Raw genomic sequence first — 55349 nt, 5'->3', positions numbered from 1 at the left:
GATCAGCGAAATGATGCCCAGCACGTTGGGAGTGGTGAGAGGCAGGCCGTGCTCCCGGTCGAAGATAGCCCGCAGGGTGTAAAGGGGACTGGTACCGATATCGCCATAGACGATGCCGACGGCAGCCAGCGTCAGCGCGGCGACGCTGCTTTTCTTGTTTTCAGAACTCAAGATTGCACCATTGGTGAGTGTTGGTGCGGCGCACCATAAAATATCGACAAGATAATTGCAAGAAGATTTCGTATCGCATCATACACTTCCGCAAAACAGGCCCGCGCCAGCGCGGATATTGCGTTAGGGGGATAATGCCAGCTCTGCAATCCGCCTCCTCCCTCTCATGCGTTCCGGTATCGTTTCCGCCGCCCTGGCCTTCCTTTGCTGGGGCCTGTTCCCTATTTATTTCCACGCCATCGGCGAGGTGCCGCCGATGCAGATCCTGGCGCACCGGGTGCTGTGGTCACTGGCTTTCCTCCTGATCGTGCTGGCGCTGCGGCGCCAATGGAAGTGGCTCGCCATCGTGCGCCAGCCGCGCGTGTTCTGGAGCTTCGCTGCCTCGGCCTTTTTGCTGTCTGCCAACTGGCTGGTGTATATCTGGGCAGTGAAGAACGGCCACGTCATCGAAGCCAGCCTCGGTTATTTCATCAACCCGCTGGTCAACATTACGCTAGGTTTCCTGCTGCTGAAAGAGCGCATGCGCCCGGCGCAGTGGGCGGCAATCGCCCTGGCCGCGCTGGGCGTGTGCTGGCTCACCTGGCAGTCGGGCACGGTGCCCTGGATTGCGCTGTTCCTGGCGGCCTCGTTCGGCGGCTATGGCCTGCTGCGCAAGACTGCGGCGCTGGGCGCGCTCGAAGGCCTGTCCTTCGAGACCATGGTGCTGTTCCCCTTTGCCGCCGGCTATATCGCCTGGCTGACGATGAACGGCGCGAATGCCTTCGTGAATGCGCCGCTTGATACCACCCGCCTGTTGCTGGTCGCGGCCGGCCCGATCACGGCGATCCCGCTGCTGCTGTTCGCCAGCGGCGCGCGCAAGATCCCGCTGTCGATCCTGGGCCTGCTGCAATACCTGTCTCCGACCATCCAGTTCGTGCTCGGCGTGTGGCTGTTCCACGAAGCCTTCAGCAGCGACCGGCTGGTGGGATTCGTCATGATCTGGGCTGCGCTGGCCCTGTATGCGGGCGAAGGCCTGCTGCGCAGCCGCTCGGCAAAGAAAGAATCGGTCGAAACCTGACACCCTGCCCCGGCCCGGGATTTTTCGGCGCGGCTCCTTGCGCGCGCCAAGAAATCCTGTGTCGGGCGCGGGTTCTGTCGTATCCTGTGCACCTTAAACAACACCAGAGCAAAGCATGGCCAATTACGTCTATACCATGAACCGCGTGGGCAAAATCGTCCCGCCAAAACGTCAAATCCTGAAAGACATTTCACTGTCCTTCTTCCCGGGCGCCAAGATCGGCGTGCTGGGCCTGAACGGCTCGGGCAAGTCGACCCTGCTGAAGATCATGGCCGGCATCGACACCGACATCCAGGGCGAAGCACGCCCGATGCCGGGCCTGAACATCGGCTACCTGCCGCAGGAACCGCAGCTCGATCCGGAAAAAACCGTGCGCCAGGAAGTCGAATCGGGCCTCGGCGAAGCCTTCGAAGCGCAGGCCAAGCTGGAAGCCGTGTACGCCGCCTATGCCGAGGAAGACGCCGACTTCGACGCCCTCGCCAAGGAGCAGGAGCGCCTGGAATCGATCATCTCCGCAGCCGATGGCGGCAACCTGAACCTGCAAATGGAAATGGCCGCCGACGCGCTGCGCCTGCCGCCGTGGGACGCGAAGATCGGCGTGCTGTCGGGTGGCGAGAAGCGCCGCGTGGCGCTGTGCAAGCTGCTGCTGAGCAAGCCGGACATGCTGCTGCTGGACGAGCCGACCAACCACCTGGACGCCGAGTCGGTCGAGTGGCTGGAGCAATTCCTGCTGCGCTTCCCGGGCACCGTGGTCGGCATCACCCACGATCGCTACTTCCTCGACAATGCCGCCGAATGGATCCTGGAACTGGACCGCGGTTCGGGCATTCCATGGAAGGGCAATTACTCTTCCTGGCTGGACCAGAAGCAGGCTCGCCTGAAGCAGGAAGAATCGACCGAATCGGCACGCCAGAAGGCGCTGAAGACCGAACTTGAATGGTCGCGCCAGAACCCGAAGGCGCGCCAGGCCAAGTCGAAAGCCCGTCTGGCCCGCTTCAACGAACTGAGCGAATTCGAATACCAGAAGCGCAACGAGACCCAGGAGATCTTCATCCCCGTGGCCGAGCGCCTGGGCAATGAAGTCATCGAGTTCAAGAACGTCTCGAAAGCCTTTGGCGACCGCCTGCTGATCGACAACCTGTCGTTCACCGTGCCGCCCGGCGCGATCGTCGGCATCATCGGCCCGAACGGGGCTGGTAAGTCGACCCTGTTCAAGATGATCTCAGGCAAGGAGCAGCCGGACAGCGGAGAAGTCGCCATCGGCAAGACCGCCAGGATCTCGCTGGTCGACCAGCACCGCGACGAGCTGGCCAATAACAAAACCGTATTCGAGGACGTCACCGGCGGCGCCGACATGCTCAGCGTCGGCCGCTTCGAGATGCCGTCGCGCGCCTACCTGGGCCGTTTCAACTTCAAGGGCTCGGACCAGCAGAAGGTCGTCGGCAATTTGTCGGGTGGCGAACGCGGCCGCCTGCACCTGGCCAAGACCCTGCTGCAAGGCGGCAACGTCCTGCTGCTGGATGAACCGTCGAACGACCTGGACGTGGAAACCCTGCGCGCGCTGGAAGACGCCTTGCTCGAGTTCGCCGGCAGCGTGATGGTCATTTCCCACGATCGCTGGTTCCTGGACCGTATCGCGACCCACATCCTGGCCTTCGAAGGCAATTCGCAGGTCACCTTCTTCGACGGTAACTACCAGGAATACGAAGCCGACAAGAAGAAGCGACTGGGTGAAGAAGGCGCCAAGCCGAAGCGGATCCGCTACAAGCCGTTGACGACCTAAGTTGTTGTTCTTTAAATAAAAAGCCCGTTGTATGGGGCTTGTGAACGCCCGGCAACGCCGGGCGTTTGCTTTCCGGAATCGGAACGCGGTTCGTCCAAAGTCGTGTGTACTATCCTCGTTGTTGAGGCCATGTAGCGGCCTCGGATGCTGGTGGCTGCTGAGCAGCGCCGGTTGACGGAGCTCATGACTGATTACCGCGACAACCGCGTCCCGGGCGGGACCTTCTTTTTCACGGTGCGCTTGCTTCAACGCGGAAGCACACTGCTGACAGACCATATCTCCGCCTTCGGCGAAGCCATGCGCCTGGCGCGCGTGCGCAAGCCCTTCCACGTTGATGCCTGGGTGGTCTTGCCCGACCATGCCCATGCGATCTGGACCCTGCCTCCGGGCGACCACGACTGTTCAAGCCGCTGGCGCGCCGTCAAGATCGCGTTTTCCAAGGCGCTGCGCAAGTCCGCGGTGCCCGGCGCCGACGACGGCAGCATCTGGGAACGCCATTACCAGCACTACCGTGTCGGCGACGACGACGAATACGCGGCGCTGGTCGACCTGACCCACACCGATCCGGTCAAGCACGGCCATTGCAGCCACCCCGCGGACTGGCCCTGGTCATCGCTGCACCGCTTCGTCACCGCCGGCTATGCGATGCCGGTGCCGGACATGGTGATTCCGCCCTGGGTGCACCGGCCGCAGCCGCAGGGGTTTGCGCGGCTGTGATTGTGTCATTTTGAATAGCCACGAAATCGTAGGGTGGGCAGGTCCCCTGCCCGCGCGTTCAAATCACCTGTGCTCTGCACCGACTATTGCATTCACGTTGGCGCGTTCGAAACCCCGTTTTTGTGGTGACGGGAAAAATATTTCGACTACGCCAATGCTGGTTGAACGCGCGGACGTTCGTAACTCAGGCCATTGGCCTGAGTTACCCCGCCCACCCTACGAACACCGGAACTTCAAAAACAAAAAGGACCCCGCAGGGTCCTTTTTGCCATCACGAATCCAGCTTAGAAGCTGTACTTCGCGCCGATGGTGAAGACGTCGGCCTTGGCGCCGAAATCCTTGCTCTTGCCGTAGCGTTCATACTCGGCGATCAGCGCCACGTTCTGGTTCAGGTTGTACTGCGCGCCGAGCGCACCGTAGGCTTCGGTCTTGCTGTGGTCGCGGTTCTGCGAGGAGTTGATGGCTACCAGCTCGCTCTTGTTGCGTGCCGCACCCAGCTTGCCGTACACCGAGAACTGCTCGTTCACCGGCATGGTTGCCTTGGCGGCCAGGTAGATCGACTCGCCCTTGGTCTCACCGCGCTGGTTCACGCCATTGGCGGTGTAGTTGACGCCCGATTTGCGGAAGTCGGTATAGCCGGCTTCGACGCCCCAGGTCTGGTTGAACTCGTAGCCGCCGAACAGCTTGCCGGAAGCCTTGTAGCCGTCGGTATCGACATTCGACGCACCGGAAATGCGGTAGTCGTGATCAGCGCTGGCCACGCCGACGCCGACATAGGCACGGGGAGCGGTTTGCTGGGCTTGGGCAGCCGACATGGCGGCAACAGAGGCGATCAGTGCAACGATAAGCTTTTTCATGCGCAATCCTTTTCTCGACTGGTTCGCGATTCCGAATGAATCGCGATGTGGTCAAGATAGCACCGGCACTTGATTTTTAAAGCCCCAAAACCCGTAAGAACTGTAAGAAAATGTAAGTTACTGACTCAAGAGTTAGGTATTTTCCAGATAGATACTGAAAATAGCGTGATGTTTACTCGATGTTACGAAAAGTTAGGTTAACCCGCGCACCGACTGGCCTAGCCGTTTTGTTGATCCCGTGCATCCAGTTGGCTTGCATCGCCCCGCCCATGAACAGCAGGCTGCCATCCGTCAGCGGCAGTTTCAGGGTCTCTTTCGTCGCCTTGTGACGCAGGCTAAACGTCCGGGTGGCGCCAAAACTGACCGAGGCAATTGCGGGCGCCGGGCCCAGTTCGGGCTCGTCGTCGCTATGCATGCCCATACTGTCGCGTCCATCCCGGTAATAGTTCAGCAAGACACTGTTATAAGGACGGCCCGTGGCGTTTTCCGCTGCAAGGCGAATCGTGTCGAGCAGCGGCGTGAACGGCAGCGGTGCCAGGCTCAGCCCGGAATAACGGTAGGCCTTGTCGCCATGCCAGGCGCTCAGGCGCGGTTGCAGGTGGCGCTTGCCGTACACGACGACAGTTTCTTCGCGCCAGGCCGTCTCCGCAATCAGGCGGGCCAGCACCACCTCGTTCGGCCAGGGCAAGGGCAATTGCGCGAGCCAGCCCAGTTCGCCATCGCGGAGCGGGATCGGCGTCAGGGCTGTGTCTGGGGCAAATAAATCCATTGTGCAGTCTCGTGGCCAGGATGTTGGCTTCCGGTCACCGCGGCATTTTCTCATGGAAGGCGACCCACCTCGACGGCAAGCCGATGGCACTCAGGGGACTGGGGCCCTTGTGGGCAGTCTACGACGCGGACCGCGTGCCGGAGATGGCGGCGCGGCCGGTCAATGAACGCTTCGGCGCCTGCCCTTGGGCGCTGTACCACATCGAGGTACAGGCCTAAAGCAGTGGAAAGCCCGGACAAACGGGCCGGGCTGGGAAATCAGGCGTAGGCTTCGGCCAGGCTCATCACGCGTGGGGTCACGGTGACGCCGACATTGCCGAACAGTGCTTCGATGGCAGCCAGGTTGGCCGCGCACTCGTCGGCTTTCCAGCCATTGAACAGGTCAGTGCCGTCCTTCTGGAAGTGCAGGTCCAGCACTTTGCCCTTGTCCTTGTGAACATAGCTCTGCTGGTGGGTATTTTTGAAGCCAAGTTCGGCCAGGCCAGTCAGCACGGTCTGCGGCGGATTCGCCGGATCGGTCGCCAGGAAGACGCCAAAGGTCTTGCCTGGCGGCTTGGCGGCCACGTCGACTTCATAGATGCCCGGTGCCTTGGTGACGCTGGTGCTCTTCAGGAACAGCATGTTTTTTCCTTCTCCTGTTGCCGCGCGCTGCGGCGCGAGCATGGGTTCGCAGGCGTGGCGGGCGGATCGGTTGTGTACAACGTCCTAGCTTATTGCCACGCGGGAACTTTGTCGATCACTCTCTGTACTTTTTTCGCTTTAACGCAGCAATAGACCCCAAACAGTGCCGCCAATTAACAACGCACAGGCCAGCATGCCGGTAATGAAGCCTGTTTCGCGCTGCGCCGGGTCGCGGTAATAGCCGAGCGCATACCCGATGCGTCCGAGGCACCAGAGCAGGCCGCCCGCGGCCGCCCACAGGTCGCCTAGGTAGAAAGCGCACATCCACAGCGGCACCAGCAGCAGGGGCAATTGTTCGAGCGTGTTGGCCTGCACCCGCTGGCAACGCTGGAACTCCAGCGGGCCGTCCATCGAGGGCGCCGGGATGTCGTGCCGAATGCGGGCGCGGCCGGCGTTTACGCCGGTCCAGAAATAGACGCCGAGTGCGGCCAGCGTGGCCCAGGCGGTGAAGAACATGGGGGAACTCCTGTGGAAAATCTGTGGAAAAGGCCTGTACAAGCCATGTAAAAGCCCCGTAAAAGGCGTGGAAAAGACATGGGAAAAGCTGTGGAAAAGCTGCTCACTTGAGGCTCACCCGCCGCGTTTTCTCCGCGCCAGGTCTGCCGTCGGTGCCAACAACGCCTCATACAATCGGCCAGTGGCCTCGTCCCAATGGCTGACCGCCTCCTGCTGGCGGGCGACGGTGGCCAGGTCGCCGCGCGCCACCGGGCCGCTGAGCGCAGCCTCGGGACCGATGCGGAACACGTTGGCGACGGTTTCCAGCGCCAGTGGCCGCGCCAGCTCGCGGGCGACCGCTTCCGGCACCCCCGCAGCCTGGTAAGCGCGCAGGGCGGCGTCGAGCACCGTCACCAGGTAATTCGACGCAAACACAGCCGCCGCGTGATACACGGTTTTCGCAGCCGGATCGATGTGCACCAGCCGCGCGCCGATCGCTTCGAACGCCGGTTCCAGCAGCGCCAGCGCCGCGGCATCGCCTTCGATGCCGCAGAAGGTGCCGGCAAAAGCCGCCGCCACTGCATCCGGATCGGCGAAACTGCGCACCGGATGCACGCTGGCGGCCAGCGCGCCGGCATCACTTGCGGCCTGCAGTTCGCCCGAGGCTTTGGCGCCGCTGCAGTGGAACACGACGGCGCCCGCCAGCGGCTGCGCTGCGGCCAGGGCCGCGCAGCTCGGGGCGATCGCGTCGTCGCCGACCGCCAGCATCCATACCTGGGCCGGGCGCATCGCCGCGACCTCGCTGCACGCCCGCCCGGCGCCGATGAAGGCCACCGCCTCCCGCGCGCTGCCGGCAGAGCGGGTCAGGACGTCCTGCACGGTGAATGCGCCGCTCGCGGCGAACAGGCGGCCCAGCACGCGGCCGACGTGGCCGGCGCCGACCAGGTTCAGCGTGGGCGCCACGTCAGAAGCTGGAGCCGGGCAGCTGCAGGAAGGCCAGTTCTTCCGGGTTGGAAGCGCGGCCCAGGATGAGATTCCGGTGCGGGAAGCGGCCGAAGCGGGCGATCACGCCGCGGTGGCGCAGCGCGTAGTCGAGTACCTCGATGAAGCCTTCGTTCTGTTGCGACAGTTCGGTGAGCAGGCTGACCGACTGCTCCTGCATGCGCGCGTCCTCGGCATGCTCGAAAGGCAGGTAGGCGAACATCCGCTCGACTGGCGACAGGGTCTTGTCGGCGCCAGAGTCGACCAGCTGGCGCGCGGCCGCGAGGGCCAGGCTGTCGCCGCCGAACGATTCCGGCTTGCCCCGGTAGGCATTGCGGGTGAACTGGTCGAGCACCAAGATGCGCGCGAACGTGCCGCGCGGTCCCAGTTCGTCCCATTCGCGCAGCCCGCCCGCAACCGCCTGGTTGATCACCACGCCGAAGCGCTCGCGCAACGCGGCGTCGAATGCCTCGTCCTTGCGGAACCATTCGGCGCGCTGCTTGCCATGTCCTTCGCTGCCTTCAGGCAGGAACCAAAAATCGAGAACGTCTTGTGCTTGCATGGTGAAACCCTGTGTCCTGGATGTGTAGTTTTACTTATTTTAATTGCGTGCGTGCGACAGCTGGAAGGCTTCCAGGCCCTCGAACGCTGCGAGCTGGTCGGCCAGCTCGGACAGCGGCGCGCCGCTCTTGCGCGACAGCGCCAGCGCCACGAAGCGCCATTCCTGGCGTCCCTTCTCGCTGCTGATCGTCAGCGAACTGCCGGCGATCTCGTAGCCGCGTTCGAGGGCGGCCTTGCGCAATACGTCTTCGCGCGGCATTACGTGCGGCTTGAAGCGCATGCGCACCGCCACCGCGTGGCGCGCCGGCAGCAGGGTTTCCAGGCGGTTCAGGTAGATCATGATCATGGCCGAGAAGAAGGCCAGGCCCATCGCCGCCAGGTAAAAGCCGACGCCGACCAGGATGCCGATCGCCGACGAGGCCCAGATCGAGGCGGCGGTGGTCAGGCCGCTGATGTTGAAGCCTTCGCGCATGATGACGCCCGCGCCAAGGAAGCCGATGCCGGTCACGATGCCCTGGATGATGCGGGTCGGGTCGACTGGCGCCAGCAGGCCCGCATGGCCGCCGCCGTACCAGAAGTCCGGGTAGCCGGCGAGGATGGTCAGCGCAGCGGACGCCATGCACACCAGGCCGTAGGTGCGCATGCCGGCCGCGCGGCCATGGTAGGCGCGCTCGTAGCCGACCAGCAGGCCAAGCGCCAGCGCGCCGGCCAGGTGCAGCAGGATCAGCCCGTTGGTGTAGAGCTCGGGCGCCGACCAATAGGTGGCCAGCAGGTCAGGACGCTGCATGCTGGTTAATCGCTTTCACTGTGAATCAGGCTTCTTGCGCACCAGCTGCTTTTCGAATTTCTCGTCATTCTTGCTGATGCGGCGGACTTCCTGCGGGCCGAGGCCATTGACGAAGGCGACGAAATCGTCCAGCTCGAGCGGGGCATTCAATGCCGGCGCGCCGGGCGCCTCGGACAAGAAGAACATTCCGTCGGCGGTGCGCGCCATCGAGTAGCTGGTGTTGCCGGTGCGGCGCTTGAGGCGGTCGACGGCCGCACTGGCGCGGGTGGAGCGGGCGCTGGCCACTAGAATACCTCCGTGCGCAGCAGCAGCCAGTCGCGCGCAGCGCCGCTCACATGCCGTTCGAGGCGGGCACGCACGGTGGCGTGGTAGGCGTTGAGCCAGGCGATTTCGTCGTCGCGCAGGAGCGCGCGCTCGATCGGGCGGGTGTCGATCGGGCACAGGGTCAGGGTCTCGAAGGCCAGGTAGTCGCCGAACTCGGTGGTCTCCGCCAGCGTGTTGAACACCAGGTTCTCGATGCGGATGCCCCAGCGTCCAGGGCGGTAGATGCCCGGTTCGATCGAGGTGATCATGCCCGGCTCCATCGCGGTATGCGGGTCCGGCGGCACGGCGGGTGAAATCGTCTGCGGGCCTTCGTGCACGTTCAGGAAATAGCCGACCCCATGGCCGGTGCCGTGGCCGTAGTCGATGCCGGCGGCCCAGATCGGGGCGCGCGCGATCGCATCGAGCAGCGGGGCGCGGGTGCCGCGCGGGAAGCGCGTGGCGGACAGGTTGATCAGGCCCTTGAGCACCAGGGTGTAGTCGCGCTTTTGCGCATCCGATGGCGAGCCGACCGGGATCACGCGCGTGATGTCGGTGGTGCCGCCCAGGTACTGGCCGCCCGAGTCGACCAGCAGCAGTCCGTCGCCCTCGATGACGGCGCAGGTGTCGATGGCCGCGCGGTAGTGCATGATCGCGCCGTTGGCATTGAAGCCGGCGATGGTCGAGAAGCTCGGACTGACGAAATTCGGGCGGCGCGCACGCGCAGCCGTGATGTGGGTATCGATCGCCACCTCGTCGATCGGCGCACGTCCTGAATCCGCCAGCTGCGGCTCGAGCCAGGAGAAGAATTCGCACAGCGCCGCGCCATCCTGCTCCATCGCGGCGCGCACGTTGACGGCTTCAGCTTCCTGCTTGCGCGACTTGGCGAAGGTGGTCGGGTTGATCGCTTCGACCACGTTCACGCCTTGCGCCACTGCGGCGCGCATGCCGGCGGTGACGCGGCGCGGGTCGAGCAGCAGCGTGGCGCCATCCGGCAACGCAGACAGGGCGGCGACGGCATTCGCATACGGCGCCAGGTGCACGCCATCGGCTTCGAGGCGCGCACGCACATCCTGCGGCACCTTGTTCTCGCCGACGAACAGGGTCGCGTCCGCGCGGCCAACCAGGGCGTGGGCCAGGAACACCGGGTTGAAGCTGACGTCGGCCCCGCGCAGGTTGAACAAATACGCGATGTCGTCGAGCGTGGAGATGAAGTGGAAACCGGCGCCGAGGTGCTCCATCGCGGCGCGGGTAGCTGCCAGCTTGTCGGCGCGGCTGGTGGTCGCATACGGCGACAGGTGTTCGAATACGGCGTCGGTCGGCAGCGCCGGGCGGTCAGGCCACACTTCGTCGAGCAGGTCGACGTCGGTACGCAGCTTGATGCCGCGCGCTTTCAACGCGTCGCCGAGCAGGCGGGCGCTGGCCAGTCCCAGCACGCGCGCGTCGACCGCCACGGTCTGGCCGGGCGCCAGGTTGGCCGCCAGCCAGTCGACGTGCATCTGGCTCGCCGCGCCGGGGATCTTCATCAGTGCGATCTCGCTGCCGGCCAGTTCAGTCTCGGCCTGGGTCCAGTAGCGGCCATCGGTCCAGACGCCGGCAAAACCGGCGGTGGCGATGAAGGTGCCGACCGAGCCGGTGAAACCGGAGATCCATTCGCGCCCTTTCCAGTGGCCGGGCAGGTATTCCGACAGGTGCGGGTCGCTCGAGGGCAGGACATAGGCGTCGATGCCGGCGCGCGCCATGGCGCCACGCAGCTGGACCAGGCGATTACTTCGGTCACGCTCGAATTCGGGGGTCGACATAGCTCGGGATTCGTTGTTTTCCAAGCCACGTATGATACGCCCCAATGCGGCGACGTGGCGCATCGCATTATTGCGCTATGGCATCAATCGACTTGTGAGGCGATACAATACGTGTAAGGACAACCAACTATCCCGGCGCCATGCACGCCGGGCACAGGAGAGAGAGACATGGATTTCGACGCCGCCAAGGCCTTGTGCCGCGGCTTCCCCGGCTGCACCGAGGACACCAAATGGGACCACGACACGGTCTTTTCGGTCGGTAGCAAGATGTTCGCCGTGACCAACAAGGATGGGCCCTCGACCGGCTTCAGCCTGAAGGCGGACGATGAACGCTTCCTCGAGCTGACCGACCGTCCCGGCATCATCCCCGCACCCTACCTGGCGCGCGCCAAATGGGTATTCGTCACGCCCGAAGCCCAGCTCGGCGATGCGGAATTCGCCGACCTGCTGCGCCGCTCCTACGAGCTGGTCTTCGCCAAGCTCACCCGCAAGCTGCAGCGCGAAATTACCGGTGGCTGATTTGCTGGCGGCTGATTCCAACAGGAACGCGGCCACGCCCCTGGATAGCGCATAATCCGCCTGACTCTTTAGACATGAACAATCGAACGACCATGCAAGATTTCCATCATGACCGCGCCCGCGCGCTGCTCGCCAACGCAACCCAGATCGTCACGCCCGACGAAGTCCAGGACGCAGTGGCACGCGTTGCCGGCGAGCTGAATGCACGCTTCGGCAATCCCGACGACAAAACCTTCCCGCTGGTGCTCGGCGTGATGGGCGGCGCCGTCGTCTTCACCGGCAACCTGCTGCCGCAACTCGACTTCCCGCTCGAATTCGACTACATCCACGTCAGCCGCTATGGCGACGATGACCGTGGCGGCGAGGTGGTCTGGAAAGTCATCCCGCGCCAGAACGTGGCGGGACGCACCATCGTCGTCCTCGACGACATCCTCGACGAAGGCGAGACCCTCGCCCACGTGAAGCAGCGCCTGCTCGACATGGGCGCGGCCGAAGTCGTCATCGTGGTGTTCGCCGACAAGGACCTCAAGCGCGCCAAGCCGATCAAGGCCGACCTGATCGGCCTGACGATCCCGAATGAATTCGTGGTCGGCTTCGGCATGGACGTCTATAACTACTGGCGCAACCTGCCGGGCCTGTGGTCGATCAGCCAGGAAGACCTGAGCGCGGTCGAGCCGGAGCCGCCGTTCCCGACGCCAGACGCGAAGCGCCTGTAATTCGTAGGGTGGGCGGGTATCCCGCCCGCGCGGTGATAGTTTCGGTCTGAACAGCCCCACGGGCAGCAGTACCGTGATTTGAACGCGCGGGCGGCGAAGCCGCCCACCCTACGTATTAACGCAAGGCAAGGCGACTACGCGCGGCTTCGTATTCCGCTTTCAGCCGCTCGACCATCTCGGCCACGGTCGGCACGTCTTCCATCATGCCCACGCCCTGGCCCGCGCCCCAGATATCGCGCCAGGCCTTGGCGCTGGCGGAACCAAAACTCATCTTGCTCTTGTCCGATTCCGGCAGGTTGTCCGGATCGAGCCCGGCCGCGACGATCGACTTCTTCAGGTAGTTGCCGTGCACGCCGGTGAACAGGTTGGTGTAGACCACGTCGGCCGCGCTCGATTCGACGATCGCATTGCGGTATTCCTCGCTGACATTCGATTCGCGCGTGGCCAGCCAGCGCGAGCCGATATACGCGAAGTCCGCGCCCATCGCCTGCGCCGCCAGGATCGCGTCGCCAGTGGCGATCGAGCCGGACAGCGCCAGCGGGCCCTTGAAGAACTTGCGCACCTCGCCCACCAGTGCGAATGGCGACAACGCGCCCGCATGGCCGCCGGCGCCCGCCGCCACCAGGATCAAGCCGTCCACCCCTGCTTCCAGCGCCTTTTCCGCATGGCGGATCGACACCACGTCGTGCATCACGATGCCGCCATAGGCGTGCACCGCATCGAGCATTTCCTTGGGCGGCGCGCGCAGCGACGAGATGATGATCGGCACCTGGTGCTTCACGCAGACTTCGACGTCATGCGCCAGCCGGTCATTCGACTGGTGCACGATCTGGTTGACCGCAATCGGGCCGACCCGGGCGCCAGGATTGGCGTCCTGGTACTCACGAAGCTCGCGCTGCAGGTCCGTCAGCCAGGTGTCGAGCAGCTCGGCCGGGCGCGCGTTCAGCGCCGGGAAGGAGCCCACGATGCCGGCCTTGCACTGGGCCGCCACCAGCGCGGGTCCGCTGGCGATGAACATCGGCGACGCGATGACGGGAAGGGACAGGTGTTGCAGCACGGGTGGCAGCGTCATGAAGGCTCTCTCGCTTGTCAGGTTGAATTCGGTTGAAGGACAGGGGCTCCGGGCATTATGCAATGAAAAAAGAACGATCGTGCTAGATTCTCGCCTCTAAACGTCGGCGTCGATCAGCCGCCCGCCTTCGATGCGGGCGGCGCCGGCCCGCAGCAGCGCGGCACTGGCCCAGGCTGCCAGCTCATCCGCGTCCCGCCCCAGCAGCCGGGTGCGCACGCGCTCGATGAGCGGGATCGACCGGAGCAACCCGGGCAGCGCATCCAGCCCCAGTTCACGCCGCTCCAGCAGCAGGAATTTCAACAAGACCTTGACCGCGTTTTCGGCGTTGCGCACCGGGTCGCTGCTCAGGTAATCCAGGCGCGAACGCGCTCGCGCCAAGGCCCCGGCAACATCTCCGAACACCGCGCCATGGCCGGGAATCACCACGCGCGCATCCAGGGTGGCGATCAGGTCGAGCGTCGCGCCCACCTCGTCGAAGGCCGGTTCGCCCGCCAGTTCCGGAAAGACCACGCCAAAACCGTTTTCCCACAGCGCGTCGCCCGAGATAAGCATGCCCTCTTCTGCGCAAAAGAACAGCAATGCATGCGGATCGTGTCCGGGCGCCGCCAGTACTGTCCAGCGCAGGTCGCCCAGCTCGACGATGTCGCCGGGCGCAAGGGTGGTATCGAAACTGAAGCGGGCGCATTGCTGGCCGGTGGCGCGGTAGCTCAGCGCATCTTCATCCCAGGCGGCGACCCTGGGCGCCTCGAGCGCGGGAATGGCGGTGCGGCAGCCATAGGCCGCCTGCAGCAGGGCGTTGCCGCCGCAATGGTCGGAATGCAGGTGGGTATTGAGCAGGCGCTCGAGCGGACGCTCGCCGAGGGCATGGCGCACCAGCGCCAGGGTCTGCCCGGCGTGGGTCACATAGCCGCTGTCGACCAGCGCCGTGTCCTCGCGCCCGGTGAACAGGATGCTATTGGACGAGAGCCAGCCGCGCTCGAGCACGCGGACCGAGGCGGGCAGGTTCAGGTCCGGCCGCACCCTCAGCCCCAGTCGATCTCGGCTTCGCGGCGGCGGATCTCAAGCCACACCGCGCGCTTGTAGTCGTCGCCGGCCGTGCCCCAGGCGACGATCTCGTCGATCGTGCGCAGGCATCCCTTGCACAGGCCGGTGTCGGGCGCCATCTGGCACAGGTCGATGCAGGGCGAGGGAACGGGGGTTTGCAGTTCTGGGTTCATTGACATGGTGGTCGGGCAACAGGACACCCGCCATTATCGCCTGTTCCAGGGAAAGCGCTTATCGTTCCTCAGGGAAAGGCAATTCGGGCGAAACAGGCAGCTGCGCACGCCATTCTGTTGTTTTGCGCGCCATTTTTTCTTCGAAGCGCGCCGGATCGATCAGGCAACGTTCGTGTATGCCTTCGCACACTTTCTCAACTTCATCCCAGGCTTCGACCCGGAAGCGCACCAGCCGCCCCTCCACCGCCAGCACCTCGCCGCGAATGGTGAGCGTCATGCCCGGTGGAGTCGGCGCCAGGTGCTGGAAGCTGACCATGGTCCCCAGGCTCTGTTCGCGCGGCCAATCCACATAGGGCAGCATCCCGCGCAGGCATGCAAGTTCCATCATGCCGACCAGGAAACCGGTGGCTAGCACATCGGGCATGTCGCGGCAAAACGGGGTATCGTGGTAAAGCCGGGGCACGGTAGCGCGCTCCGGCACCCTATAAGACCATTCGAAACGAAGGCCGGGCTGGAGTTGGGGAGACATGGGACAAGCTTACCGCATCGGCGCGATAGTCGGTCGAGTTGCCGGGGCGGAAAGGATACAGCTGCAAGGCTGCCGTAAGCATGCGGGCCGACATTGAGGCAAGCGCAAAACAGGAGAGCCAATGAAGCTGAACAACAAACTGCTGGCACAAGTACGTGCCGCCACCCGATCTTTCTGGGGCCGCGGCCCCGCCAATGCACAAAAAGCCATCCAGCGAACGCTGAAAAACGCCTCGGCCATGCAGAGTGCGGCGCAGCGCCAGATGCGCAGCGTCGGGGTCGGCCTGCCCCCGACGGCAACCGATCCCTTCGAAGCCGAATTCGGCGTCAACTTGCCAGGGAAATTTATCGCCGGCAGCCACACGACGCCTGCCGGCAGCCGCGACTACAAGCTGTATGTGCCGTCCAGCCATACCGGCAAGCCGGCCCCGCTGGTGGTGATGTTGCATGGCTGCACCCAAGATCCCGACGATTTCGCTACCGGCACCAAGATGAACGAGCTGGCCGAAGAAATGGCTTGCCTGGTGCTCTACCCGGCGCAAAGCAAGGCGGCCAACCCTTCGCGCTGCTGGAACTGGTTCAACGCGGTCGACCAGCTGCGCGACCAGGGCGAGCCCTCGATCATCGCCGGCATGACCCAAGCCGTCATGGCACTGCATCCGGTCGACCCGGACCAGGTCTATGTGGCGGGACTGTCGGCCGGCGGCGCGATGGCCACCATCATGGGCACGCTCTACCCGGACCTGTATGCCGCAGTGGGCGTGCATTCCGGACTGCCGTTTGCGTCTGCCAACGACCTGCCGTCGGCGATGGCGGCGATGAAAGGCGATTTCCTGCGCTCGCAAGCGCCCGGACGCCCGCTGCCGATCATCGTGTTCCACGGCGACCAGGACACGACCGTGCATCCGGCCAATGGCGACGAACTCATTGCCCAGGGCGCGCAGCACCTGAACGAGCAGCCGGCAGTGGAGCCGGGGCGCGTGCCGGATGGCCACGCCTATACGCGCACGCTGCACCGGCGCGACGACGGGGCAGTCCACGCCGAATACTGGCTGATCCACGGCGCCGGCCATGCCTGGTCCGGCGGCAATGCGCGCGGCAGCTATACCGACGGGCGCGGACCGGATGCCAGCCGTGAAATGCTGCGTTTCTTCCGCACCGTGCGCTGACGCAGCGCCCGCCTTAACGCGGGCGCTGCGTCAGCGCGGCTTCGAGCTGCGCGCGCAGGCAGGCCGGGCACCAGCAGCCGGCTGCTTCCTGCGGCAGGGGTACCGGCACGGCCTGCGGCAAGGCCGTGCACCAGCAGGGTTCGGGACTGCCTTCCTGCATCGCGCAATGGAATTCGGCGCCGCACAGGGTGCACTTACTCATGCGGGTTCCAGTGTTGATTAAAATACATGGTTCAATAGAGTGGCGCGGACGCCCATAAAATACAACAAGACGCCATATAATCAGCACAAGGCCTACCCTGTTGCCTTAAAATCTCGCGACATTTATTTTGGACCCTCCATGAACGCACCCCTGAGCAGCCTGAATTCCGACGACCAACCCAACGACCTGACCAAGGTGTCGCCGCAGATCAAGGCACAGATCCTGGCCGAGGCGCTCCCTTACATCCGTAATTTCCACGGCAAGACCATCGTCATCAAATACGGCGGCAACGCCATGACCGACGAGCGCCTCAAGCATGGTTTTGCACGCGACGTCATCCTGCTCAAGCTGGTGGGCATGAACCCGGTCGTGGTGCATGGCGGCGGTCCGCAAATCGATAATGCGCTGAAAAAGATCGGCAAGCAGGGCACCTTCGTGCAGGGCATGCGCATCACCGACGAAGAAACCATGGAAGTGGTCGAGTGGGTGCTGGGTGGCGAAGTGCAGCAGGACATCGTCATGCTGATCAACCACTACGGCGGCCAGGCGGTGGGCCTGACCGGCAAGGACGGCGGCCTGATCCGCGCACGCAAGATGGCCATGCCGGACCGCGACAAACCGGGCGAATTCCTCGACATCGGCTTCGTCGGCGAGATCGACGCGATCAACCCCGCCGTCGTGAAAGCGCTGCAAGACGACGCCTTCATCCCGATCATTTCGCCGATCGGCTTCGGCCAGGACGGCCAGGCCTACAACATCAATGCCGACGTCGTCGCCGGCAAGATCGCCGAGATCCTGAAAGCCGAAAAGCTGATCATGATGACCAATATCGCCGGCGTGCAGGACAAGGCGGGCAACCTGGTCACCGACCTGTCGGCGCGCGAGATCGACGAGATGTTTGCAGACGGGACGATTTCGGGCGGCATGCTGCCGAAAATCTCATCGGCACTCGATGCAGCGAAATCGGGCGTGAATACCGTGCACATCATCGACGGCCGCATCGAACACAGTTTATTGCTCGAGGTCTTGACCGAACAGGCATTTGGCACTATGATCCGGTCGCACTAAAACATTTGTGGCGGAACTCTCCGCCACAGATTGTAGCGGTGGGCATTGCCCACTGTGACTACCAGCCCTTTTAGCTCAGTGGTAGAGCACTCCCTTGGTAAGGGAGAGGCCACGTGTTCAATCCACGTAAAGGGCACCATTTCCCCCCCCCCCCCGCAGCACCCTCCCGCTTCAGTACACCCGCTCCACCTTCATGCCGCGTTGACGCAGCAGCTCGGGCACGCCACGCTTGCCGACCAGGTGCAGCAGGCCGACCGCCACCACCGCATTGTTTTCGCGCGCCAGCAGGGATGCCACCTTGTCGGCCATCGGGCCGTTGCGTTCCTCCAGCAGCACCTCGCGCATGAATTTGCCGCCCAGGGTGTCGTCGCGTTCGATCCGCAGCGCGATCGCATCCAGCGCCTTCTGGTCGGCACGCTCCCAGGCGGCGAACAGTTCGCGCGTCTCGCGCAATTGGCGGCCCGAAGCCATGGTGTCCAGCGTTTCTTCCAGCAGCTGCCACTGCGCTTCTTCAGGCAAGCGGTTGAGCAGCGCCAGCTGGTAGCCCATCGATTCGAGTTCGGCAATGCGGGTTTTGCTCCCCTTGCCTCCTTTGCCCGGCTTGTCGCTGCGCGCCAGCTGCGCCAGGTGGTGGTCGACGCCGAGGGCGGGGTCGTAGCCCAGCCGGACCGCGTCGTTCACCGCCAGCATGGTCGCCACCATCCAGGGTTTCAGCCGTGCGACGGCCACCGGGTCCATGCCCTGCTGTTTCAAGCCGGCCTCGATGCGCAGGCGGCGCGCGGCCGGCAGGCTGGCACGCCCCGGGCTGCCGGCCGGGTACATGCCGTACTGGCGGAATGCCGCCGCGTTGGCGGACGGGTCGCGCGTGGCGTCGACTTCGAGCGCCAGCGTGGGTGCGGCCGCCACCGCCTCGCGGATGCGCGGCTCGAGCGGGTAGTAATCGGCGCGGCCCGCGTGGATGGTGCCGTACAGGTGCAGCACGTTGCCATTTGCCGTGACCTTGAACAGCGCGCCGCGCTCGGCGCCCAAGGCCTGGCACGCCATCAGGAACAAGCTGAAGAAGACCACTATAATCGGACGTCGCATTCACCTTCTCCCGTCTGGTCCTAAATCGTGTCAAATCATACCCCTGGCTCCCCCGTCTGGCTGTTCGATCTGGACAATACCCTGCACGATGCCTCGCACGCGATCTTCCCCGCCATCAGCGCGAACATGAACACCTATATCGCGCGGGTGCTGGGCGACGGCGTCACGCCTGCCAGCCAGGAGATCGTGGACGCCGCGCGCCTGGGCTACTGGAAGCGCTACGGCGCCACCCTGCTCGGCATGATCCGCCACCACCAGGTGTGCGCGGCCGACTTCCTGCACGTCACCCACGACCTGGGCGCGCTGGAAAAGCTGGTGCGCTTCGAGAAAGGCCTCGCCACGCTGCTGCGCCGTCTCCCGGGCCGCAAGATCCTGCTGACCAACGCTCCCACGCGCTATTCGACGGACGTGATGCGCCACCTGGGCCTGGGCCGCCATTTCTCGCACCACGTCGCCATCGAGCACATGCACGTGCACCGCCAGTTGCGACCCAAGCCATCGAGCCTGATGCTGCGCCGCCTGCTGCGCAAGCACGGCGTGGCGGCGCGCCGCTGCATCCTGGTCGAAGACACGCTGGCCAACCTGAAAAGCGCCAGCCGCCTCGGGCTGCGCACGGTATGGGTCACGCAATACCTGCGCATGGCCGACCCGATCGGCAAGGCGCCGCTGCCGCGGACCCTGAAACGCCCCGGTTACGTCGATGTCAAAGTAAAATCCGTGCGGCAGCTGCCGGCGCGCCTGCACCGGTTGCGCTAAACAGATAACGAATAACTAGGGAAAACATGGCAAGCACCAAGCCTGGCCAGCGCAAGCTGCAAATCCTGCAAGCCCTGGCCTCGATGCTCGAGCAGCCCAAGGGCGAGAAGATCACGACCGCGGCGCTGGCGGCGCACCTGGCAGTGTCGGAGGCGGCGCTGTACCGCCATTTCGCCAGCAAGGCGCAGATGTACGAGGGCCTGATCGAGTTCATCGAGTCGAGCGTCTTTGGCCTGATCAACCAGATCGCCGAGCGCGAAGAAGACGGCGTGGCCCAGGCCCACGCCATCCTGCAGATGCTGCTGGCTTTTGCGGCGAATAACCCGGGCATGGTGCGGGTCTTGATTGGCGACGCCCTGGTCGGCGAGGACGAACGCCTGCAGCTGCGCATGAACGTCTTCTACGACAAGATCGAGCTGGCCTTCAAGGGTGCGCTGCGCATCGCCGTGACGCAAAACCATGGTTTGGAGGCCGACGTTGCGGCGCGCGCCAGCCTTTTGGTGAGCTATGTGACCGGGCGCTGGCACCGTTTTGCCAAGACCGGCTTCAAGCAGAACCCGGCGGAAGGCACGGCCCTGCAGCTGTCGCTGCTGCTGGCTGCTTGAGCGGGACCGCGCACGAGATCATGGAAACGCAGGAAGTCTTCGCACTGCTGGACGATGCCGGATCGCTCGGGGTGGCACGCTCGCGCCTGTACAGCCGCCACGCGGGCACGCTGTCCTGTGACGATGCGTCTGGGTGGCCCGGGCTGCTGCAGGCCATGCAGGAAGCGCTGGCGCGCGGCCTGTACGCGGTGCCGCTGCTGACCTACGAACTGGGCGCCCGGCTCCAGCAGCTGCCGGCGCATCCGCTGGAGCTGCCGCTGGCGCAGGTGCTGCTGTTCGAACGGTGCGAGCTGCTCGAGGCGGCGCAGGTCGAGGCCTGGATCGCCACCCGCGCCTCCATGCCTGACCCGGCCGGCGTGGCCGGCATCACCCCGAATGTCGACGAAACCACGTTCACCGAAGCGATCGGGCGCATCCGCGACTACATCGCCGCCGGCGACACCTACCAGGTCAACTACACCTACCGCCTGCGCTTCGAGGCCTTTGGCCCGCTGGTGGCCCTGTACGCGCGCCTGCGTGCGCGCCAGCGCGTGCCCTACGGCGCCCTGGTCACCCTGCCCGACGGCGGCGCGGTGCTGTCGTTCTCGCCCGAGCTGTTCGTGCGCCACGAGGCGGGCACCCTGCTGGCGCGCCCGATGAAAGGCACCGCCCCCGCAAGCGGCGACGATGCCGTCGACGACGAACGCGCACGCGCGCTGGCGCTGGACACCAAGAACCGCGCCGAGAACCTGATGATCGTCGACCTGCTGCGCAACGACCTGGGGCGGGTCGCGGTTACGGGCAGCGTGCAGGTGCCGGCGCTGTTCGACGTGCAGCGCTACGGCAGCGTGCTGCAGATGACGTCCACGGTGCAGGCGCGCCTGCGTCCGGATGCCACGTTGGAAGACATCTTCGCCGCGCTCTACCCTTGCGGCTCGATCACGGGCGCGCCCAAGCGCCGCACGATGGAGATCATCCACGAACTGGAACCGGCGCCGCGCGGCCTGTACACCGGTGCGATCGGCTGGTTCGATCCGGCGCCGCCCGGCGTGGCGATCGGTGACTTCTGCCTGTCGGTGCCAATCCGCACGCTGGTGCTGGGTGCACCGCAGGGCGGCACCCGCAGCGGCGAGCTGGGCGTGGGTGCCGGCATCGTGCACGACAGCGACGCGCAAGCCGAATACGCCGAATGCCAGCTCAAGGCCCGCTTCCTCACCGGCTTGAGCAACGAGTGCGAGATTTTCGAGACCATCCGCGCGAGCTGGGACGACGGTTGCCGCCACCTGGAGCAGCACCTGGCGCGCCTGGGGGGCTCCTGCCGCGCCTTCGGCCATCCGTTCGATGCAGACGCCGCGCGTGCCCTGCTGCTTGACGCCTGCCTGGCCCTGCCGCCTAGCCAGCTGCACCGCCTGCGCCTTGGCGTGGCGCCTTCGGGCGACTTGAGCGTGCAGGCGGCGCCGCTGCAGCCCCTGGGCGAGCCGGTGGCCGTGCTGCTGGCCGCTGAACCTACCCAGTCGGGCGACGTCTTCCTGCGCCACAAGACGAGCGTGCGCAACCGCTATGACGCGGCCTGGCGCGCGGCCGAGGCGCATGGCGCCTTCGATACCCTGTTCTTCAACGAGCGCGGCGAATTGACCGAGGGAGGTCGCAGCAATGTGTTCGTGCGTTTCGGCGCCGCGTGGTACACGCCGCCGGTATCGTGCGGCTTGCTGCCGGGCGTGATGCGCGACGTGCTGCTGCACGCGCCCGCATGGCATGCGAGCGAGCGCGTGATCACGCGCGCGATGCTGGAAGAAGCGGACGACCTGGTCGTCTGCAATGCGCTGCGCGGGCCGCTGCGCGCCGTCATCCTCGACCATGCAATGGACGCTGGGGCGGACAAGCCGCCGGACGGCGCCTAGCCGCCCGATTCACCTGGATTAGGGTGCGAGCGCCTGCTCGATCTTGCCGACCAGGGCCGGATCTTCCGGCGTCACCTTGCTCGGGAAGTGCTCGAGCACCTTGCCGTCGCGGCCGATCAGGTATTTGGTGAAGTTCCATTTCGGCGCCTGGCCGGTGGCTTTGGTCAGGCTCGAATGCAACGGGTTGGCATCCGGGCCGGTAACCACGCTCTTGGCGAACATCGGGAATTTCACGCCATAGGTGTTGAAGCAGAGGTCCGCGATCTCTTTCGCATTGCCCGGCTCCTGCTTGCCGAAATCGTTCGACGGGAAGCCCAGCACCACCAGGCCGCGGCTGCCGTATTTCGCGTACAGCTTTTCCAGGCCTTCGTACTGCTTGGTGAAGCCGCAGTAGCTGGCCGTGTTCACTACCAGCACCACCTTGCCTGCGTACTGGCACAGGTCCTGGGGCGCCTCGTCCTGCAGGCGCTTGAAGTTCTGCTTGAGGATGGCGGGGCAGCTGGCCAGCGGACGCACCGCGGCTGGAGCGGTGGATGCCTGCGCGGCAGCCGGTTGTGCGACGCTCACGGCGGCAAGGGCGCCGATCAGCAGGAGGGTGTTCTTGAACATGGCAGGAGGTTCCGGGGGGTTGACGTGCCACGATTGTAACGCAGCCGCCCCCGGTAAAGACGCTCAGGCGTTCAGGCTGCGGTGCTCGATCTTGATGCAGTGGTTCATGACGACATCGAGCCCGGCGGCGCGCGCCATGTCGGCGGCCGGCTGGTTCTCGATATCGAGCTGCATCCACAGGCAGCCGGCGCGCACTGCAATGGCGTCGCGGGCGATCGGCGGAATGTCTTCGGACTTGCGGAAGCAGTCGACGATGTCGATCCGCTGGCCGCTCGTGGCCAGGCTATCCGCCGCTTCCTGCAAGGTGGCATGGACCTTCTCGCCGAGGATGGTCTCGCCTGCATAGGCCGGGTTCACCGGGATGATTTGATAACCGGCGCCTTGCAGGTATTCGGCCACGCCATGGCTGGCGCGGTCCGGCTTGTTGGACAGGCCGACGATGGCGACGGTCTTGCTGTCGTTGAGGATCTGGGGAATGCTTCTCATGGGTGGTGTTCGCTATGCTTGGGTCAGGGCTCGGCATCAGCTTATCAGGTTTGCATCTTTTTAGCGCGCGCGCTGGCGTCCTGCGCGCAAACGTGAAAAGATTGCGCACCCGTTTATCGTGAACCCATCCATGCGCCTGCCTGCCCTCTCCTGTCTTGCTGCTGCCTTCCTGGCTTTCTCCACTGCCGCCGGGGCCGCCGAGCCGCTGTCCGTGGTCGAGCAAAGCATCGTCCCCGTCACGGCCTGGGGCGGCACCCCGGCCGACGCATCCAAGGCGCGCCGCCATACCATCTCGCAGATCACCCTGCACCACCAGGGCGAGCCGTTCAAGCCGGGCACCGACGCGCAAGCCTACCTGCGCCGCCTGCAAAGCTGGTCGCGTGTCACCAAGGGCTGGCTCGACATCCCCTACCACTATGTCATCGACCTCGACGGCCGCACCTACGGCGCGCGCGACATCGCATTTGCGGGCGACACGAATACCGACTATGACCCGGCCGGCCATGCCCTGATCGAAGTGGTCGGCAATTTCGAGGAAGTGGAACCGAACCAGCAGCAGCTCGACGCGGTCGTGAACCTGATGGCCATGCTGGCAGCGAAATACAAGGTGTCGATCGACGATATCCGCAGCCACCGCGACCACTCCGACAAGACCGTGTGCCCAGGCGCGAATCTGTACCGCTACGTCAAAGAGGATTATTTCCGGCACAAGGTGGCGTTGCGCCTGGCCGGTGAGCAGGCCGGGAAGCATCGGTAGGGTGGGCGGCTTGTGATCTGGTCCACTGGACCAGATCACCCCGCGCGTTCAACCAGCGGAAGAATAGCCGCGCCTGGATTGCATGCGTGATTTGAACGCGCGGGCGGGAGACCCGCCCACCCTACGAGTCATCGGCTGCTCGTAGGGTGGGCAGATTCTGCCCACGCGTTCAAATCACATGTGAGACCAGGCTCACCACATCACATCACAGCCTGCGCCCCGGCAAATTACGCCCACCCTGCTTCAGCACGAAGGTCTGCCCGTCCTGTCCCGCCACCGGCTCGAAGCTGATCTCGGCATCGACGTCGCGCGAGAAGAACAGCGTGTCGCTCGAGGCGAAGATCTCGAGCTTGCCCTGCCCGGTGGCCTGGGCAAAATAGCGCTCGCCCTCACGCGTCAGTTCCATCACGAAGCCGGGACGCAGCTCGTAGCGCCCGGCACGCGCATCGAACGCGGCAGCGGCAAGCTTGACCGCTTGGCGCGGGGCCGGGGCGTCGCCGCTGCGCGGCTGCACCAGGGCGCCGCTGTCGGTGTACTGCACCACTTGGGTCACCATGCCTTTGGCGTCACGCTTGAATTCAAAGTACTCGAGCGATCCCGGGATGAAGACTTCGCTGGCCGACGAGGCCTTGACCGTGACCGGCGGCCGGCCGCTGCGCTGCATGACCAGCTTGTCGCCCTCGCGGCGGAACACGCGCTGTACGCCTTTCTCGACTTCGTAGGTGCCGGTCAGGCCGTCGAGCGCTGCCGGCTGCAGCGCGACCTCGGTGAATTCGCGATACGGCTTGCCGATGGCGACGCCGGCCGCCTTGCGCGCCACCACGCCCGGATTGGCCGGGCCGCTGTCGCTGTTGGCCAGCACGGCGACGTACAGCTTCTGCTCCGGCAGGCGCAGCGCATAGGTCGAGAAGCCATTGATGCCGCCGCCATGCCCGGTCATCGGCACGCCCTGCACCTTGCCGGCTTCCCAGCCATAGCCGTAGTTGGTGTCCTTGCCATCCAGCAGGCGGTAGGACGTAAAGGCTTTCTGCCAACTGGCCGGCGTGAGCAGCTTGCCACTGCCGATGGCGGCATCCCAGCGCGCCAGGTCGTCCACGGTCGACACCAGCGAGCCGGCCGCATAGGGCTGGCTCATGCTCAGCGCATGGCTCGGGCCATAGCCCTTCTCGGCGCGACTGTGGCCGGCGGCGCCCGGTCCCTTGCTGCGCTCGAAGCCTTCATAGGCCGTATGGGCCATGCCCAGCGGGACGAAGATGCGTTGCTCGACGAATTTTGCGTAGGACTGGCCGGAGACCTTCTCGATGATCGCGCCAAGCAGGAAATAACCCGAATTGTTGTAGCGATAACGGCTACCCGGCTCGAACTCGAGCGGATCGTTCTTGAACGAGTCGATCATCTGCGCCACCGTCAGGTCCTGCGCCATGCGCGTCATGTAGCCCGGCTTGCTGGTATAGCTGACGATGCCCGAAGTATGCGTGAGCAGGTGCTCGATGGTGATGCGCTTGCCCTGGGTCGGGTAGCCGGGCAAGTGCCTGGTGATGTCGTCGTCCAGCGCCAGCTTGCCTTCTTCGGCCAGCATCAGGATGCCGGTCGAGGTGAACTGCTTGGTAATCGAGCCGAGGCGCATGGCCATCTCCGGCGCCATCTTCACCCCCTTGCCCGTGTCGGCCATGCCGTAGGCCTTGCGCAGCACGGTCTTGCCATCCTTGACCACGATGATGGTGGCGCCCGGGGCGTCGGCCTGGAAATAGGGTGCGATCGAAGCGTCGATGCGGCTGGCCAGGTCCTGGGCGGCCAGCGGGGCCCTGGCGCTGTCTTGTGCAAACGCGGCCTGTGGGTGGCACAGGAACAGTACGGCGGCGCAAATGGCGGTACGGATCAGCATGGTCGGCATCCCTTTCTTGTCGTGAAGAGTTGTAAATATACGTTTGTGCCGGCCGCGGCCGCAACCGATCACCGATCAGTTGTTGTTTCCACGGGATAGATGGTCGTTTTCAGGGGGTGACCCGGACGGCGGCCGTGGCGCGCGGGCCGGCGCAGGGCGAAGCTGCGGAAACCGCGGACGAAAGCGCGGTGTTCGGGAGCAGGTCAGGACAGCTTGGCGGAGGCCAGGAACAGCCAGGTCACGGTGATCACGACCAGGCCGGTCACGGTCATGCACGACCAGGTGAAGAACCAGGCCGACAGCACGGTGGCCTGCAGCACCCGTTCGAACAGCACGCCCAGGGTGAAATCGAAGGCGGCCAGCATCGACCAGCGGCGCATGTACAGGGGCAGGTAGCGGCTCATGCGCTGGTTGTGCTGGCGCGCGGCATGGCGCTCGTAGAGGTCGCGCGCAGCATTCACGTCGCGGAACAGCCAGTCGAAGAACAGGAAGCGGTACAAGGTCTGGCGGAACGACGGTTCCGCCGGCGCTTGCCGCTCTTCGCCATGTTGCGGGGTATCAGGCATGGTCGACTCACGATCACGGTGTCTGGACATACTAAGCCGAATGCAAGGCCGGCACTAGTACGCTACCCAATCGTGCAGGCTGGTCGCTGCGCCGCGGCAAACAATCGGATGTTCGGCACAACGGCGCGGCCGGGGGTTCATCGGCTCGCAGTTTCGCTCCACACTTCCTCGCCACACTCGGTCGTCCTCATGTAGTTGTGCTTCGCTTCGCTTACTGTGCTCAGCTCGCGGCCCGACGTTCACCCACAAGAGTGCGCCCATGCTGGGCGCACATAAAAAAGGCAGCCCGAAGGCTGCCTCTTTGGTACGGCTTGAAACGGATGCCGAGAAATCAGCGGCCGCGCGAACGCAGCTTCTGGATCGCAGCCAGCTGCGCGATCGCCGCGGCCATTTCGGCCTGGGCTTTCGCGTAGTCGATCTTCGATTCCTTGTTCAGCATCAGCTCTTCGGCCTGCTTCTTGGCTTCCAGCGCCTTCGCTTCGTCCAGGTCGCCACCGCGGATCGCGGTGTCGGCCAGCACGGTCACGCCGTTCGGCTGCACTTCGAGGATACCGCCGGCCACGAAGACAAACTCTTCGCCGCCGCCAGCCTTCTGGATGCGCACGGCGCCCGGACGGATGCGCGTGATCAGCGGGGTGTGCTTCGGGTAGATACCCAGCTCACCAGCTTCACCCGGCAGCGTGACGAATTCGGCCAGGCCGGAGAAGATCTGCGCTTCGGCCGAGACCACGTCCACTTGCATAGTGTTTGCCATGTCTGTCCTAGGTTAAGAAACCAGCTTAAGCAGCAGCCAGTTTCTTGGCTTTCTCGATAGCTTCTTCGATGGTGCCGACCATGTAGAAGGCCTGCTCCGGCAGGTGGTCCAGTTCGCCCGATGCGATCATCTTGAAGCCCTTGATCGTGTCTTTCAGCGAAACGTACTTGCCTGGTGCGCCGGTGAAGACTTCAGCGACGTGGAAAGGCTGCGACAGGAAACGCTGCATCTTGCGGGCGCGAGCGACGACCAGTTTGTCTTCCGGCGCCAGTTCGTCCATGCCCAGAATCGCGATGATGTCACGCAGTTCCTTGTAGCGCTGCAGGGTGTTCTGCACGGCGCGCGCGGTGGCGTAGTGCTCTTCGCCGACGACCAGCGGGTCCAGCTGGCGCGAGGTCGAATCGAGCGGGTCGACCGCAGGGTAGATACCCAGCGAAGCGATGTCACGCGACAGCACGACGGTCGAGTCCAGGTGGGCGAAGGTGGTAGCAGGCGACGGGTCGGTCAAGTCATCCGCAGGGACGTAGACGGCCTGGATCGAGGTGATCGAACCGGTCTTGGTCGAGGTGATGCGCTCTTGCAGGCGGCCCATCTCTTCGGCCAGGGTAGGCTGGTAGCCCACTGCCGACGGCATACGGCCCAGCAGTGCCGAGACTTCGGTACCGGCCAGGGTGTAGCGGTAGATGTTGTCGACGAAGAACAGCACGTCCTTGCCTTCGTCACGGAAGGCTTCGGCCATGGTCAGGCCGGTCAGCGCGACGCGCAGGCGGTTGCCTGGTGGTTCGTTCATCTGACCGTAGACCATTGCCACTTTCGAGTTGGCAGGGTTTTCCAGGTCGACGACTTTTGCATCGGCCATTTCGTGGTAGAAGTCGTTACCTTCACGGGTACGCTCACCCACGCCGGCGAACACGGATAGGCCCGAGTGCGCTTTGGCGATGTTGTTGATCAGTTCCATCATGTTGACGGTCTTGCCGACGCCGGCGCCGCCGAACAGGCCGACTTTACCGCCTTTGGCGAACGGGCAGACCAGGTCGATGACCTTGATGCCGGTTTCCAGCAGGTCGGTCGATGGCGACAGTTCGTCGTAGGCCGGCGCATCGCGGTGGATCGAGGCCATGCGTTCGTGGCTGACCGGACCGCATTCGTCGATCGGGTTGCCCAGCACGTCCATGATGCGACCCAGGGTCGGGGTACCGACCGGGACCATGATTGGTGCGCCGGTGTTCTGGATGATCATGCCGCGACGCATGCCGTCCGAGCTACCCAGAGCAATGGTACGGACCACGCCGTCGCCCAGCTGTTGCTGGACTTCCAGGGTCAGATCCGAGCCTTCCATTTTCAGTGCGTCGTACACTTTCGGCATGGCGTTACGTGGGAATTCCACGTCAACCACTGCGCCGATACACTGAACGATTTTGCCATCAGCCATGTTCGTTCCTTCAGAAATATAGTTAAATTCTTTTGCTTGAATCGTGAAGAGCGTTTAGTCAGTTATGGTCAGTTGGGGACAGAGTACCGCTCGCTACGCTCGCTTAACTCTTTCCCCAAATGTTTTTTAGACTGCTGCAGCGCCCGACACGATCTCGGAGAGTTCTTTGGTAATCGCAGCCTGGCGGGTCTTGTTGTAGACCAGCTTCAGGTCGCTGATGACACTGCCGGCGTTATCGCTCGCGGCCTTCATCGCAACCATGCGCGCCGATTGCTCGGACGCCAGGTTTTCTGCCACCGCCTGGTACACCAGCGCTTCCACGTAACGCACCAGCAACTCGTCGATGACGACTTGCGGTTCCGGTTCGTAGATGTAGTCCCAGCTGTGCGCGCCCGCTTCGGTCTGCAGGTGCTTGGCCGGCAGCGGCAGCAGCTGTTCGACCATCGGTTCCTGCTTCATCGTGTTGATGAACTTGGTGTAGCACAGGTAGACAGCATCGAGCTTGCCTTCCTGGTACGCGTCCAGCATCACTTTGACCGGGCCGATCAGCTTTTCCAGGTGCGGCGTATCGCCGAGCTGGGTGGCTTGCGACACCAGCTTCATGCCCAGGCGGTTCAGGAAACCGAGGCCCTTGTTGCCAATGGCAACTGCCTCGACGCGGTTACCCGCTTGTTCCTGCTCGCGCGCCTTGACGGTCACCTGGCGCAGGATGTTGGTGTTCATGCCGCCGCACAGACCCTTGTCGGTCGTGACGACGATGAAGCCCACAGCCTTCGCCTGCACGTGCTTGGCTTGCGCCATGAACGGGTGCGTGTACTCCGGGTTTGCGCCGGCCAGATTGGCGGTGATGTTACGAACCTTGTCACTATAGGGACGGGCTGCGCGCATACGGTCCTGCGCCTTGCGCATTTTCGATGCGGCGACCATTTCCATCGCCTTGGTGATCTTCTTCGTATTTTCTACGCTCTTGATCTTGCCACGAATCTCTTTGCCTGCTGCCATGAGTCCTTACTCCTTCCGCGCACCGGCGCCGTGCTCGCACGACGCCGGTTTGACGATTAATATGCGCCGGATTTCTTGAAATCAGCAATGGCAGCGGCCAGCGCAGCTTCGCCGTCCTTGTCCAGTTGCTTGGTGTCGTCGATCTTCGCCATCAGGGCAGCGTGGCCCGACTTCAGGAAGTTGTGCAGGCCGTGCTCGAATGGCAGCACTTTCTTGACTTCGATGTCGTCCAGGTAGCCTTTGTTGACGGCGAACAGCGATGCGGCCATCAGCGAGGTCGACAGCGGCGAGAACTGCGGCTGCTTCAGCAGTTCGGTGACGCGCGCGCCACGGTCCAGCTGCTTGCGGGTCGATTCATCCAGGTCCGATGCGAACTGCGCGAACGCAGCCAGCTCACGGTACTGGGCCAGGTCGGTACGGATACCGCCCGACAGGTTCTTGATGACCTTGGTCTGTGCTGCACCACCGACGCGCGACACCGAGATACCGGCGTTGATCGCAGGACGGATACCGGCGTTGAACAGCGAGGTCTCCAGGAAGATCTGGCCGTCGGTAATCGAAATCACGTTGGTCGGCACGAAGGCCGAGACGTCGCCCGCCTGGGTTTCGATGATCGGCAGTGCGGTCAGCGAACCGGTCTTGCCGGTGACGGCGCCGTTGGTGAACTTGGTCACGTAGTCGGCGTTCACGCGTGCTGCGCGCTCGAGCAGGCGGCTGTGCAGGTAGAACACGTCGCCTGGATAGGCTTCGCGGCCTGGTGGGCGGCGCAGCAGCAGCGAGATCTGGCGATAAGCGACGGCTTGCTTCGACAGGTCATCGTATACGATCAGTGCGTCTTCGCCGCGGTCGCGGAAGTATTCGCCCATCGCGCAGCCCGAGTAGGCCGAGATGTATTGCATCGCTGCCGATTCCGACGCCGAAGCGGCGACGACGATGGTGTATTCCATTGCGCCGTGCGTTTCCAGCGAGCGCACGATGTTCTTGATCGTCGAAGCCTTCTGGCCGATCGCGACGTACACGCAGGTGACGCCCTGGCCTTTTTGGTTGATGATCGCATCAACCGCAACAGCCGACTTGCCGGTCTGGCGGTCGCCAATGATCAGCTCGCGCTGGCCACGGCCGATCGGCACCATTGCGTCGATCGACTTGATGCCGGTCTGCATAGGCTGCGAGACCGATTCGCGGGCGATCACGCCCGGGGCGATCTTTTCGATCGGGGCGGTCAGGGTGGTGGCGATCGGACCCTTGCCGTCAATCGGCTGGCCCAGCGCATTGACCACGCGGCCACGCAGTTCAGGACCGATCGGCACTTCCAGGATGCGGCCGGTGGTCTTGACGATGTCGCCTTCCGAGATGTGCTCGTAGGCACCCAGGATGACCGAACCGACCGAGTCGCGCTCGAGGTTCATCGCCAGGCCGAAGGTGTTGCCAGGGAATTCCAGCATCTCGCCCTGCATCACGTCCGACAGACCGTGGATGCGGCAGATACCGTCGGCGACGGAGATCACCGTGCCTTGATTGCGAACGTCAGCCGAACCCTCGAGGCCCTGGATGCGGCTCTTGATCAGTTCGCTGATTTCAGATGAATTAAGTTGCATGAGTGCTAACTCCTAATGTTTTTGATGCGTAGGGCAAGGGCGCGGCGCGGGCGGGCGAAATGCGATGTTCGGTTACGACACCAGCGCAACATGCATCTGTTGCAGCTTGGCGCGCACCGAGGTATCGAGCACTTCGTCGCCGACGACCACGCGCACACCACCGATCAGCGAAGGATCCACTGTTACCGTTGGGTTCAGCTTGCGGCCAAATTTCTTTTCCAGCGTAGCGACCAGCTGGGCCAGCTGGTCACCCGAGATCTCGAACGCACTATGGACGGCCGCATCGGCGGCGCCTTCGTGGGCGTTCTTCAAGGCCGCAAACTGGACGGCGATCGCCGGCAGCACGTTGACGCGGCCGTTTTCGGCCAGCATCGCGATAAAGTTCTTCGCTTCGGCGTTCAGCGGCGACTTGACCAGGGACGCAATCGTGTCGCCCAGCTGTGCCGGCGTGACGTTCGGATTGCTGGCGAAGGCCTGCACGTCCGGATTGGCCCCAATCTGGCCCAGTTCCGATGCGATGGCAGACCACGCCGCCATGTCGCCCGACTGGGCAACACGGAACAGCGCTTCGGCGTAAGGGCGGGCGACGGTTGCGATTTCTGCCATGATCAGAGCTCGGTCGACAGTTTCGACAGCAGGTCGGCATGGGCCGCTGCGTTCACTTCGCGCTTCAGGATCTGCTCGGCGCCTTGCACTGCCAGCGTGGCAACCTGGCCACGCAGTTCTTCGCGGGCACGGGTCACTTGCTGCTCGGCGTCGGCCTGTGCGGCGGCGACAATACGGGCGGCTTCTTCGTTAGCGGTCAGCTTGGCTGCGTCGATGATCTGGGCAGCGCGCTTCTCGGCGTCGACAATGCGCTTCTGGACTTCGTCACGGGCGCCTGCCATTTCAGCCTGCACGCGCTTTTCAGCGGCGGCCAGGTCGGCCTTGCCACGGTCAGCAGCGGCCAGGCCATTCGCAATCCTCTCAGCGCGCTCGTCGAGCGCTTTCATCAGTGGAGGCCACACGAATTTCATCGTGAAGCCCGCCAGGATGAGGAAGACCACGAGCTGTGCAAACATCGTTGCGTTAAGGTTCACGGTATTTTCCTTCTCACAAAAACGGATGCCGAACCGTGATGGTTCGGCCCTTCAAAACCAGGCTGTCCTGATATTAGACAGGTGGGGTGAACGGATTTGCGAATGCGAACAGCATGGCGATACCGACGCCGATCAGGAATGCCGCGTCGATCAGGCCAGCCAGCAGGAACATCTTGGTCTGCAGGGTGTTCATCAGTTCTGGCTGACGTGCAGAAGCTTCGAGGTATTTACCGCCCATGATGGCGATGCCGATGCAAGCACCGATAGCACCCAGGCCGATGATCAAACCGCAAGCCAGTGCAACAAAAGAAAGGTCAGTCATGAGTTACTCCAAAAGTTAAATTGAAAACTAGATTAAAAACTACAACTTCTTTACAACCACTATCTGTTCGATGCTTGCGGCGCCGATCAGTGGCCTTCGTGAGCCTGACCGAGGTACACAAGCGTCAGCATCATGAAGATGAAGGCCTGCAGGAACACGATCAGGATGTGGAAGATCGCCCAGATCGAGCCTGCGATTACCTGGCCGACGAAACCAAAGATGGTGGCGGTCGAACCAAGCAAAGCGATCAATAAGAACAGCAGCTCGCCGGCGAACATGTTGCCGAACAGTCGCATACCGAGCGACACCATTTTTGCTGCGTATTCGATGATGTTCAGCAGGAGGTTGAACGGCGCCATCCAGATGCCAAACGGTGCTGCAAACAGTTCGTGGAGCCAGCCGCCCAGGCCCTTGACCTTGATGCCGTAGTACAGCATCAGGATGAGCACGCCGAGCGAAATGCCGATGGTGCCGTTCAGGTCTGCGGTCGGAACCACGCGGTGATACGGGAAGATGTTTTCCACACCGGCCAGGCTGAACAGGTAAGAGAACATGTCGACCGGCAGGAAGTCCAGCGAGTTCATCAGGGCAACCCAGACGAACACGGTCAGTGCAGCCGGCGCGATGAAGCTGCGGTCGCCATGAACGATCGACTTCGACTGGTCTTCCACCATCTCGACCAGCATCTCGACCGCGGCCTGGAAACGGCCCGGCACGCCGGACGTGGCGCGACGCGCAGCCATCCACATGATCAGGCAGCCGAGCACGCCCATGGCGATCGACCAGAACAGCGTGTCGTAGTGAACGACGGAAAAATCGACCGGACCGTTTTGATGCTGGTTCGACAGGTGACCCAGGTGGTGTTTGATGTATTCTGAAGCGGTGGGCGCGTGAGCTGCTGCGCCTTCTACGGTTGGATTCGCCATTATCAGTGCCTAAATAATAAGATGATGTAACTTTTCAGCGCCACGATGAACCCGGCCAACAAGGCCAGCCAGTTCAGGTCGTGGTACAACTTGGCGCTTGCGAACAGGAGCGCAAGCGTCAACGCAATCTTTACAAATTCCCAGATGAAGAATGTCACGGGGCTCGCGCCGCCCGGCCTTTGGGTACCGGCATACAGGCGAACCGCCATGATTGCATTGGGCACTACACAGCACAATCCGCCCAATACCGCAGAAAACATCGCAGCCAGTCCCCCCAGCAGTGCGGCGATGAGGCCGACGACTACCGTTGCCAACAATTGCAGGGAGACGATGCGCAGCATGTTTTTCTTATTCCGCGCTAGCGCATTGGGACGAGTTACGATGTGGTAATTACACGAATCAGCGGGATTATAAGTGGTTATACGGACGCGAGTCAAACGTTTCCGGACTTATAACTGCCCCGTAAAGATGCGCTGAAAGCAACAGAAAAAGTGCTGAAAACTCTATCTTTTCAGATACTTAACAGATGAGGTAGGCATGTGCATGACCTGCGGCTCGAGGGTGGGCAATTCGTAGTTCAGGCCACTGGCCTGAACTACCTTGCCCACGCGTTCAAGCGGCTGGTGAATATTGCACTGCGAGATGCACACGTCTGTTGAACGCGTGGGCAGAATCTGCCCACGCTACATATAGAAGATTGCGAAGCTTGCGTCTTATGCGCGCAGGCGCGCCAGCACACCATCGAGGATGTCGAGGTCGGCGAAGTCGATGATCAATTGCCCCTTGCCCTTGGTGCCCATCTTGAACATCACCGGGGTGGCGAGCTTGTCCGACAGTTCTTCTTCCAGGCGCACGATGTCGCCCGGCTTGTCCTTGGCGCGCGCCGCAGCTGCCGGGCTCGCCTCTTCCTCGATCGCACGCGCCACCAGCTTTTCGGTTTCGCGTACCGACAGGCGCTTGGCGATCACCTGGTTGGCCAGGGTGATCTGGTGCGCGCTGTCGACGGCGAGCAAGGCACGGGCATGGCCCATGTCGATGTCGCCCGCCATCAGCATGGTCTGGACCGGCGAGGCCAGGTTAATCAGGCGCAACAGGTTCGATACCGCACTGCGCGAGCGGCCGACGGCGCTGGCGGCCTGCTCATGGGTGAAATTGAAGTCGTTGATCAGGCGCTGGATGCCCTGCGCTTCTTCCAGCGGGTTCAGGTCTTCGCGCTGGATGTTCTCGATCAGGGCCATGGCCGCGGCGGACTGGTCGTCGACGTCGCGCACCAGTACCGGGATTTCATCCAGGCCGGCCATTTGCGCAGCGCGGAAGCGCCGCTCGCCGGCGATGATCTCGTAAGGCACTTTCGCTCCCTCCCCCAGCGGACGCACCAGCACCGGCTGCATGATGCCCTGGGTCTTGATCGACGCGGCCAGCTCGCTCAGCGAGGTTTCGTCCATGCGGGTGCGCGGCTGGTACTTGCCGGCCTGGATCTGAGTGATCGGCAGCGACGAGGGTGCGCTGGCCGGGGCCGGCTCGCTGTCGCCGCCCAGCAGGGCGTCGAGTCCGCGGCCGAGGCCTTTCAGTTTTTTGGTTGCCATTTCTGTGTCAGCTCTCTTTTCTGGATTACATGGTCTTGATGCGTTCGACCATTTCGGCGCCGAAGGCGATGTAGGCCTGGGCACCCTTGGACGATGGATCGAACACGACGCCGGGAATGCCGTAGGACGGCGCTTCGGCCAGGCGCACGTTGCGCGGGATGATGGTCTTGAATACCTTGTCGCCAAAGTGCTGCTCGAGCTGGCTCGAGACCTGCTGCGACAGCGTCATGCGCGTATCGAACATCACGCGCAGCAGGCCGATGATGCGCAGGTCGGTATTCAGGTTGGCGTGCACCTTCTTGATCGTGTTGACCAGGTCGGACAAGCCTTCGAGCGCGTAGTACTCGCACTGCATCGGGATGATCACGCCATGCGCCGCGCACAGGCCATTTAGCGTCAGCAGCGACAATGCCGGCGGGCAGTCGACCAGGATGAAGTCATAGTCCTCGGCGACGAGGGCCAGTGCGTCCTTGAGGCGGCGTTCGCGGTTCTCGAGCGAGACCATCTCGACCTCGGCGCCGGCCAGCTCGCGGTTGGCGGGCAGCACGTCGAAGCGCCCTGCTTCGGAGCGCAGGCGCGCGCCCGCTACATCGGCTTCCCCGAGCAGCACCTGGTAGATTGAGCTTTCCAGGGATGCCTTGTTGATGCCGGCCCCCATGGTGGCATTGCCCTGCGGGTCGAGATCGACCAGCAGCACGCGCTGGTCCAGCTTCGCAAGGCCTGCCGACAAGTTGACGGTGGTGGTGGTCTTGCCGACTCCACCCTTCTGGTTCGCTACGCAAAAAATCTTCGCCATCTATTCTTATCCGTGGAAGCAATGATACGGTGCAATGAGCAAGGCGCTATACCGTTCATACCGTACAAACCATTTTAATGGTTCGTATTGTATAAACTGTATAAACTATTTATACGGTTTATTCTGTTTAGCTTGAAACGGCGCTCGCGCGCTCGACGAAAACTAGGTGGCGTTCCGCTCCCAGCTTTGGCACCTGCAATGGCTGCAAGCCGGTCACTTTCCATTCCTCGGGAATGCGCTCCTGTTCTTCCGGGGGCGCCACCCCTTTCAGGGCGATGAATTTCCCGCCGTCGAGCAGCAGGTGTCCCGACCAGTTCAGGAAATCCGACAGGTCTGCAAAAGCGCGCGAGGTAATCACGTCGAATTTTTCGCTCACGGCAAGTTCCTGCACCTTCATCGTGTATACGGTGACGTTGGCCAGTTCCAGCTCCGCCTTGACCTGCTTGAGGAAGGCGGTTTTCTTGTGCACGGTGTCGATCATCGACACTCGCATGTCGGGCCGGCAGATGGCCAGCACGATGCCCGGCAAGCCGCCGCCCGCCCCGACATCCAGCACATTGCGTGCGTCTGCGAATGCCGGCACTGCCGCCAGTGAATCGAGCAGGTGGTGCGTGACCATCTGCATCGGGTCGCGCAGCGAGGTCAGGTTATAAATGCCGTTCCATTTATTCATCAGCGCCAGGTAATCGAGCAGCTGTTCCTGCTGCGCCTGGGTCACGCCGAGTTGCATCTCGTCGATGCCCTGGCTTAGTACCTGCGCCAGTGCGGCGCGGTCAAAATACTTCATTCAGCCAGCTCCGTGCCGTTGTTCGTGGTTGTCGTGCTAAAGCCCTTGGCGCCGCGTTTTTTCAGGTGCACCAGCAGCAGCGAGATCGCCGCCGGGGTCACGCCCGAAATGCGCGAGGCCTGGCCCAGCGTTTCCGGGCGCGCCTTGTCGAGCTTCTGGCGAACCTCGAAAGACAGGGCAGCGATGTCCAGGTAGTCCAGGTTGTCCGGCAATTTCAGGTTTTCGTAGTGGTCGTGACGTTCCACTTCTTTGGCCTGGCGGTCGATGTAGCCCGCGTATTTCAGCTGAATTTCGACTTGCTCCCGCACCGCCGGATCCTCGACACCGGGCCCGGCCAGCGGCTGGCCTTCGATGCCGTTCATGCTCATCAGGGTGTCGTACTGGACACCCGGGCGGCGCAGCAGGTCGGCCAGGTTGTATTCGCGCTCGATCGCCTGCCCTACCACGCGCTCCGATTCGGCGGCTGCCAGGATGCGCGGGTTGACCCAGGTCGAGCGCAGGCGCTCGAGTTCCCGGGCGACGGATTCGCGCTTGGTCTCGAAGGCGGCCCACTGGGCGTCGCCCACGATGCCCAGCTTGCGGCCGATTTCCGTCAGGCGCATATCCGCATTGTCTTCACGCAGCGACAGGCGGTATTCCGCGCGGCTGGTGAACATACGGTAGGGCTCGGCCACACCCTGGGTGGTCAGGTCGTCGACCAGCACGCCGAGGTAGGCTTCCGAACGGCCCGGCGTCCAAGCGTCCTGCTCCTTGGTCTGCAGCGCCGCATTCAGGCCAGCCAGCAAGCCCTGGGCCGCCGCTTCTTCGTAGCCGGTGGTGCCGTTGATCTGGCCGGCGAAGAACAGGCCCTTGATCGACTTGGTCTCGAGCGAAGCCTTCAGGCCGCGCGGGTCGAAATAATCGTATTCGATTGCATAGCCCGGGCGCAGGATGAAGGCGTTTTCCATGCCCTTCATCGAGCGCACCAAGGCCAGCTGCACGTCGAACGGCAGGCTGGTCGAGATCCCGTTCGGGTAGAACTCATGGGTCGTGAGTCCTTCCGGCTCCAGGAAGATCTGGTGCGATTCCTTGGTGGCGAAGCGGTGGATCTTGTCTTCAATCGACGGGCAATAGCGCGGTCCCACGCCTTCGATCACGCCGGTGTACATCGGGCTGCGGTCGAGACCGGCGCGAATGATGTCGTGGGTCTGCTCGTTGGTGTGCGTCACCCAGCACGGCACCTGGCGCGGGTGCATGGCGGCATTGCCCATGACCGAGAACACCGGCACCGGATCGAGGTCGCCCGGCTGTTCGGACAGCACCGAGAAATCGATGCTGCGGCCATCGATGCGCGGCGGCGTGCCGGTCTTCAGGCGCCCTTGCGGCAGCTTCAGTTCTTTCAAACGGCTCGACAGCGACATCGCCGGCGGATCGCCGGCGCGGCCACCAGAATAGCTTTGCAGGCCGACGTGGATCTTCCCGTCCAGGAAGGTACCGGCGGTCAGCACCACCGCGCGGGCGCGAAACTGCACGCCGACCTGGGTGACGGCGCCGACCACGCGATCGCCCTCCACCATCAAATCGTCCACTGCTTGCTGGAACAACCACAAGTTCGGCTGGTTTTCCAGGCGCGCACGGATCGCTGCCTTGTACAGGATGCGGTCGGCCTGGGCGCGGGTAGCGCGCACAGCCGGGCCCTTGGACGAGTTCAGGATGCGAAACTGGATGCCCGACTCATCGGTAGCGATGGCCATGGCGCCGCCGAGGGCGTCGACTTCCTTGACCAGATGGCCCTTGCCGATGCCGCCGATCGACGGATTGCAGGACATCTGGCCCAGAGTTTCGATGTTGTGGGTCAGCAGCAGGGTCTTTTGACCGGTGCGAGCGGACGCGAGTGCAGCTTCGGTGCCGGCATGGCCGCCGCCGACGACAATGACGTCGAATTGGGTTGGAAATAGCATGATGGGAGCGAGGCGAGGAGACTAATGCGCGATTATAGATTCTTTTTTCTTATAGGACTCTTTAAGGGTCTGAAAACGACAGATTTGTTTCACGTGGAACAGTTAGCTCGACCGTGGTTTGGCCCGCTGGATTGTTTCACGTGGAACAAATTAAGACGCTGATAAAAAAAAGCCGGGCAAGCCCGGCTTCATTGTTTCACGTGGAACAATCACCACCCAATCTTGGTAAAAGCATCGTAAGCCGTTTTCACGATCAGCACGGACACCACGACGAGAAAGAGCTTGCGCACGAATCCGCTGCCGTGTTTCAGCGCCAGCCTGGTGCCGATCAGGGACCCTGCCACCTGGCAGCCCGCCATCATCAGGCCCAATTGCCACAGCAAGTGCCCGCTGTAACCGAACCACATCAGCGCCGAAAAATTGCAGGCGACGTTGACGATCTTCGCTGCAGCCGACGCACTCAGGAAATCAAAGCCGAAGAAACGTACGAACAGAAAGATCAGGAAGCTGCCAGTGCCCGGACCGAAGAAGCCATCATAGAAGCCGATGGCCGCACCGATGGCGATGGCCCAGTAGCGTTCGGCCAGGCCGCTGTGTACCGGTGCATGAACCGAGCCCAGGTCTTTTTTCTTGAACGTATAGACGGCTACCGCAACCAAGATGATCGGCAGCAGCGTACGTACAAAGTCCGCCGGGACCCGCGTGACGGTCCAGGCTCCCGCGAACGACAACACGAAAGCCGCCATGGCCGCGGGCGCCGCCGTGCTCCAGGCCACCCTCACCCGGCGTGCGTAATTGACTGCCGCGGCGCTGGTGCCAAAGATGCTGGCGAACTTGTTCGTCCCCAGCAGCGTTGCGGGAACTTCCTTGGGCAGGAGGGAAAAGATGGCAGGAATCTGGATCAGGCCGCCGCCACCGACGACGGCGTCGACCAGCCCGGCGGTGAAGGCAGCGGCGCCGAGCCACACAAAATCAATCATGGGAAAAGTGAAAGGAATGCAGAGGCTGCATTGTACGGCAGCGCTTGCCGACAGCGCATGGACAGCTTGCCACGGCCGCTTGCGGATGGGTTAAGCTGGCGTGATAACAATCAGGAGACACCGCATGACCGCTTTCGCCTTCAGCACCGTAGCCACCATCCTGTCCGAACCCGGGGTCACCGGCCGCCTTGGCGACGTGATCGCAGAACGCTTCCCGGCTGCACGCCGTATCCTGATCGTCACCGATGCGGGCTTCGTGCGCACCGGACTGCTCGAGCGTCCCCAACTCAGCCTGGAACAAGCGGGCATGACGGTCGCCGTGTTTTCCGGCGTCGTAGCGGATCCGCCAGAAGCCATCGTGATGGATGCGGTCGATACAGCACGGCGCATCGCCGCCGATCTTGTAATCGGTTTTGGCGGCGGCAGTTCGATGGACGTGGCCAAGCTGGTGGCAGTGCTGGCGCCGTCGGAGCAGCCGCTCGGCGAGATCTATGGCATCGGCAAGATAAATGGGCAACGGCTGCCGCTGGTGCAGGTGCCGACCACGGCGGGTACAGGATCGGAAGTCACGAATATCGCCATCGTCACCACCGGCGCCACCACCAAGATGGGCGTGGTCGCGCCGCAGCTGTATGCGGACCTGGCAATCCTCGATGCGGCCTTGACGCTGGGGCTGCCGCCGCTGGTCACTGCGGCCACGGGTATCGATGCGATGGTGCATGCGATCGAAGCCTATACCAGCAAGCACAAGAAGAACCCGCTGTCCGATGCGCTGGCGCGCGAAGCCCTGTCGCTGTTATCAAACAACCTGGTCCGCGCATGCACACACGGCACCGCCCTGGAAGCGCGCCAGGCCATGCTGCTGGGGGCCTGCCTGGCCGGCCAGGCGTTTTCGAATGCGCCGGTCGCCGCCGTCCATGCGCTGGCCTATCCGATCGGCGGGATTTTCCACGTACCGCACGGCTTGTCCAACTCGCTGGTGCTGCCGCATGTGTTGCGTTTCAACCTGCCCCAGGCGGCGACGCTATATGCGGAGCTGGCTGGCATCGTGGTGCCCGATGCGAGCGGCAGTAATGAAGCGCGGGCAGAAGCGCTCATTGCTGCTATGCAACAAATCGGCAAGCTCACAGGAATCGAAACGACGCTGCGACAGGTGGGCATCAAGGAATCGGACCTCGACCGGCTGGCGGACGACGCCATGCTGCAGACCCGGCTGCTCGGCAACAACCCGCGGGAGGTCACCCGCGCCGATGCCCACGCGATCTATGCCGCTGCCTTATAGGATGTTTAATGCCTTATAGGCTGCTGTTTAATTAAGCAGCAGGGCGCAGGAAATCGAGCAGCAGCGCGTTCAGGCGTTCGGTTGCCGACAGCTGCATCCAGTGCCCTGCCCGCTCCAGCTTTTCGTAGCGGAAGCCGGCACGGCAATGGTGGAGGGAATCGAGCATCTGTTTTTCGCCCAGCGCCGGATCGCGGTCGCTCCAGACCCCCATCACCGGCACTTCGACCGAACGCCAGTGATGCGGGCGCCCAAGCTTGATGTTCGCCCGGTAGTAATTCAGCGCCGCCGTCAGGCGCCCTTCCGACTCCAGCGCCGCGCGCCACAACGCCAGTTGTTCGGGCCGGTTCGTTAGTTGGCGCAGGAAGAACCAGTCGTTGGCCCGGATCGCCGCTTCACCGGCGACCGGCATCAGGAAGCCGAGGATGTACCAGAAGCGCATCTGCTGGGCCACGCCTGCGCTGGCGATCGCCGCCGGATGGCCGGTGGACAGGGCCACGAAGCGCTCGAAGCGCTGCGGCGCATTCATGCATAGCTGCCAGCCGACCAGTCCGCCCCAGTCGTGGCCGACCAGCGAAACCTTGTCCAGGCCCAGCTTGTCCATCAGGCCGAGGATGTCGGCGCACAGGAATTCGATGGCATAGGCGCCGGTGCCCGGCGGCGCATCGGTCAGGCCGTAGCCGCGCAGGTCCGGCGCGATCACGCGCATGCCGCCGGCGGCCAGGGCCGGGATCTGGTGGCGCCAGATGGCGTGGGTATCGGGAAAGCCGTGCAGCAGGATGACGGCAGGTCCGTGTCCTGCGCTGACGTAATGCTTGCGCAGGCCGTGTACATCGACGAAATGGGATTCCAACATGCTCGCTCCGGGTGCCCGGTGCGCCTGCCTCAGGCCAGCCTAGGCCGCCAGTTTGCGGCCACGCTCCACCAGCGCACCTATCTCCCCAACAATACCACGGCGGAACAATAGAACACAGATAATGAAGATCAGGCCGATGACCATGCCGACCGAGTCACCCAGGGTGGCGAACCACGCGATGCCGAGCTTCTCCGCCAGCCATGCGCCAAGGTCGCCGAGCTTGTTTTCGAGCGCGATCACCAGGAAGGCGCCGAGGATCGGCCCGGCCATCGTTCCCATGCCGCCTACAAGGGTCATCAGGATGACCAGGCCCGACATGGTCCAGTGGACGTCGGTCAGGGTTTCAAAGCCCAGCACGACCGTTTTGGTGGCTCCTGCGAGCCCTGCCAGCCCCGCCGACAGCACGAAGGCCAGCAGCTTGTAGCGGTCGACGTCGTAACCGAGCGAAATGGCGCGCGGCTCGTTCTCCTTGATTGCCTTGAGCACCTGCCCAAACGGCGAATGCACGATCCGCACGATCAGCGCAAAGCCGGCGACGGCAATCGCCAGCACCACGAAGTACATCGCCAGGTCGCTGGAGAGGTCGAGCAGCCCGAACAAGTGCCCGCGCGGCACGCCCTGCAGGCCATCCTCGCCATGCGTCAGCGGCGAGCGCAGCGCGGCGAAATACACCATCTGGGCCAGCGCCAGCGTGATCATCGAAAAATAGATGCCCTGGCGGCGGATGGCGAGTGCGCCGATCACCAGCCCCAGCAGGCTAGATGCCGCCACCCCGAGCACGATGCCGAGCTCGGTCGGCAGGCCCAGCACCGTCAGCAGGTGTCCCGTCACATAGCCCGCGCTGCCGAAAAAAGCGGCATGGCCGAAAGACAGCAGGCCGGTAAAACCAATCAGGAGGTTGAAGGCGCAGGCGAACAAGGCAAAGCACAGCAGCTTCATCAGGAAGACCGGATAGGCGAAAAAGGGCGCCGCGAGGAACAGCGCCAGCGCGAGCAGGTAGCCGATTTTCTTGTTCATTATTTCTCCTTGCCAAACAATCCCGCCGGACGCAGCAGCAGGACGATCACCATCACGACGAACACGACGACTTCCGAGCCTTCCGGATAGAGCACGCGCGTCAACCCTTCGATGACGCCCAGCGCCAGCCCGGTGAGGATGGAGCCGAGGATCGAGCCCATGCCGCCGATCACGACCACGGCGAACACGACGATGATCAGGTTCGAGCCCATCAGCGGCGTGACATTGATGACGGGCGCCGCCAGTACGCCCGCGAAACCGGCCAGCGCCACGCCGAAGCCGTAGGTGAGCGTGACCATCAGCGGCACGTTGATGCCAAAGGCTTCGACCAGTTTCGGGTTCTCGGTGCCGGCGCGCAGGTAGGCGCCGAGGCGGGTCTTTTCGATGACGAACCAGGTGGACAGGCAGACGATGAGGGAGGCGGCCACCACCCAGGCGCGGTAGTTCGGCAGGATCATGAAGCCGAGGTCGGTGGCCCCGGCGAGCTGTTCCGGCACGTCGAGCGTCTGGCCGGACACCCCGAAGAAGGAGCGGAAGGTCCCTTCCAGCAGCAGCGTGATGCCGAAGGTCAGCAGCAGGCCGTACAGGTGGTCGAGCTTGTACAGCCAGCGCAGCATGGAGCGCTCGATCAGGATGCCGAGCAGGCCGACCAGGAGCGGCGCCAGCAGCAACATGGCCCAGTAGTTCAGGCCGAAGCTGGTGACGCCGATATAGGCGGTGAAGGCGCCGACCATGTACAGCGCGCCGTGGGAAAAGTTGATGACGTTGAGCAGGCCGAAGATCACGGCCAGGCCGAGCGAGAGCATGGCGTAGAAGGAGCCGTTGACCAGGCCGAGGAGGAGCTGGCTCAGCAGGGCTTGGTGGGGGATGCCGAAGATTTCCATGGGCTCGAGTCTGGGATGGCGCGTTTCGCGAACGCGCCAGGGTCTGCATGAATGAACTTGCCGCTGAAAGTGAGACCGTCGCACCGGCGAAGGCCGGTGCCCAAGTTCGTTGCGCAGCCAATGTGCACACAAAATTGGTTCCGGCCTTCGCCGGAAGTCGGAGCCGCCAGTGGCGGGTACGACGGTTTTTCAGCTAATTCAAAGAATCAAGGCTGTCTATTTGCGGAGGACTATTACTTCCACAACGCGCACTTGCTCTCCGCCTTCTTTGTATACGCCTGGTCGCCCGGGATGGTAGCCGCGACCTTGTAGTAGTCCCAGGCGCCCTTCGATTCCTGAGGCGTTTTCACCTGCATCAGGTACATGTCGTAGACCATGCGCCCGTCCGGGCGGATGATGCCGTTCTTGGCGAACATGTCGTTGACCGGGGTTTTCTTCAGGTGGGCCATGACCTTGTCGGCGTTGTCGGTGCCGGTCGCCTTGACCGCGCCCAGGTACTGCATCGCGGCCGAGTAGTCGCCGGCCTGCAGCATCGACGGCTGCTTCTTCATCTTGGCGAAATAGCGCTTGGCCCAGGCGCGCGACTCGGGCGTGCGGTCCCAGTACCAGCCTTCGGTGAAATACATGCCCTGGGTCGTGTTCAGGCCCAGGGTGTGGATATCGTTGATGAACACCAGCAGGCCGGCGATCTTCATCTTCTTGTTCAGGCCGAACTCGTTGGCGGCCTTCACTGCGTTGATCAGGTCGCCGCCGGCATTGGCCATGCCCAGCACCTGCGCCTTGGACGATTGCGCCTGCAGCAGGAAGGACGAGAAGTCCGAGGCCGAGAGCGGGTGCTTGACGCTGCCCAGCACGGTGCCGCCGCCGGCCTTGACGACATCGGCGGTGTCCTTCTCGAGCGACTGGCCAAAGGCATAGTCGGCGGTCAGGAAATACCAGGACTTGCCGCCCTGCTTGAGCATGGTCGAGCCGGTGCCGCGCGCCAGCGCCACCGTGTCGTAGGCGTAATGGACGGTGTAGGGCGTGCACTGTTCGTTGGTCAATTGCGCGGTGCCGGAACCGATCGCGATGAAGACCTTTTTCTTTTCCGCGGCGACCTTGGCCATGGCCAGGCTGGCGCCGGAATTGGTACCGCCGACCAGGAGGTCTACGCCCTGCTGGTCGAACCATTCGCGCGCCTTCGAGGCGGCGATGTCCGGCTTGTTCTGGTGGTCGGCCACGACCAGCTGGATCTTCTTGCCGTTGATGGCGCCGCCCATATCGGCGATCGCCATGCGGATCGCTTCCGCGCCGCCATTGCCGTCGACGTCGGAATAGACGCCGGAAAGGTCCGTGATGAAGCCGATCTTGATGACGTCGCCCGAGATGGCGGCGGCCGGTGCCTGTGCCGCGGTGGACATGGACAGGCCGAGGCTGGCAGCGGTGGCAAAGGCGATGGCGGTACGTTTCATGTTGTCTCCGTTGTGGTTATACACATGCGTAGTGCGGTTGTTTACACGCCGAGCAGCTCGGTGAGCACCGGCATCCTGCTGTTGAGTTCTGCGGCGGCGATGGTTTCCACCACCTGCCCGTGTTCGATCACATAAAAGCGGTCCGCCAGCGGCGCCGCGAAGCGGAAATTCTGCTCGACCATGACGATCGTGTAGCCCTTGGCCTTGAGCGCCGTGATCATGCGCGCCAGGCTTTGCACGATCACCGGAGCCAGCCCTTCGGAAATCTCGTCCAGCAGCAGCAGGCGCGCGCCCGTGCGCAGGATGCGCGCGACCGCCAGCATCTGCTGCTCGCCGCCCGACAGGCGCGTGCCCTGGCTGTTGCGGCGCTCGTACAAATTGGGGAACATCGCGTAGATCTCGTCAACCGTCATGCCTGCCCCTGCCCCCTGCAGTTGTGGCGGCAGCATCAGGTTTTCCTCGGCCGACAGCGAGGCGAAGATGCCGCGCTCCTCGGGGCAGTAGCCAATGCCGAGGTGGGCGATCTTGTGGGTCGGCAGGCCGATCGCTTCGACGCCGTTCACCTTGATCGAGCCGGTGCGGCGGCCGGTCAGGCCCAGGATGGCGCGCAGCGTGGTGGTGCGCCCGGCGCCATTACGGCCCAGCAGGGTGACGACTTCACCCGCTTCCACGCTCAAGCTGATCCCGTGCAGGATGTGGGATTCGCCATACCAGGCGTGCAGGTTCGCGATCTCGAGGGCGGCGGTCACGGGTGCGCTCCTTCCAGGCCCGCATCGGACGTGCCCATATAGGCTTCCATCACCTGCGGATTGCGCGCCACCTCGGCATACGTCCCCTCGGCCAGAACCGCGCCGCGCTGCAGGACCGAGATCCGGTCGCAGATGCCGGCGACCACATTCATGTTGTGCTCGACCATCAGGATGGTGCGCCCAGCCGAGACTTTTTTAATCAGTTCGGTGACTCTGTGGACATCTTCATGGCCCATCCCCTGGGTCGGCTCGTCCAGCAGCATCAGTTCCGGTTCCATCGCCAGGGTGGTGGCGATTTCCAGGGCGCGCTTGCGGCCGTAGGGCAGGTCTGAGCTCAAGGTGGTGGCGAAGCTTTCCAGGCCGACTTCGGCCAGTAGCGCCAGCGCCCGTTCGTCGAGTTGGCCCAGGGACTGCGTGCTGCGCCAGAAGTGGTAACTGGTGCCGAGCTGGCGCTGCAGGCCGATGCGCACGTTCTCCAGCACCGTCATGTGCGGGAAGACGGCGGAAATCTGGAACGAGCGGATGATGCCCATGCGGGCGATCTGGGCCGGCCGGGCGGCCGTGATGTCGCGCCCGTTGAACAGGATCTGCCCTCTGGTAGGGACCAGGAATTTGGTGAGCAGGTTGAAGCAGGTAGTCTTGCCGGCGCCGTTCGGGCCGATCAGGGCGTGGATGTGGCCGCGCTCGACTTGCAGGTCGACGTCGCTGACGGCAGTGAATCCCTTGAACTCCTTGGTGAGTTGCCTTGTCTCCAGGATGACATCCGCCATTGAATCTCCAGACCCGTGGTGCTGTAAACGACAGGAAGTGCGCGAGAGTAGCTTGCCAAATAATACATACAAGACCCGGTTGCCACAATACAGCCGCGCTGCTGGATCCGGTGCGAATCTGCCGTATTGGCGCACCCCGGTTGTGCAAGTTTGCACAACCGGGAACTTATTCAGGTGGCTGCCTCGTGTTGGGCCAGGATGTCTTGCGCTGCCTTTTCCGCGATCATGATCGTCGGTGAATTCGTATTTCCCGAGGTAATGAAAGGCATGATCGACGCATCGACCACGCGCAGGTTTTTCACACCGCGCACCCGCAGGCGGCTGTCGACCACCGCCATCGGATCGTCGCTCCGCCCCATGCGGCAAGTGCCGACCGGATGGAAAATCGTGGTGCCGACCAGCCCTGCCGCCTGGGCGAGTTCTTCCTCGGTCTGGTATTGCGGCCCCGGCATGAATTCCTGGGGCTGGTAGCCAGAGAGCGCCGGTGCGGCCACGATGCGGCGCGTCAGCGCCAGCGCCGCGGCGGCGGTCTTGCGATCAAGCTCGGTACTCAGGTAGTTAGGCGTAATCTTCGGCGCCGCATAACTGTCGCTTGACGCAATTCGCACATGGCCGCGCGAAGTCGGCTGCAGGTTGCAGACGCTGGCCGTAAAGGCCGGGAAGCGGTGCAGCGGGTCGCCGAATTTGTCGAGCGACAGCGGCTGGACGTGGAATTGCAGGTCGGGTGCAGGCTGGTGTGGCGACGATTTGGCAAACGCGCCAAGCTGGGAAGGCGCCATCGACATCGGCCCGCTCTGGAACAAGGCGTATTCGAGCCCGATCAGGGTCTTGCCGAACCAGTTAGTGGCGAGCGTATTCAGGGTAGTGACGCCCTGCACCTTGAAAATCATCCGCAGTTGCAGGTGGTCTTGCAGGTTGGCGCCGACGCCGGGCAGGTCCGCCACCGGTACGATCCCGTGGCGCTGGAGTTCCCCAGCTGCGCCGATGCCGGACAACTGCAGGATCTGCGGCGAACCGACCGCCCCTGCTGCGAGCAGGGTTTCCCGCTGCGCGCTGGCATATAAAGCCTGGCCGCCACCGGTAAATTGCACGCCGGTGCAGACCGTGCCTTGCGGCGTTTCGGCAAACAGCAAACGTTCGACGTGGCAGCCGGTCATGATCGTCAGGTTCGGACGGTGCGCTGCCGGCCTGAGGAACGCCTTGGCCGTATTCAGGCGGATGCCGCGGCGCTGGTTGACCTCGAAATAGGCAGAGCCCTCGCCCAGGCCGGCATTCAGGTCGCCGATTTTCGGGATGCCGGTCTCTGCTGCTGCTTCGCGGAAGGCATCCAGGATCTTCCACGAGAGCCGCTGCTGTTCCACCCGCCATTCGCCGCCGGCGCCATGCAGTTCGCTGGCCCCGGCATAGTGGTCTTCGCTGCGCCGGAACAGCGGCAATACCTTGTCCCAGCGCCAGCTATCGTCGCCTGTTTCTTCGGCCCAGCGCTCATAGTCGAGCGGCTGGCCCCGCATGTAGATCATGCCGTTGATCGACGAGCTGCCGCCCAGCACTTTCCCCCGCGGATAGATGAGCGAGCGGCCGTTCAATCCCGCCTCGGCTTCGGTGCGGAACAGCCAGTCGGTGCGCGGATTGCCGATGCAATGCAGGTAGCCGACCGGGATGTGGATCCACAGGTAATCGTCCTTGCCGCCCGCTTCGAGCAGCAAGACATTGATCTCGCGGTTGCGGCTCAGGCGGTTGGCCAGGACGCAGCCCGATGTGCCAGCCCCGACGATGATGTAGTCGTACTCGCCAACCGATTCCACTGGCTACTGTCCCCGCAAGCCGGCCACGAGGCCGACCCTGGTGCCGTTCGCACATGGACATGCCTCGCCGTTACCAGGCAAGCCTGGCAGGGGCAGTCGACACAGCGCAGCAAGCTCCATCACCCCTCCGTTTGCGATTCGTTGAGGCAAGCTTACCAGAACGTAAACGGATGTCCAGAGCCCATCTGTGGATAAGGTTCTTGATATCCACAGGTACGGTTTGTGCAGAACCGAGGTGTTTTGGCGATCCCAAATTGTTGTCCAATGTTTGGACCGTTTGCACATGCAAGCCGTGCACCGCCTTATACCTTCTGTAAGCGCTTGATTCTTCACGCCTTAACTGGCTTCTCCACAGAACAGGGCTGCCGTTAACTATTACTACTATTTTGTATATCTACTTAACTTGTAAACCTTTAAAAACTTTTAAAACTTTTTTTTCTTGGTCGCGTCGTGTCGATCCGACAAGCCGGACGCGTCAAACGACGACGCTTCAACTCGCCTCGTCCCTTCTTCCAAAACCGTCTGCACGCTTTTTTTTAAAAACGGTCTGCAAGCACCTGTGGAAAACAGTTGGGATATCCACAGGATCGAATGTGTAGAACAGCTCGTAAAACAGCCTGGACTGAAATCTGTCCAACTTCCCTACAGTTTACAAACACTGCTTGTACAGCAACTTGAAACGGTTGTAAGTGCTTGATGCTGTGGAAAAAACCGGGCTTATCCACAAATAAGTTGGCGTTTACTATTACTACTATTTTGTATACAACCTAGTTAACTAAAACAATAAACCCAACAACTTTCCGGAATTCAGCGCTCACAAGCGCTAAACATCCGGAAGCCCAAAGGCTTGCAGGCGTATTCGTTCAACAACCAGAACCAGGTTCGCCATCGCCGGCACGACCGGCTCGTTGATCGCGAAGTTCGGCAAGGACTGAAACGTGATGACATGACGCGATCGAAGCCTGGCAAACCAGAACAGCCGAACCCTGATGACTCCACCAAGCCGCCAACCCGGCCCACAACGCCGTCATGCTGGACATCCACCAGGCTGCAAAACCGGTTTTTAGCCTGAATATCGATGACGCGTCTGTGGGTAAGTCGATGTATATCCACAGGAGCAGATGTGCAGAACAGGACAATTCTCGACTGACTCAAAATCTGTCCACCATCCGTTCAATCTGCGCACAAGCTTTGTCCCGCACCCAAATGAAGGCGCAAGTGCTTGATTTTGTGGAGTAAACGCGACTTATCAACAGAAGAGCTCACGTTTACTAACTATTACTAGTTTTATATATACATCTTAGTTAACTAAAACCCTGAAACACCGCTTTGGGAAAACCCAGACGTGGACTTGCCACTCCTTCCACCGGTAAGACAGGCAAAACGGGGGCTCATCTCCTGTGAAAAGGCGATCCATGAGCTCGATCAAACGGTGTATATCCATCGAACAACCCGGCTGGCTGTGCTGCGCATGGCCTTGTGGCCAGCCGATCGCGATGACCACCCCCCGGAAATGCAAACACTGTGTGAACAACCCGGAGCTTATGCACAGTTCATCGCCTGGTCGTCCTCTGGCGAGCCGCAGGGGCTGGTCAAAGTTGCCTTGCGCACGGATTACGTCAACGGCACGGACTCGTCGTCGTCTGCACCTTGGTTTCAGCGTATTGACAACAACTGTTGAGTTCCCAATAAAAAGTGCTTGTTTGTCATCAATGTGTCATGCATTGTTGTCAAAGTTTGTACTTTTTCATAACAAAGAGAAACGAGGGGACTCAAACATGCGTCGTATTCACACCTTGAAGTTGCTGCCGTTGGTCCTGGCGCTTGGCATCAGCCAGGCAGGTTTTGCTTCGGAAGCGGATCACCGCGAGTTCGAAGCCACCCTGCATGCGCCCTACAACGCAGCGGTATCTGCCCAGGAAGGGCGCACATTTGCGCTCAAGTTCAGCTATCCCTTCGTCGAACAGGCCCACGACATCGCCTGGCGCCTCGAATTGGTGGATCCGGCGCAGCGCATCATCGAACGCTGGCAAGGCAGCGAGCTGCTGTCGAAAAAGGCAGTGGACGTCAAGGTGAACTGGGCCGGACGTGCGGGCGACCCTGCCCTGCGCGACGGCATCTACCAGGTGCGGATGATCGCGGTGGCCAAGGAAAAAGACGGGCGCGCCAACCGCAAGCTGTCCGGCGCAGAGATCGGCGCCATCCTCGACGCCAGGAACGACAGCGGCCACCGCATCGAACAAAGCTGGGACATCGTCGTGGGCGATGCCGGCGCCGTACCGATGCCGGCCTTTCAGCCGCTGCCGACCGGCGCCGGCAAGGAATCCGCGTCGCCTGCTGCTGCAAAATCAGGCAGCACCCAGGCGATCCCGGGAACCGTGTCGCCCGCATCGGTGCCGGCCACCGCCTCGCTGCCCTACACCGTCTACTACGCCAACCTGCACAGCCAGACCAATCACAGCGATGGCGGCGGCGCACTGGCGTCCTGCACCAGTTCGGAGAGTCCGCAAGCCGGCGCCTTCGGCCCGACCGACGCGTTCACCTATGCGAAGAACCGGGGCCTCGACATCCTGATGGCGTCGGAGCACAACCACATGTACGACGGCTCGAGCTCGACCAACACGGCGGCCAGTCCGGCCACTGCCAAGGCGCTGTATGCGGCCGGCCTGAAAGCGGCCGCGGACTTCAACCTGGCCAACCCGAACTTCCTCGCCGTGTATGGCCTGGAATGGGGCGTGATCAACAATGGCGGCCACCTGAATATCCTGAACAGCACCGAGCTGCTGCAATGGGAATACAACGCCAGCAACCAGCTGCTGGGCGACGCCTTTACCGCCAAGACCGACTACGCGGCGCTGTACACCTTGATGAAAAACCGCGGCTACATCGGCCAGTTCAACCACCCCGAGACCAGCGGCCAGTTCCTCGTGAACGGCGTGGCGCTGGGCTATACCGCCGACGGCGACGAGGCGATGGCGCTGTGCGAAGTGATGAACACTTCTGCCTTCTCGACCAACACCACGGAATCCGAAACCGGCCGCAGTACCTATGAAAGCGCCTGCAAGAAAGCGCTCGAAGCGGGCTTTCATATTGCCTTCACCACCAACCAGGACAACCATTGCGCCAACTGGGGCGCTTCCTACACCAACCGTACCGGTGTCCTGATCCCGACCGGCACAGCGCTGACCAACGCCAGCTTCGTCGACGCGCTGCGCGCACGGCGCGTGTTCGCGACCATGGACAAGACGTCGCAGCTGGTACTTACGGCGAATGGCCGCGTGATGGGCGAGCGCATCACCAACAGCGGCCCTTTGACCCTGGTGGCGAACTTCGCCAACACCTCGGGCAAGACCGTGTCGTCGGTGGCGATTTTCGAGGGCGTCCCCAAGCGCAACGGCACAGTGACCCAGTTGTCGACCAGCGCGAATACGACCATCACCCCAAGCCTGGGCGAGCATTTCTACTATGCGAAGATCACCCAGAGCGACGGCAAGATCCTGTGGTCGGCGCCAATCTGGGTCACGCAGGCGGCAGGATCCGGCGACACCGTCGCGCCGACAGTCAGCGCCAGCGAGTCCGGCAGCAGCGGCACGATCACGCTGTCGGCCACTGCCAGCGACAACGTCGGCGTCACCAAGGTCGAGTTCTATGTGGATAACCTGCTGACAGGGACCGACACCGCCGCGCCCTACTCGATGACGCTCAATTCGACCACGCTGTCGAACGGCGCGCATACCCTGACGGCCAAGGCCTATGACGCGGCCGGCAATGTCGCCACCTCGAGCGCGGCGGCGTTCAGCATCACCAACGGCGGCGGTACCGGCGGCACCCAGCTGCTGGCCAACCCGGGCTTCGAGTCGGGTGCGGTGTCCTGGAGCGGCGGCAGCGGCATCATCAACAACGCCGCTGCCACGGCGCCACGCACCGGCAGCTGGGAAGCGAAATTTGCCGGCACCGGCGCGACGCGCACCGACAACCTTTACCAGCAGGTCGCCATTCCTTCGAGTGCCGCCAGCGCGACGCTGTCGTTCTGGCTGCAGGTCGGGTCGGCGGAAACGACCACCACCTCCGCCTTCGACACGCTCAAGCTGCAGGTGCGCAGCAGCGGCGGCACCGTCCTGGCCACGCCGGCCACCTATTCGAACCTGAACAAGGGCACCGGCTACGTGCAAAGGACGGTCGACCTGACGGCCTACAAGGGCCAGACGGTGCAAGTCTTCTTCGCCGCGGCCGAGGATTCGTCGCTGCAGACGACCTTCCTGGTCGATGACGTGGCGCTGACGGTGCAGTAAGCGTTGTTCGGTGCAGCAGCCCGGGCTTTTGCGACTGGGCTGCGCGCGCCGGTTATCATCGTGACCCGGCAATCACGGTAGAAAAATATGCGGTTAGGGATCATCAGCGCGCTGGCGGAAGAACAGCAGGGGCTCGTGGAGGCCATGAGAGGCCCCGCCACGCTCATCCACGGAAAACGTGCCTACACCCTTGGGCAGCTATGGGAAATCGACGCTGTGTGCGTTTTGTCGCGAATTGGGAAGGTTGCGGCGGCCATGACCGCCACCACCCTTGTGGAAAAGTTCGGAGTTACCCACATCCTGTTCACCGGGGTGGCCGGCGCCGGGGATAAAACCGTTCAGGTCGGGGATATCGTGGTGGCCGAAGCCCTGGTCCAGCACGACCTGGATGCCAGCCCGCTGTTTCCGCGTTTCGAGGTGCCGCTGACGGGCCTGAGCCACTTCCAGCCCGACCCGCAGCTGTCGATGCGCCTCTCGCGCGCCGCCCACGATTTTTTGGAGCAGGATTTCCTGGACGCGGTGGGCGAGGGCGAACGCCGTGCATTCGGCCTGCTGCAGCCGCGCGTGCACCGTGGCCTGGTGGCGAGCGGCGACCAGTTCATGACCGACCGTGCGCACCTGGCAGGGCTCAACGCGGCCCTGCCAGGGCTGGTGGCGGTGGAAATGGAAGGCGCCGCGGTGGCGCAGGTGTGCCATGAGCTGGGCGTGCCCTGCGCGGTGATCCGCACGATTTCCGACAACGCCAATGAAAACGCGGCCATCGATTTCATGCGCTTCGTGAAATCGGTGGCCGCGCAGTATGCTTTCCACATCACCCGGCGCGTTTGCCGGGATTTGGGTACCTCGGTACGCTAGCCCAGCAGCGATTCGGCCGGCACGAAGTCGTAGCCCAGGTCGCGGGCAACGGCCTGGTAAGTCACTTTTCCCTGGCAGACGTTCAGGCCATTGCGCAGATGGACATCGTCCGACAGCGCCTGGCGCCAGCCCTTGGTGGCCAGTGCCACGGCGTGGCCGATGGTGGCGTTGTTCAGCGCGAAGGTCGAGGTGCGCGCCACCGCACCCGGCATGTTCGCCACGCAGTAGTGGATCACGCCATCGACGACAAACGTCGGGTCGGCATGGGTGGTCGCATGCGAGGTCTCGAAGCAGCCGCCCTGGTCGATCGCCACGTCCACCACCACCGCGCCCTTCTTCATGCGCGAGATCATGTCGCGGGTGACCAGCTTGGGCGCCGCGGCGCCCGGCACCAGCACGCCGCCGATCACCAGGTCGGCGGATAGAACCGCTTCCTCGATCGAGTGGGCGTTGGAATAGACCGTGGCGATGCGGTTGCCGTAGACGAGATCGAGCTGGCGCAGGCGGTCGACGTTTTTATCCAGCACCGTTACGCGCGCACCGGTACCGACGGCCATCTGCAGCGCATTGGTGCCGACCACGCCGGCGCCGATGATGACCACGTGGCCAGGCGCCACGCCCGGCACGCCGCCCAGCAGCAGGCCCATGCCGCCCTTGGATTTCTCGAGGTGGGCGGCGCCGGCCTGGATCGACATGCGGCCGGCCACTTCGCTCATCGGCGCCAGCAGCGGCAAGCCGCCGCCCGTACCGGTGATGGTTTCATAGGCGATGCAGACCGCGCCGGATTTCACCAGCGCGGCAGTTTGCTCGGGATCGGGTGCCAGGTGCAGGTAGGTGTAGAGGATCTGCCCTTCGCGCAGCATCGCGCACTCGACCGGCTGCGGTTCCTTGACCTTGACCACCATGTCGGCGCGGCCGAAGATCTCCTTGGCCGTGGCGACCATGGTGGCGCCGGCCGCCACGTACTGCGCGTCCGACAGCCCGATCTGCTCGCCGGCGCCCTGCTGCACGATGACGTCGACCCCGCGTAAGGTCAGCTCGCGCACCGACGGCGGCGTGAGCCCGACCCGGTACTCGTGGTTCTTGATCTCCTTTGGTACGCCTACTAGCATGTCTGCCTCCAATTTATAAGAATTGTCTCCAGCTACGGCTACTGCAAAGATTACACCTCAATCCCGTAGGGTGGGCGGGTCTCCCGCCCGCGCGGTGATAGTTAGCAGCAAGATCGCCGCGCGCGAGATCGGAGCCGTTAACCATCACCGCGCGGGCGGCGAAGCCGCCCACCCTACATAATCACACCCCCAGCGTCATCAGGCTTGCGTTGCCCCCAGCCGCAGTCGTGTTGACGCAGACCGCGCGCTCGGCCACCAGGCGCCACAGGGCCACCGGCGCCGCGGCGCTCGTGTCGACGATGCCGACGATTGCGCCCGTGCGTGCCGCCAGTTTCGCGCGCAGCGGACCGGCCAGGCCGGCTTCCACCAGCGCCACCTGGAATTCGCCCGCATCGATTTCGTCCATGCCGATGAAGCGCACGCGCTCTTTCACCAGCGTCGGCAGGTTGGCCGGGATCAGTCCTGGCGCTGCCAGCACCAGCGCGCGGTTACCGGTGGCCAGGCTTGCGGCCACCTGGTTGAGCAGGCCGGAGGCCGTGCTTGGCGCGCACAGCACGGTGCCGCGCGAAGTAAACGCCAGCGTATTGCGCTCGCCGGTCGGACCCGGCAGCACCATCTCGACGCCGGTGAGGGCGCTGCGGCCATAGCCTTCGGCCAGCGCCATGGTGTCGCGGTTCTGGCCATTCGTGCGCAGCCAGCCGAGCAGCGCTTCCAGGCCTGCATCGAAGGCGCGGCTGTGCTCCATCAGCGGCGCGGCATTGCGCTGCAGGCGCTTGAGGTAGAGCGGGCCGCCGGCCTTCGGGCCGGTGCCGGACTTGCCTTCGCCGCCAAAGGGCTGCACGCCCACCACGGCGCCGACGATGTTGCGGTTGACGTAGATGTTGCCCACGTGCGCCTGCTTAACGATGAGGTCGATGGTCTCGTCGATCCGCGAATGCACGCCGAGGGTCAGGCCGTAGCCGGTGGCGTTGATGGTGTCGATCACCTTCCCCAGGTCGGCGCGGCGATAGCGCACGATGTGCAGCACCGGGCCGAACACTTCATGCTTGAGTTCCG

58 protein-coding genes, 1 tRNA gene and 1 pseudogene (2 of these 60 cut by a window edge) are annotated in these 55349 nt (G+C 63.3%); 17 read left to right on the top strand and 43 right to left on the bottom strand.

Going from position 1 to position 55349, the window contains the following annotated elements; translation table 11 throughout:
- Positions 1-171 carry the 5' portion of a potassium transporter Kup gene (locus HGB41_RS18930; protein WP_171087338.1) on the bottom strand. Its footprint begins 1707 nt before the window's first position, so only the first 171 of its 1878 coding nucleotides appear in the window; it begins with the start codon at positions 169-171; the stop codon falls past the left edge of the window.
- Between the two features lie 166 nt (positions 172-337).
- Here HGB41_RS18930 and rarD point away from each other — a divergent pair, with 166 nt between their 5' ends.
- From rarD to HGB41_RS18915, 3 genes are all read left to right on the top strand, one after another.
- The gene (gene rarD / locus HGB41_RS18925) at positions 338-1228 is read left to right on the top strand and encodes an EamA family transporter RarD (protein WP_171087337.1); all 891 of its coding nucleotides are present in this window, start codon (positions 338-340) and stop codon (positions 1226-1228) included.
- Between the two features lie 115 nt (positions 1229-1343).
- Positions 1344-3011, top strand: coding sequence for an energy-dependent translational throttle protein EttA (gene ettA / locus HGB41_RS18920; protein WP_171087336.1), 1668 nt, complete (start codon positions 1344-1346; stop codon positions 3009-3011).
- A gap of 183 nt (positions 3012-3194) precedes the next feature.
- Positions 3195-3728, top strand: a complete 534-nt coding sequence (locus tag HGB41_RS18915) for an REP-associated tyrosine transposase (protein ID WP_171087334.1) — start codon at positions 3195-3197, stop codon at positions 3726-3728.
- Between the two features lie 284 nt (positions 3729-4012).
- Here the strand turns inward: HGB41_RS18915 and HGB41_RS18910 are convergent, their stop codons facing one another.
- Complete coding sequence (locus HGB41_RS18910; RefSeq protein ID WP_171087332.1) at positions 4013-4585, bottom strand: outer membrane beta-barrel protein; 573 nt, start codon at positions 4583-4585, stop codon at positions 4013-4015.
- A 172-nt stretch (positions 4586-4757) separates the two neighbouring features.
- The gene (locus HGB41_RS18905; RefSeq protein ID WP_171087330.1) at positions 4758-5354 is read right to left on the bottom strand and encodes an alpha-ketoglutarate-dependent dioxygenase AlkB family protein; all 597 of its coding nucleotides are present in this window, start codon (positions 5352-5354) and stop codon (positions 4758-4760) included.
- A gap of 59 nt (positions 5355-5413) precedes the next feature.
- Between HGB41_RS18905 and HGB41_RS18900 the strand changes: the two are divergent.
- A pseudogene (locus tag HGB41_RS18900) lies at positions 5414-5572 on the top strand (molybdopterin-dependent oxidoreductase); the annotation flags it as partial.
- 39 nt (positions 5573-5611) lie between these two features.
- Here the strand turns inward: HGB41_RS18900 and HGB41_RS18895 are convergent.
- The 7 genes from HGB41_RS18895 to HGB41_RS18865 all read right to left on the bottom strand — a co-directional run bounded on the left by HGB41_RS18895 (position 5612) and on the right by HGB41_RS18865 (position 10900).
- On the bottom strand, positions 5612-5974 hold the full coding sequence (locus HGB41_RS18895) for a hypothetical protein (protein WP_171087328.1): 363 nt from the start codon (positions 5972-5974) through the stop codon (positions 5612-5614).
- A 138-nt stretch (positions 5975-6112) separates the two neighbouring features.
- Positions 6113-6490, bottom strand: coding sequence for an MAPEG family protein (locus HGB41_RS18890; protein ID WP_171087326.1), 378 nt, complete (start codon positions 6488-6490; stop codon positions 6113-6115).
- Positions 6491-6604: 114 nt separating this feature from the next.
- On the bottom strand, positions 6605-7432 hold the full coding sequence (locus HGB41_RS18885) for a Rossmann-like and DUF2520 domain-containing protein (RefSeq protein WP_171087324.1): 828 nt from the start codon (positions 7430-7432) through the stop codon (positions 6605-6607).
- A 1-nt stretch (position 7433) separates the two neighbouring features.
- Positions 7434-8012: a DUF924 family protein gene (locus tag HGB41_RS18880; protein ID WP_171087322.1), complete on the bottom strand. Its 579-nt coding sequence runs from the start codon at positions 8010-8012 to the stop codon at positions 7434-7436.
- A gap of 39 nt (positions 8013-8051) precedes the next feature.
- Entirely contained in the window at positions 8052-8798 is a 747-nt protein-coding gene (locus HGB41_RS18875) for an MgtC/SapB family protein (protein WP_171087320.1), read from the bottom strand.
- 15 nt (positions 8799-8813) lie between these two features.
- Positions 8814-9083: a hypothetical protein gene (locus tag HGB41_RS18870; protein WP_171087318.1), complete on the bottom strand. Its 270-nt coding sequence runs from the start codon at positions 9081-9083 to the stop codon at positions 8814-8816.
- Positions 9083-10900 (bottom strand): aminopeptidase P family protein, encoded by a 1818-nt coding sequence (locus tag HGB41_RS18865; RefSeq protein ID WP_171087316.1) that lies wholly within the window; start codon positions 10898-10900, stop codon positions 9083-9085. The genes HGB41_RS18870 and HGB41_RS18865 overlap by 1 nt, the downstream gene beginning before the upstream one ends.
- A 168-nt stretch (positions 10901-11068) precedes the next feature.
- On the opposite strand from HGB41_RS18865, the gene HGB41_RS18860 reads away from it, so the two are divergent.
- Both HGB41_RS18860 and HGB41_RS18855 read left to right on the top strand, forming a co-directional pair.
- The gene (locus HGB41_RS18860) at positions 11069-11419 is read left to right on the top strand and encodes an MmcQ/YjbR family DNA-binding protein (RefSeq protein ID WP_171087314.1); all 351 of its coding nucleotides are present in this window, start codon (positions 11069-11071) and stop codon (positions 11417-11419) included.
- A gap of 92 nt (positions 11420-11511) precedes the next feature.
- Positions 11512-12135 (top strand): hypoxanthine-guanine phosphoribosyltransferase, encoded by a 624-nt coding sequence (locus HGB41_RS18855; RefSeq protein ID WP_171087312.1) that lies wholly within the window; start codon positions 11512-11514, stop codon positions 12133-12135.
- A gap of 115 nt (positions 12136-12250) precedes the next feature.
- Here HGB41_RS18855 and HGB41_RS18850 read toward each other — a convergent pair whose 3' ends face one another.
- The 4 genes from HGB41_RS18850 to HGB41_RS18835 form a co-directional block, all read right to left on the bottom strand.
- Entirely contained in the window at positions 12251-13207 is a 957-nt protein-coding gene (locus HGB41_RS18850; RefSeq protein ID WP_171087310.1) for an NAD(P)H-dependent flavin oxidoreductase, read from the bottom strand.
- Between the two features lie 96 nt (positions 13208-13303).
- Positions 13304-14233 (bottom strand): MBL fold metallo-hydrolase, encoded by a 930-nt coding sequence (locus HGB41_RS18845; RefSeq protein ID WP_371868550.1) that lies wholly within the window; start codon positions 14231-14233, stop codon positions 13304-13306.
- Positions 14230-14424: a DUF1289 domain-containing protein gene (locus HGB41_RS18840; RefSeq protein ID WP_171087308.1), complete on the bottom strand. Its 195-nt coding sequence runs from the start codon at positions 14422-14424 to the stop codon at positions 14230-14232. The genes HGB41_RS18845 and HGB41_RS18840 overlap by 4 nt, the downstream gene beginning before the upstream one ends.
- A gap of 58 nt (positions 14425-14482) precedes the next feature.
- Positions 14483-14953: a thioesterase family protein gene (locus tag HGB41_RS18835; protein WP_171087307.1), complete on the bottom strand. Its 471-nt coding sequence runs from the start codon at positions 14951-14953 to the stop codon at positions 14483-14485.
- Between the two features lie 121 nt (positions 14954-15074).
- Here HGB41_RS18835 and HGB41_RS18830 point away from each other — a divergent pair, with 121 nt between their 5' ends.
- Positions 15075-16121: an extracellular catalytic domain type 1 short-chain-length polyhydroxyalkanoate depolymerase gene (locus HGB41_RS18830; protein WP_171087305.1), complete on the top strand. Its 1047-nt coding sequence runs from the start codon at positions 15075-15077 to the stop codon at positions 16119-16121.
- A 13-nt stretch (positions 16122-16134) separates the two neighbouring features.
- Here HGB41_RS18830 and HGB41_RS18825 read toward each other — a convergent pair whose 3' ends face one another.
- Positions 16135-16323 (bottom strand): cysteine-rich CWC family protein, encoded by a 189-nt coding sequence (locus tag HGB41_RS18825; RefSeq protein ID WP_171087303.1) that lies wholly within the window; start codon positions 16321-16323, stop codon positions 16135-16137.
- Between the two features lie 138 nt (positions 16324-16461).
- Between HGB41_RS18825 and argB the strand changes: the two genes are divergently transcribed.
- Together argB and HGB41_RS18815 are read left to right on the top strand one after the other, a co-directional pair.
- Positions 16462-17391 (top strand): acetylglutamate kinase, encoded by a 930-nt coding sequence (gene argB, locus HGB41_RS18820; protein WP_171087301.1) that lies wholly within the window; start codon positions 16462-16464, stop codon positions 17389-17391.
- 64 nt (positions 17392-17455) lie between these two features.
- Positions 17456-17530 (top strand) — tRNA-Thr (locus HGB41_RS18815).
- A gap of 32 nt (positions 17531-17562) precedes the next feature.
- On the opposite strand, the gene HGB41_RS18810 is transcribed toward HGB41_RS18815, so the two are convergent.
- A complete protein-coding gene (locus HGB41_RS18810; protein WP_171087298.1) occupies positions 17563-18477 on the bottom strand; it encodes a TraB/GumN family protein in 915 nt (304 codons plus the stop codon).
- 27 nt (positions 18478-18504) lie between these two features.
- Here HGB41_RS18810 and HGB41_RS18805 point away from each other — a divergent pair, with 27 nt between their 5' ends.
- Genes HGB41_RS18805 through pabB form a run of 3 tightly spaced genes read left to right on the top strand, consistent with a single transcriptional unit; the run spans position 18505 to position 21718 of the window.
- Positions 18505-19233, top strand: a complete 729-nt coding sequence (locus HGB41_RS18805) for an HAD-IA family hydrolase (RefSeq protein WP_371868549.1) — start codon at positions 18505-18507, stop codon at positions 19231-19233.
- Positions 19234-19259: 26 nt separating this feature from the next.
- The gene (slmA, locus tag HGB41_RS18800; protein WP_171087296.1) at positions 19260-19838 is read left to right on the top strand and encodes a nucleoid occlusion factor SlmA; all 579 of its coding nucleotides are present in this window, start codon (positions 19260-19262) and stop codon (positions 19836-19838) included.
- A 20-nt stretch (positions 19839-19858) separates the two neighbouring features.
- Positions 19859-21718: an aminodeoxychorismate synthase component I gene (gene pabB / locus HGB41_RS18795; RefSeq protein ID WP_171087295.1), complete on the top strand. Its 1860-nt coding sequence runs from the start codon at positions 19859-19861 to the stop codon at positions 21716-21718.
- Positions 21719-21736: 18 nt separating this feature from the next.
- On the opposite strand, the gene HGB41_RS18790 is transcribed toward pabB, so the two are convergent.
- Together HGB41_RS18790 and HGB41_RS18785 are read right to left on the bottom strand one after the other, a co-directional pair.
- Positions 21737-22327, bottom strand: coding sequence for a glutathione peroxidase (locus tag HGB41_RS18790; protein ID WP_171087292.1), 591 nt, complete (start codon positions 22325-22327; stop codon positions 21737-21739).
- Positions 22328-22390: 63 nt separating this feature from the next.
- Positions 22391-22813 (bottom strand): CoA-binding protein, encoded by a 423-nt coding sequence (locus HGB41_RS18785; protein WP_171087291.1) that lies wholly within the window; start codon positions 22811-22813, stop codon positions 22391-22393.
- Positions 22814-22943: 130 nt separating this feature from the next.
- On the opposite strand from HGB41_RS18785, the gene HGB41_RS18780 reads away from it, so the two are divergent.
- The gene (locus HGB41_RS18780; RefSeq protein ID WP_171087289.1) at positions 22944-23570 is read left to right on the top strand and encodes a peptidoglycan recognition protein family protein; all 627 of its coding nucleotides are present in this window, start codon (positions 22944-22946) and stop codon (positions 23568-23570) included.
- A 205-nt stretch (positions 23571-23775) separates the two neighbouring features.
- Here the strand turns inward: HGB41_RS18780 and HGB41_RS18775 are convergent, their stop codons facing one another.
- The 16 genes from HGB41_RS18775 to HGB41_RS18700 all read right to left on the bottom strand — a co-directional run bounded on the left by HGB41_RS18775 (position 23776) and on the right by HGB41_RS18700 (position 39223).
- Positions 23776-25455 (bottom strand): serine hydrolase, encoded by a 1680-nt coding sequence (locus HGB41_RS18775; RefSeq protein WP_171087287.1) that lies wholly within the window; start codon positions 25453-25455, stop codon positions 23776-23778.
- 203 nt (positions 25456-25658) lie between these two features.
- The gene (locus HGB41_RS18770; RefSeq protein ID WP_171087284.1) at positions 25659-26021 is read right to left on the bottom strand and encodes a hypothetical protein; all 363 of its coding nucleotides are present in this window, start codon (positions 26019-26021) and stop codon (positions 25659-25661) included.
- A 331-nt stretch (positions 26022-26352) separates the two neighbouring features.
- Complete coding sequence (locus tag HGB41_RS18765; protein ID WP_171087282.1) at positions 26353-26775, bottom strand: F0F1 ATP synthase subunit epsilon; 423 nt, start codon at positions 26773-26775, stop codon at positions 26353-26355.
- 25 nt (positions 26776-26800) lie between these two features.
- Entirely contained in the window at positions 26801-28207 is a 1407-nt protein-coding gene (gene atpD, locus HGB41_RS18760) for a F0F1 ATP synthase subunit beta (protein WP_171087281.1), read from the bottom strand.
- Positions 28208-28333: 126 nt separating this feature from the next.
- The gene (gene atpG / locus HGB41_RS18755) at positions 28334-29209 is read right to left on the bottom strand and encodes a F0F1 ATP synthase subunit gamma (protein ID WP_171087279.1); all 876 of its coding nucleotides are present in this window, start codon (positions 29207-29209) and stop codon (positions 28334-28336) included.
- A gap of 56 nt (positions 29210-29265) precedes the next feature.
- The gene (gene atpA, locus HGB41_RS18750; RefSeq protein WP_171087277.1) at positions 29266-30807 is read right to left on the bottom strand and encodes a F0F1 ATP synthase subunit alpha; all 1542 of its coding nucleotides are present in this window, start codon (positions 30805-30807) and stop codon (positions 29266-29268) included.
- 72 nt (positions 30808-30879) lie between these two features.
- The gene (locus HGB41_RS18745) at positions 30880-31413 is read right to left on the bottom strand and encodes a F0F1 ATP synthase subunit delta (RefSeq protein ID WP_171087275.1); all 534 of its coding nucleotides are present in this window, start codon (positions 31411-31413) and stop codon (positions 30880-30882) included.
- Positions 31414-31415: 2 nt separating this feature from the next.
- Positions 31416-31886 carry a F0F1 ATP synthase subunit B gene (locus tag HGB41_RS18740; protein ID WP_171087273.1) on the bottom strand — a complete coding sequence of 157 codons (471 nt, stop codon included), beginning with the start codon at positions 31884-31886 and terminating at the stop codon, positions 31416-31418.
- Positions 31887-31959: 73 nt separating this feature from the next.
- Positions 31960-32208, bottom strand: a complete 249-nt coding sequence (atpE, locus tag HGB41_RS18735; protein WP_171087272.1) for a F0F1 ATP synthase subunit C — start codon at positions 32206-32208, stop codon at positions 31960-31962.
- A gap of 86 nt (positions 32209-32294) precedes the next feature.
- Positions 32295-33134, bottom strand: coding sequence for a F0F1 ATP synthase subunit A (atpB, locus tag HGB41_RS18730; protein WP_171087271.1), 840 nt, complete (start codon positions 33132-33134; stop codon positions 32295-32297).
- Positions 33135-33136: 2 nt separating this feature from the next.
- On the bottom strand, positions 33137-33475 hold the full coding sequence (locus HGB41_RS18725; RefSeq protein WP_171087269.1) for an ATP synthase subunit I: 339 nt from the start codon (positions 33473-33475) through the stop codon (positions 33137-33139).
- Between the two features lie 372 nt (positions 33476-33847).
- On the bottom strand, positions 33848-34720 hold the full coding sequence (locus tag HGB41_RS18720) for a ParB/RepB/Spo0J family partition protein (RefSeq protein ID WP_171087266.1): 873 nt from the start codon (positions 34718-34720) through the stop codon (positions 33848-33850).
- A gap of 25 nt (positions 34721-34745) precedes the next feature.
- Positions 34746-35516 carry a ParA family protein gene (locus tag HGB41_RS18715; protein ID WP_171087264.1) on the bottom strand — a complete coding sequence of 257 codons (771 nt, stop codon included), beginning with the start codon at positions 35514-35516 and terminating at the stop codon, positions 34746-34748.
- A 127-nt stretch (positions 35517-35643) separates the two neighbouring features.
- Complete coding sequence (rsmG, locus tag HGB41_RS18710) at positions 35644-36303, bottom strand: 16S rRNA (guanine(527)-N(7))-methyltransferase RsmG (RefSeq protein ID WP_171087262.1); 660 nt, start codon at positions 36301-36303, stop codon at positions 35644-35646.
- On the bottom strand, positions 36300-38243 hold the full coding sequence (gene mnmG / locus HGB41_RS18705; protein WP_171087260.1) for a tRNA uridine-5-carboxymethylaminomethyl(34) synthesis enzyme MnmG: 1944 nt from the start codon (positions 38241-38243) through the stop codon (positions 36300-36302). Before mnmG ends, rsmG begins: the two co-directional genes overlap by 4 nt.
- Before the next feature lie 209 nt (positions 38244-38452).
- Complete coding sequence (locus tag HGB41_RS18700) at positions 38453-39223, bottom strand: sulfite exporter TauE/SafE family protein (protein ID WP_171087258.1); 771 nt, start codon at positions 39221-39223, stop codon at positions 38453-38455.
- Positions 39224-39347: 124 nt separating this feature from the next.
- Between HGB41_RS18700 and HGB41_RS18695 the strand changes: the two genes are divergently transcribed.
- A complete protein-coding gene (locus HGB41_RS18695; RefSeq protein ID WP_171087256.1) occupies positions 39348-40505 on the top strand; it encodes an iron-containing alcohol dehydrogenase in 1158 nt (385 codons plus the stop codon).
- A gap of 31 nt (positions 40506-40536) precedes the next feature.
- Here HGB41_RS18695 and HGB41_RS18690 read toward each other — a convergent pair whose 3' ends face one another.
- The 7 genes from HGB41_RS18690 to HGB41_RS18660 all read right to left on the bottom strand — a co-directional run bounded on the left by HGB41_RS18690 (position 40537) and on the right by HGB41_RS18660 (position 48034).
- Positions 40537-41358, bottom strand: coding sequence for an alpha/beta fold hydrolase (locus tag HGB41_RS18690; protein WP_171087254.1), 822 nt, complete (start codon positions 41356-41358; stop codon positions 40537-40539).
- 39 nt (positions 41359-41397) lie between these two features.
- Positions 41398-42375 (bottom strand): branched-chain amino acid ABC transporter permease, encoded by a 978-nt coding sequence (locus tag HGB41_RS18685; RefSeq protein WP_171087251.1) that lies wholly within the window; start codon positions 42373-42375, stop codon positions 41398-41400.
- Positions 42375-43259, bottom strand: coding sequence for a branched-chain amino acid ABC transporter permease (locus HGB41_RS18680; RefSeq protein ID WP_171087249.1), 885 nt, complete (start codon positions 43257-43259; stop codon positions 42375-42377). The genes HGB41_RS18685 and HGB41_RS18680 overlap by 1 nt, the downstream gene beginning before the upstream one ends.
- Positions 43260-43492: 233 nt before the next feature.
- Complete coding sequence (locus HGB41_RS18675) at positions 43493-44710, bottom strand: ABC transporter substrate-binding protein (RefSeq protein ID WP_171087247.1); 1218 nt, start codon at positions 44708-44710, stop codon at positions 43493-43495.
- A 41-nt stretch (positions 44711-44751) separates the two neighbouring features.
- Positions 44752-45459 (bottom strand): ABC transporter ATP-binding protein, encoded by a 708-nt coding sequence (locus HGB41_RS18670; protein WP_171087245.1) that lies wholly within the window; start codon positions 45457-45459, stop codon positions 44752-44754.
- Positions 45456-46229, bottom strand: coding sequence for an ABC transporter ATP-binding protein (locus HGB41_RS18665; protein WP_171087243.1), 774 nt, complete (start codon positions 46227-46229; stop codon positions 45456-45458). The genes HGB41_RS18670 and HGB41_RS18665 overlap by 4 nt, the downstream gene beginning before the upstream one ends.
- Positions 46230-46399: 170 nt before the next feature.
- Complete coding sequence (locus tag HGB41_RS18660; protein ID WP_171087241.1) at positions 46400-48034, bottom strand: GMC family oxidoreductase; 1635 nt, start codon at positions 48032-48034, stop codon at positions 46400-46402.
- Between the two features lie 1345 nt (positions 48035-49379).
- Here HGB41_RS18660 and HGB41_RS18655 point away from each other — a divergent pair.
- The 3 genes from HGB41_RS18655 to HGB41_RS18645 all read left to right on the top strand — a co-directional run bounded on the left by HGB41_RS18655 (position 49380) and on the right by HGB41_RS18645 (position 53181).
- Positions 49380-49715: a hypothetical protein gene (locus HGB41_RS18655; RefSeq protein WP_171087238.1), complete on the top strand. Its 336-nt coding sequence runs from the start codon at positions 49380-49382 to the stop codon at positions 49713-49715.
- A 97-nt stretch (positions 49716-49812) separates the two neighbouring features.
- A complete protein-coding gene (locus HGB41_RS18650) occupies positions 49813-52326 on the top strand; it encodes a CehA/McbA family metallohydrolase (RefSeq protein WP_171087236.1) in 2514 nt (837 codons plus the stop codon).
- A gap of 87 nt (positions 52327-52413) precedes the next feature.
- Entirely contained in the window at positions 52414-53181 is a 768-nt protein-coding gene (locus HGB41_RS18645) for a 5'-methylthioadenosine/adenosylhomocysteine nucleosidase (protein WP_171087234.1), read from the top strand.
- Here HGB41_RS18645 and ald read toward each other — a convergent pair.
- Both ald and putA read right to left on the bottom strand, forming a co-directional pair.
- Positions 53178-54293 carry an alanine dehydrogenase gene (ald, locus tag HGB41_RS18640; protein ID WP_171087232.1) on the bottom strand — a complete coding sequence of 372 codons (1116 nt, stop codon included), beginning with the start codon at positions 54291-54293 and terminating at the stop codon, positions 53178-53180. The genes HGB41_RS18645 and ald overlap by 4 nt on opposite strands.
- A gap of 181 nt (positions 54294-54474) precedes the next feature.
- On the bottom strand, positions 54475-55349 hold the 3' end of the coding sequence (putA, locus tag HGB41_RS18635) for a trifunctional transcriptional regulator/proline dehydrogenase/L-glutamate gamma-semialdehyde dehydrogenase (RefSeq protein WP_171087231.1). The gene runs 2773 nt beyond the window's last position; the window shows 875 of its 3648 coding nt (coding positions 2774-3648); its start codon lies off the right edge, out of view — the gene reads right to left on this strand; it ends in the stop codon at positions 54475-54477.

This window comes from Telluria aromaticivorans (assembly GCF_013003915.1).
Lineage (GTDB): Bacteria > Pseudomonadota > Gammaproteobacteria > Burkholderiales > Burkholderiaceae_D > Telluria > Telluria aromaticivorans.
This window is presented reverse-complemented; position numbering and strand designations above follow the sequence as displayed.

What these genes read in the sequence shown, in the direction of transcription:
- rarD (WP_171087337.1), top strand. Translation starts at nt 338, where the DNA reads ATGCGTTCCGGTATCGTTTCCGCCGCCCTGGCCTTCCTTTGCTGGGGC.
- ettA (WP_171087336.1), top strand. Translation starts at nt 1,344, where the DNA reads ATGGCCAATTACGTCTATACCATGAACCGCGTGGGCAAAATCGTCCCG.
- HGB41_RS18915 (WP_171087334.1), top strand. Translation starts at nt 3,195, where the DNA reads ATGACTGATTACCGCGACAACCGCGTCCCGGGCGGGACCTTCTTTTTC.
- HGB41_RS18910 (WP_171087332.1), bottom strand. Translation starts at nt 4,585, where the DNA reads ATGAAAAAGCTTATCGTTGCACTGATCGCCTCTGTTGCCGCCATGTCG.
- HGB41_RS18905 (WP_171087330.1), bottom strand. Translation starts at nt 5,354, where the DNA reads ATGGATTTATTTGCCCCAGACACAGCCCTGACGCCGATCCCGCTCCGC.
- HGB41_RS18895 (WP_171087328.1), bottom strand. Translation starts at nt 5,974, where the DNA reads ATGCTGTTCCTGAAGAGCACCAGCGTCACCAAGGCACCGGGCATCTAT.
- HGB41_RS18890 (WP_171087326.1), bottom strand. Translation starts at nt 6,490, where the DNA reads ATGTTCTTCACCGCCTGGGCCACGCTGGCCGCACTCGGCGTCTATTTC.
- HGB41_RS18880 (WP_171087322.1), bottom strand. Translation starts at nt 8,012, where the DNA reads ATGCAAGCACAAGACGTTCTCGATTTTTGGTTCCTGCCTGAAGGCAGC.
- HGB41_RS18875 (WP_171087320.1), bottom strand. Translation starts at nt 8,798, where the DNA reads ATGCAGCGTCCTGACCTGCTGGCCACCTATTGGTCGGCGCCCGAGCTC.
- HGB41_RS18865 (WP_171087316.1), bottom strand. Translation starts at nt 10,900, where the DNA reads ATGTCGACCCCCGAATTCGAGCGTGACCGAAGTAATCGCCTGGTCCAG.
- HGB41_RS18860 (WP_171087314.1), top strand. Translation starts at nt 11,069, where the DNA reads ATGGATTTCGACGCCGCCAAGGCCTTGTGCCGCGGCTTCCCCGGCTGC.
- HGB41_RS18855 (WP_171087312.1), top strand. Translation starts at nt 11,512, where the DNA reads ATGCAAGATTTCCATCATGACCGCGCCCGCGCGCTGCTCGCCAACGCA.
- HGB41_RS18850 (WP_171087310.1), bottom strand. Translation starts at nt 13,207, where the DNA reads ATGACGCTGCCACCCGTGCTGCAACACCTGTCCCTTCCCGTCATCGCG.
- HGB41_RS18840 (WP_171087308.1), bottom strand. Translation starts at nt 14,424, where the DNA reads ATGAACCCAGAACTGCAAACCCCCGTTCCCTCGCCCTGCATCGACCTG.
- HGB41_RS18835 (WP_171087307.1), bottom strand. Translation starts at nt 14,953, where the DNA reads ATGTCTCCCCAACTCCAGCCCGGCCTTCGTTTCGAATGGTCTTATAGG.
- HGB41_RS18830 (WP_171087305.1), top strand. Translation starts at nt 15,075, where the DNA reads ATGAAGCTGAACAACAAACTGCTGGCACAAGTACGTGCCGCCACCCGA.
- HGB41_RS18825 (WP_171087303.1), bottom strand. Translation starts at nt 16,323, where the DNA reads ATGAGTAAGTGCACCCTGTGCGGCGCCGAATTCCATTGCGCGATGCAG.
- argB (WP_171087301.1), top strand. Translation starts at nt 16,462, where the DNA reads ATGAACGCACCCCTGAGCAGCCTGAATTCCGACGACCAACCCAACGAC.
- HGB41_RS18810 (WP_171087298.1), bottom strand. Translation starts at nt 18,477, where the DNA reads ATGCGACGTCCGATTATAGTGGTCTTCTTCAGCTTGTTCCTGATGGCG.
- slmA (WP_171087296.1), top strand. Translation starts at nt 19,260, where the DNA reads ATGGCAAGCACCAAGCCTGGCCAGCGCAAGCTGCAAATCCTGCAAGCC.
- pabB (WP_171087295.1), top strand. Translation starts at nt 19,859, where the DNA reads ATGGAAACGCAGGAAGTCTTCGCACTGCTGGACGATGCCGGATCGCTC.
- HGB41_RS18790 (WP_171087292.1), bottom strand. Translation starts at nt 22,327, where the DNA reads ATGTTCAAGAACACCCTCCTGCTGATCGGCGCCCTTGCCGCCGTGAGC.
- HGB41_RS18785 (WP_171087291.1), bottom strand. Translation starts at nt 22,813, where the DNA reads ATGAGAAGCATTCCCCAGATCCTCAACGACAGCAAGACCGTCGCCATC.
- HGB41_RS18780 (WP_171087289.1), top strand. Translation starts at nt 22,944, where the DNA reads ATGCGCCTGCCTGCCCTCTCCTGTCTTGCTGCTGCCTTCCTGGCTTTC.
- HGB41_RS18775 (WP_171087287.1), bottom strand. Translation starts at nt 25,455, where the DNA reads ATGCTGATCCGTACCGCCATTTGCGCCGCCGTACTGTTCCTGTGCCAC.
- HGB41_RS18770 (WP_171087284.1), bottom strand. Translation starts at nt 26,021, where the DNA reads ATGCCTGATACCCCGCAACATGGCGAAGAGCGGCAAGCGCCGGCGGAA.
- HGB41_RS18765 (WP_171087282.1), bottom strand. Translation starts at nt 26,775, where the DNA reads ATGGCAAACACTATGCAAGTGGACGTGGTCTCGGCCGAAGCGCAGATC.
- atpD (WP_171087281.1), bottom strand. Translation starts at nt 28,207, where the DNA reads ATGGCTGATGGCAAAATCGTTCAGTGTATCGGCGCAGTGGTTGACGTG.
- atpG (WP_171087279.1), bottom strand. Translation starts at nt 29,209, where the DNA reads ATGGCAGCAGGCAAAGAGATTCGTGGCAAGATCAAGAGCGTAGAAAAT.
- atpA (WP_171087277.1), bottom strand. Translation starts at nt 30,807, where the DNA reads ATGCAACTTAATTCATCTGAAATCAGCGAACTGATCAAGAGCCGCATC.
- HGB41_RS18745 (WP_171087275.1), bottom strand. Translation starts at nt 31,413, where the DNA reads ATGGCAGAAATCGCAACCGTCGCCCGCCCTTACGCCGAAGCGCTGTTC.
- atpE (WP_171087272.1), bottom strand. Translation starts at nt 32,208, where the DNA reads ATGACTGACCTTTCTTTTGTTGCACTGGCTTGCGGTTTGATCATCGGC.
- atpB (WP_171087271.1), bottom strand. Translation starts at nt 33,134, where the DNA reads ATGGCGAATCCAACCGTAGAAGGCGCAGCAGCTCACGCGCCCACCGCT.
- HGB41_RS18725 (WP_171087269.1), bottom strand. Translation starts at nt 33,475, where the DNA reads ATGCTGCGCATCGTCTCCCTGCAATTGTTGGCAACGGTAGTCGTCGGC.
- HGB41_RS18720 (WP_171087266.1), bottom strand. Translation starts at nt 34,720, where the DNA reads ATGGCAACCAAAAAACTGAAAGGCCTCGGCCGCGGACTCGACGCCCTG.
- HGB41_RS18715 (WP_171087264.1), bottom strand. Translation starts at nt 35,516, where the DNA reads ATGGCGAAGATTTTTTGCGTAGCGAACCAGAAGGGTGGAGTCGGCAAG.
- rsmG (WP_171087262.1), bottom strand. Translation starts at nt 36,303, where the DNA reads ATGAAGTATTTTGACCGCGCCGCACTGGCGCAGGTACTAAGCCAGGGC.
- mnmG (WP_171087260.1), bottom strand. Translation starts at nt 38,243, where the DNA reads ATGCTATTTCCAACCCAATTCGACGTCATTGTCGTCGGCGGCGGCCAT.
- HGB41_RS18700 (WP_171087258.1), bottom strand. Translation starts at nt 39,223, where the DNA reads ATGATTGATTTTGTGTGGCTCGGCGCCGCTGCCTTCACCGCCGGGCTG.
- HGB41_RS18695 (WP_171087256.1), top strand. Translation starts at nt 39,348, where the DNA reads ATGACCGCTTTCGCCTTCAGCACCGTAGCCACCATCCTGTCCGAACCC.
- HGB41_RS18690 (WP_171087254.1), bottom strand. Translation starts at nt 41,358, where the DNA reads ATGTTGGAATCCCATTTCGTCGATGTACACGGCCTGCGCAAGCATTAC.
- HGB41_RS18685 (WP_171087251.1), bottom strand. Translation starts at nt 42,375, where the DNA reads ATGAACAAGAAAATCGGCTACCTGCTCGCGCTGGCGCTGTTCCTCGCG.
- HGB41_RS18680 (WP_171087249.1), bottom strand. Translation starts at nt 43,259, where the DNA reads ATGGAAATCTTCGGCATCCCCCACCAAGCCCTGCTGAGCCAGCTCCTC.
- HGB41_RS18675 (WP_171087247.1), bottom strand. Translation starts at nt 44,710, where the DNA reads ATGAAACGTACCGCCATCGCCTTTGCCACCGCTGCCAGCCTCGGCCTG.
- HGB41_RS18665 (WP_171087243.1), bottom strand. Translation starts at nt 46,229, where the DNA reads ATGGCGGATGTCATCCTGGAGACAAGGCAACTCACCAAGGAGTTCAAG.
- HGB41_RS18650 (WP_171087236.1), top strand. Translation starts at nt 49,813, where the DNA reads ATGCGTCGTATTCACACCTTGAAGTTGCTGCCGTTGGTCCTGGCGCTT.
- HGB41_RS18645 (WP_171087234.1), top strand. Translation starts at nt 52,414, where the DNA reads ATGCGGTTAGGGATCATCAGCGCGCTGGCGGAAGAACAGCAGGGGCTC.
- ald (WP_171087232.1), bottom strand. Translation starts at nt 54,293, where the DNA reads ATGCTAGTAGGCGTACCAAAGGAGATCAAGAACCACGAGTACCGGGTC.